This window comes from Thermovenabulum sp., assembly GCF_049701175.1.
Taxonomy (GTDB): Bacteria; Bacillota; Thermosediminibacteria; order Thermosediminibacterales; family Thermosediminibacteraceae; genus Thermovenabulum.
Map to the genome: position 1 here is coordinate 1 of NZ_JBNATW010000004.1, position 57,671 is coordinate 57,671.

General features: G+C 31.0%; 58 protein-coding genes and 1 CRISPR repeat array (1 of these 59 running past the window's edge). Of the genes, 57 read left to right on the forward strand and 1 reads right to left on the reverse strand.

Annotated elements, in window-relative coordinates:
• The 47 genes from ACPLVF_RS01895 to ACPLVF_RS02125 form a co-directional block, all read left to right on the forward strand.
• The coding region (locus ACPLVF_RS01895) for a hypothetical protein (RefSeq protein WP_424906131.1) at nt 1–218 on the forward strand (218 nt) is incomplete at its 5' end.
• Nucleotides 219–257: 39 nt separating this feature from the next.
• A complete protein-coding gene (gene cpaB / locus ACPLVF_RS01900) occupies nt 258–929 on the forward strand; it encodes a Flp pilus assembly protein CpaB (RefSeq protein WP_424906132.1) in 672 nt (223 codons plus the stop codon).
• Nucleotides 930–954: 25 nt separating this feature from the next.
• Nucleotides 955–2,280, forward strand: a complete 1,326-nt coding sequence (locus ACPLVF_RS01905; protein WP_424906133.1) for an AAA family ATPase — start codon at nt 955–957, stop codon at nt 2,278–2,280.
• A 29-nt stretch (nt 2,281–2,309) separates the two neighbouring features.
• Entirely contained in the window at nt 2,310–3,602 is a 1,293-nt protein-coding gene (locus tag ACPLVF_RS01910) for a CpaF family protein (protein ID WP_424906134.1), read from the forward strand.
• A gap of 35 nt (nt 3,603–3,637) precedes the next feature.
• Nucleotides 3,638–4,141 carry a metal-dependent hydrolase gene (locus tag ACPLVF_RS01915; protein WP_424906135.1) on the forward strand — a complete coding sequence of 168 codons (504 nt, stop codon included), beginning with the start codon at nt 3,638–3,640 and terminating at the stop codon, nt 4,139–4,141.
• 32 nt (nt 4,142–4,173) lie between these two features.
• Nucleotides 4,174–5,067: a type II secretion system F family protein gene (locus ACPLVF_RS01920; protein WP_424906136.1), complete on the forward strand. Its 894-nt coding sequence runs from the start codon at nt 4,174–4,176 to the stop codon at nt 5,065–5,067.
• A 25-nt stretch (nt 5,068–5,092) separates the two neighbouring features.
• Nucleotides 5,093–5,965 (forward strand): type II secretion system F family protein, encoded by an 873-nt coding sequence (locus tag ACPLVF_RS01925; RefSeq protein WP_424906137.1) that lies wholly within the window; start codon nt 5,093–5,095, stop codon nt 5,963–5,965.
• Between the two features lie 33 nt (nt 5,966–5,998).
• On the forward strand, nt 5,999–6,190 hold the full coding sequence (locus ACPLVF_RS01930) for a hypothetical protein (RefSeq protein ID WP_424906138.1): 192 nt from the start codon (nt 5,999–6,001) through the stop codon (nt 6,188–6,190).
• A gap of 85 nt (nt 6,191–6,275) precedes the next feature.
• Nucleotides 6,276–7,103: an EAL domain-containing protein gene (locus tag ACPLVF_RS01935; protein WP_424906139.1), complete on the forward strand. Its 828-nt coding sequence runs from the start codon at nt 6,276–6,278 to the stop codon at nt 7,101–7,103.
• Complete coding sequence (locus ACPLVF_RS01940; RefSeq protein ID WP_424906140.1) at nt 7,090–7,332, forward strand: hypothetical protein; 243 nt, start codon at nt 7,090–7,092, stop codon at nt 7,330–7,332. Before ACPLVF_RS01935 ends, ACPLVF_RS01940 begins: the two co-directional genes overlap by 14 nt.
• Nucleotides 7,289–7,768, forward strand: a complete 480-nt coding sequence (locus ACPLVF_RS01945) for a hypothetical protein (protein ID WP_424906141.1) — start codon at nt 7,289–7,291, stop codon at nt 7,766–7,768. Before ACPLVF_RS01940 ends, ACPLVF_RS01945 begins: the two co-directional genes overlap by 44 nt.
• 73 nt (nt 7,769–7,841) lie before the next feature.
• On the forward strand, nt 7,842–9,833 hold the full coding sequence (locus ACPLVF_RS01950; RefSeq protein WP_424906142.1) for an ATP-dependent DNA helicase: 1,992 nt from the start codon (nt 7,842–7,844) through the stop codon (nt 9,831–9,833).
• Between the two features lie 97 nt (nt 9,834–9,930).
• Nucleotides 9,931–10,299 carry a hypothetical protein gene (locus ACPLVF_RS01955; protein ID WP_424906143.1) on the forward strand — a complete coding sequence of 123 codons (369 nt, stop codon included), beginning with the start codon at nt 9,931–9,933 and terminating at the stop codon, nt 10,297–10,299.
• Nucleotides 10,300–10,472: 173 nt separating this feature from the next.
• On the forward strand, nt 10,473–12,128 hold the full coding sequence (locus tag ACPLVF_RS01960; protein ID WP_424906144.1) for a type IV secretory system conjugative DNA transfer family protein: 1,656 nt from the start codon (nt 10,473–10,475) through the stop codon (nt 12,126–12,128).
• A 159-nt stretch (nt 12,129–12,287) separates the two neighbouring features.
• Complete coding sequence (locus tag ACPLVF_RS01965) at nt 12,288–13,079, forward strand: copper amine oxidase N-terminal domain-containing protein (RefSeq protein WP_424906145.1); 792 nt, start codon at nt 12,288–12,290, stop codon at nt 13,077–13,079.
• A 9-nt stretch (nt 13,080–13,088) separates the two neighbouring features.
• On the forward strand, nt 13,089–14,477 hold the full coding sequence (locus tag ACPLVF_RS01970) for an Athe_2463 domain-containing protein (RefSeq protein ID WP_424906146.1): 1,389 nt from the start codon (nt 13,089–13,091) through the stop codon (nt 14,475–14,477).
• Nucleotides 14,478–14,590: 113 nt separating this feature from the next.
• Nucleotides 14,591–15,226 carry a pilus assembly protein TadG-related protein gene (locus tag ACPLVF_RS01975; RefSeq protein WP_424906147.1) on the forward strand — a complete coding sequence of 212 codons (636 nt, stop codon included), beginning with the start codon at nt 14,591–14,593 and terminating at the stop codon, nt 15,224–15,226.
• A 38-nt stretch (nt 15,227–15,264) separates the two neighbouring features.
• The gene (locus tag ACPLVF_RS01980; RefSeq protein ID WP_424906148.1) at nt 15,265–15,951 is read left to right on the forward strand and encodes a hypothetical protein; all 687 of its coding nucleotides are present in this window, start codon (nt 15,265–15,267) and stop codon (nt 15,949–15,951) included.
• Nucleotides 15,952–15,962: 11 nt separating this feature from the next.
• Complete coding sequence (locus tag ACPLVF_RS01985; RefSeq protein ID WP_424906149.1) at nt 15,963–16,805, forward strand: hypothetical protein; 843 nt, start codon at nt 15,963–15,965, stop codon at nt 16,803–16,805.
• Between the two features lie 24 nt (nt 16,806–16,829).
• Complete coding sequence (locus ACPLVF_RS01990; protein ID WP_424906150.1) at nt 16,830–18,209, forward strand: CpaF family protein; 1,380 nt, start codon at nt 16,830–16,832, stop codon at nt 18,207–18,209.
• A 2-nt stretch (nt 18,210–18,211) separates the two neighbouring features.
• Entirely contained in the window at nt 18,212–19,132 is a 921-nt protein-coding gene (locus tag ACPLVF_RS01995) for a type II secretion system F family protein (protein ID WP_424906151.1), read from the forward strand.
• A 20-nt stretch (nt 19,133–19,152) separates the two neighbouring features.
• On the forward strand, nt 19,153–20,241 hold the full coding sequence (locus tag ACPLVF_RS02000) for a hypothetical protein (protein ID WP_424906152.1): 1,089 nt from the start codon (nt 19,153–19,155) through the stop codon (nt 20,239–20,241).
• Between the two features lie 46 nt (nt 20,242–20,287).
• Nucleotides 20,288–20,491: a hypothetical protein gene (locus ACPLVF_RS02005; protein ID WP_424906153.1), complete on the forward strand. Its 204-nt coding sequence runs from the start codon at nt 20,288–20,290 to the stop codon at nt 20,489–20,491.
• Nucleotides 20,492–20,585: 94 nt separating this feature from the next.
• Nucleotides 20,586–20,786, forward strand: a complete 201-nt coding sequence (locus ACPLVF_RS02010) for a hypothetical protein (protein WP_424906154.1) — start codon at nt 20,586–20,588, stop codon at nt 20,784–20,786.
• Nucleotides 20,787–20,815: 29 nt separating this feature from the next.
• Nucleotides 20,816–21,283 (forward strand): hypothetical protein, encoded by a 468-nt coding sequence (locus ACPLVF_RS02015; RefSeq protein ID WP_424906155.1) that lies wholly within the window; start codon nt 20,816–20,818, stop codon nt 21,281–21,283.
• Nucleotides 21,284–21,301: 18 nt separating this feature from the next.
• Nucleotides 21,302–21,844, forward strand: a complete 543-nt coding sequence (locus ACPLVF_RS02020; RefSeq protein ID WP_424906156.1) for a TadE/TadG family type IV pilus assembly protein — start codon at nt 21,302–21,304, stop codon at nt 21,842–21,844.
• A gap of 23 nt (nt 21,845–21,867) precedes the next feature.
• Entirely contained in the window at nt 21,868–23,901 is a 2,034-nt protein-coding gene (locus tag ACPLVF_RS02025) for a hypothetical protein (RefSeq protein WP_424906157.1), read from the forward strand.
• A 40-nt stretch (nt 23,902–23,941) separates the two neighbouring features.
• On the forward strand, nt 23,942–25,222 hold the full coding sequence (locus ACPLVF_RS02030) for a DUF5050 domain-containing protein (protein WP_424906158.1): 1,281 nt from the start codon (nt 23,942–23,944) through the stop codon (nt 25,220–25,222).
• A gap of 45 nt (nt 25,223–25,267) precedes the next feature.
• Nucleotides 25,268–25,519: a hypothetical protein gene (locus tag ACPLVF_RS02035; RefSeq protein ID WP_424906159.1), complete on the forward strand. Its 252-nt coding sequence runs from the start codon at nt 25,268–25,270 to the stop codon at nt 25,517–25,519.
• 3 nt (nt 25,520–25,522) lie between these two features.
• On the forward strand, nt 25,523–26,602 hold the full coding sequence (locus tag ACPLVF_RS02040) for a radical SAM protein (protein ID WP_424906160.1): 1,080 nt from the start codon (nt 25,523–25,525) through the stop codon (nt 26,600–26,602).
• Entirely contained in the window at nt 26,574–27,434 is an 861-nt protein-coding gene (locus ACPLVF_RS02045; protein WP_424906161.1) for a hypothetical protein, read from the forward strand. The genes ACPLVF_RS02040 and ACPLVF_RS02045 overlap by 29 nt, the downstream gene beginning before the upstream one ends.
• Complete coding sequence (locus ACPLVF_RS02050) at nt 27,434–29,161, forward strand: radical SAM protein (protein ID WP_424906162.1); 1,728 nt, start codon at nt 27,434–27,436, stop codon at nt 29,159–29,161. The genes ACPLVF_RS02045 and ACPLVF_RS02050 overlap by 1 nt, the downstream gene beginning before the upstream one ends.
• A complete protein-coding gene (locus ACPLVF_RS02055) occupies nt 29,142–31,499 on the forward strand; it encodes a hypothetical protein (RefSeq protein ID WP_424906163.1) in 2,358 nt (785 codons plus the stop codon). The genes ACPLVF_RS02050 and ACPLVF_RS02055 overlap by 20 nt, the downstream gene beginning before the upstream one ends.
• Before the next feature lie 115 nt (nt 31,500–31,614).
• On the forward strand, nt 31,615–32,001 hold the full coding sequence (locus ACPLVF_RS02060) for a TadE/TadG family type IV pilus assembly protein (RefSeq protein ID WP_424906164.1): 387 nt from the start codon (nt 31,615–31,617) through the stop codon (nt 31,999–32,001).
• A 37-nt stretch (nt 32,002–32,038) separates the two neighbouring features.
• Nucleotides 32,039–32,323 carry a hypothetical protein gene (locus tag ACPLVF_RS02065; protein ID WP_424906165.1) on the forward strand — a complete coding sequence of 95 codons (285 nt, stop codon included), beginning with the start codon at nt 32,039–32,041 and terminating at the stop codon, nt 32,321–32,323.
• 18 nt (nt 32,324–32,341) lie between these two features.
• A complete protein-coding gene (locus tag ACPLVF_RS02070) occupies nt 32,342–33,553 on the forward strand; it encodes a hypothetical protein (RefSeq protein WP_424906166.1) in 1,212 nt (403 codons plus the stop codon).
• 53 nt (nt 33,554–33,606) lie between these two features.
• Nucleotides 33,607–34,083, forward strand: coding sequence for a prepilin peptidase (locus tag ACPLVF_RS02075; RefSeq protein WP_424906167.1), 477 nt, complete (start codon nt 33,607–33,609; stop codon nt 34,081–34,083).
• A 131-nt stretch (nt 34,084–34,214) separates the two neighbouring features.
• Nucleotides 34,215–35,201, forward strand: coding sequence for a hypothetical protein (locus tag ACPLVF_RS02080; RefSeq protein WP_424906168.1), 987 nt, complete (start codon nt 34,215–34,217; stop codon nt 35,199–35,201).
• Between the two features lie 36 nt (nt 35,202–35,237).
• Nucleotides 35,238–35,480 (forward strand): hypothetical protein, encoded by a 243-nt coding sequence (locus ACPLVF_RS02085; RefSeq protein WP_424906169.1) that lies wholly within the window; start codon nt 35,238–35,240, stop codon nt 35,478–35,480.
• 65 nt (nt 35,481–35,545) lie between these two features.
• The gene (locus tag ACPLVF_RS02090; RefSeq protein ID WP_424906170.1) at nt 35,546–35,998 is read left to right on the forward strand and encodes a prepilin peptidase; all 453 of its coding nucleotides are present in this window, start codon (nt 35,546–35,548) and stop codon (nt 35,996–35,998) included.
• Nucleotides 35,999–36,227: 229 nt separating this feature from the next.
• Nucleotides 36,228–37,088: a UTP--glucose-1-phosphate uridylyltransferase GalU gene (gene galU / locus ACPLVF_RS02095; RefSeq protein ID WP_424906171.1), complete on the forward strand. Its 861-nt coding sequence runs from the start codon at nt 36,228–36,230 to the stop codon at nt 37,086–37,088.
• 218 nt (nt 37,089–37,306) lie between these two features.
• The gene (locus ACPLVF_RS02100) at nt 37,307–39,289 is read left to right on the forward strand and encodes a site-specific DNA-methyltransferase (protein WP_424906172.1); all 1,983 of its coding nucleotides are present in this window, start codon (nt 37,307–37,309) and stop codon (nt 39,287–39,289) included.
• Nucleotides 39,290–39,314: 25 nt separating this feature from the next.
• Nucleotides 39,315–42,140 carry a DEAD/DEAH box helicase family protein gene (locus ACPLVF_RS02105; protein ID WP_424906173.1) on the forward strand — a complete coding sequence of 942 codons (2,826 nt, stop codon included), beginning with the start codon at nt 39,315–39,317 and terminating at the stop codon, nt 42,138–42,140.
• A 201-nt stretch (nt 42,141–42,341) separates the two neighbouring features.
• Nucleotides 42,342–43,085 (forward strand): hypothetical protein, encoded by a 744-nt coding sequence (locus ACPLVF_RS02110; RefSeq protein ID WP_424906174.1) that lies wholly within the window; start codon nt 42,342–42,344, stop codon nt 43,083–43,085.
• A gap of 1,205 nt (nt 43,086–44,290) precedes the next feature.
• Entirely contained in the window at nt 44,291–45,361 is a 1,071-nt protein-coding gene (locus ACPLVF_RS02115; protein ID WP_424906175.1) for a hypothetical protein, read from the forward strand.
• A gap of 1,006 nt (nt 45,362–46,367) precedes the next feature.
• Nucleotides 46,368–47,177: a nuclease-related domain-containing protein gene (locus tag ACPLVF_RS02120; RefSeq protein WP_424906176.1), complete on the forward strand. Its 810-nt coding sequence runs from the start codon at nt 46,368–46,370 to the stop codon at nt 47,175–47,177.
• A gap of 200 nt (nt 47,178–47,377) precedes the next feature.
• Nucleotides 47,378–48,208: a CRISPR direct-repeat array (repeat unit 29 nt; unit sequence GTTTTTATTTCACTATATGGGTAGATAAT).
• A gap of 208 nt (nt 48,209–48,416) precedes the next feature.
• Entirely contained in the window at nt 48,417–48,569 is a 153-nt protein-coding gene (locus ACPLVF_RS02125; protein ID WP_424906177.1) for a hypothetical protein, read from the forward strand.
• 463 nt (nt 48,570–49,032) lie between these two features.
• Here the strand turns inward: ACPLVF_RS02125 and ACPLVF_RS02130 are convergent, their stop codons facing one another.
• Entirely contained in the window at nt 49,033–49,524 is a 492-nt protein-coding gene (locus ACPLVF_RS02130; RefSeq protein ID WP_424906178.1) for a winged helix-turn-helix transcriptional regulator, read from the reverse strand.
• A gap of 553 nt (nt 49,525–50,077) precedes the next feature.
• Here ACPLVF_RS02130 and ACPLVF_RS02135 point away from each other — a divergent pair.
• From ACPLVF_RS02135 to ACPLVF_RS02180, 10 genes are all read left to right on the forward strand, one after another.
• Nucleotides 50,078–51,217 carry a copper amine oxidase N-terminal domain-containing protein gene (locus tag ACPLVF_RS02135; RefSeq protein WP_424906179.1) on the forward strand — a complete coding sequence of 380 codons (1,140 nt, stop codon included), beginning with the start codon at nt 50,078–50,080 and terminating at the stop codon, nt 51,215–51,217.
• 121 nt (nt 51,218–51,338) lie between these two features.
• On the forward strand, nt 51,339–52,151 hold the full coding sequence (locus ACPLVF_RS02140) for a hypothetical protein (RefSeq protein WP_424906180.1): 813 nt from the start codon (nt 51,339–51,341) through the stop codon (nt 52,149–52,151).
• Between the two features lie 53 nt (nt 52,152–52,204).
• Nucleotides 52,205–52,507, forward strand: coding sequence for a hypothetical protein (locus ACPLVF_RS02145; RefSeq protein WP_424906181.1), 303 nt, complete (start codon nt 52,205–52,207; stop codon nt 52,505–52,507).
• Nucleotides 52,508–53,422, forward strand: coding sequence for a hypothetical protein (locus ACPLVF_RS02150; RefSeq protein ID WP_424906182.1), 915 nt, complete (start codon nt 52,508–52,510; stop codon nt 53,420–53,422).
• Between the two features lie 132 nt (nt 53,423–53,554).
• Complete coding sequence (locus ACPLVF_RS02155) at nt 53,555–54,220, forward strand: sigma-70 family RNA polymerase sigma factor (RefSeq protein WP_424906183.1); 666 nt, start codon at nt 53,555–53,557, stop codon at nt 54,218–54,220.
• A gap of 56 nt (nt 54,221–54,276) precedes the next feature.
• A complete protein-coding gene (locus tag ACPLVF_RS02160) occupies nt 54,277–55,134 on the forward strand; it encodes a hypothetical protein (RefSeq protein WP_424906184.1) in 858 nt (285 codons plus the stop codon).
• Nucleotides 55,135–55,174: 40 nt separating this feature from the next.
• Nucleotides 55,175–55,552: a hypothetical protein gene (locus tag ACPLVF_RS02165; protein ID WP_424906185.1), complete on the forward strand. Its 378-nt coding sequence runs from the start codon at nt 55,175–55,177 to the stop codon at nt 55,550–55,552.
• 35 nt (nt 55,553–55,587) lie between these two features.
• Nucleotides 55,588–56,556: a hypothetical protein gene (locus ACPLVF_RS02170; RefSeq protein WP_424906186.1), complete on the forward strand. Its 969-nt coding sequence runs from the start codon at nt 55,588–55,590 to the stop codon at nt 56,554–56,556.
• Nucleotides 56,557–56,626: 70 nt separating this feature from the next.
• Nucleotides 56,627–57,532, forward strand: coding sequence for a hypothetical protein (locus tag ACPLVF_RS02175; RefSeq protein ID WP_424906187.1), 906 nt, complete (start codon nt 56,627–56,629; stop codon nt 57,530–57,532).
• A 41-nt stretch (nt 57,533–57,573) separates the two neighbouring features.
• A protein-coding gene (locus tag ACPLVF_RS02180; RefSeq protein ID WP_424906188.1) for a hypothetical protein crosses the window boundary here: on the forward strand, nt 57,574–57,671 show its start. The gene runs 1,108 nt beyond the window's last position; only the first 98 of its 1,206 coding nucleotides appear in the window; it begins with the start codon at nt 57,574–57,576; the stop codon falls past the right edge of the window.

Consider the following 57,671-nt stretch of genomic DNA (forward strand, 5'->3'; position numbering starts at 1 on the left):
TGATAAAACCGTATATACCCGGGAGCACGTTCTTAATAGGAACTATGGGGGCAGATGAGAACGAGCTGGTAAATATATGTATAATGAAGAACGTATTGCCAATAGCAGTATTAAGCGACAGCAATAAGATAAGAGAACACCAAAAAAAGGGGACATTCCCGCAAATAAATGAATGGAATAAAATATTGGAAATAATAAAAGAATCTGCGATAAATTAAAAAAAATAATTAAATAGTTAAGGAGGAATTTAAATAGTTATGAGGAAAATAGGAGGGTTTATACAAAGGAAAAAAACAGGAGGGGCATTATTTTTACTGCTTTCTATTGTATTTGGGCTGGCAGCAGCAGGCCTCGTAATATTGGCAGGGATGAAAATAGCACCGACTGTCCCCGTACTACAAGCAGCACAGGATATTAGTCCCGGAGATCCAATAGAAGGCAAGGTAACGATTGTAAAAATGCCGAAAGCGGGACTGCCAAACGATTACATTGACCCAAATGATCCGATCGTAAAAAGGGCAGTAGCACGACATGGATTGTCGCAGGGCGATGTAATCAGGCAAAGTCATGTATTAATAGCAGGCCAAAACGATGGCGGGATATTAAGTGCAAGGCTTTTGGCTTTAAACGACCCAAGTTATAAAGCCATAGAACTGCCACCTGACTCTGCTGGAGGAATGTTAGGGGGCATAAAAGCTGGAGACAAAATAAATGTAATAAACGTGTATGAAGAAGAAAACAATGGAACGAAAATATTAAAGAGTGAAACGATATTAAGAAATGCAACTGTGATAGGGGTAAGGGCCGGAGGAGATAACACCGCTCCTTCATTGGTAATAGCGGTTAAAGACAGTGAAGCTGAAGCAATAGCACTGGCAAGGGAAAGAGGCAAAATATATGTAACGATTAATCCTATAAGTGCAAAATAATCCAATAAAATGGAGGTATACAGGGATGATAATAAGAGACGATAGAAATGTAAAAGTGATACTGGCAGATTATGATGTTCAATGGATGATGCAGGCTCAACTGCAGTTAGGCATGAACAGTATGATAAAAGTAGTTGGGCTTGCAAATTCAGGTGAGATAGCAATAAACAGAGTATTAGAAATGGGAGCCGATGCCTTGATAATAAACTATGGAATGCCAGATATGTCTGCAAAAGATATCATGCAGAGAATATCAGAGCAATCTCCTACAACGATAGTTATAGCAATATCAAGCAGTTTAACGGCGAATTTGATAGCACAAGCAAAATCGATGGGGATTGCTGAAATATTTCACAAAGAAACATTGAATTTTAAAGAATTAGCAGATTTTGTAGTAAATTGTGTAGAGGAAAGAAGGAGACAGCTGATAGAAGCAGCAGACAGGCACGGAGTAATAAGGCCACAACAACAGCAGGTAAGAAGAGAAGTAATAACATTACAACAGGCTATTATACTTGTCCATTCACCAAAGGGAGGGGTAGGCAAATCAACAGTATCATCAAATATAGCTTTAGCCATTAAAAAATCACCAATACTATCGGGGCAAAGAGTAGCGATACTTGATTTTGACTGCACATTTGGGAATTTGGCAACAATATTTGCACTAAGCAAAAGCGAAGTGCCATCGCACGATTTATCACGTTGGGAATACATGACCGAAGCAGCAACATTGGAGGAAGTTGACGAGCTTTTGATGACATCACAATCCGGAGTAAAAGTCCTCCCTGCTCCAATAAGTCCCGCAATAGCAGAAAGAATAAATGAAAAAACAGCGGAAAGAATACTAAACATACTCAAAAGGTATTATCAGTATATAGTCATTGATGGAGGGCCTAAAATATCACCGTTAGTAGATGTTTCAATGGAATATGCTACGCACATAATTTTGTTAACAACACCGGAAGGACAATCAGCAGAAAATATAGGAAGGGTAGTTTATGCAGTTAAAAACACGGAAGGATATGATTACTTATTGAGAAAAATGATGCTGGTATTAAACCGTGTTAACAAAAACAGGATAAGCGATTTAACACCCAAAGAAGTTGCGGACATAGTAGGTCTTCCTGTTTTTGAAGAACTGCCTGAAGATGATGTCGTCCCACGAGCCATAAATCAGGGCAACGGCAGGCAGGCTATAGAAATTGATCCGAACGCTCCGTTTTCTATAGCTATCAAGAGGCTAACGAACACTATAGTACCCGGTTCTTATATGAAGACAAGTGAGACAGCTGAAAAAATGGAAGAGAAAGAGAAAAAACAAAGGAGAGGAATATTTGGATTTTTAAGATAACAACAACAAGAAAGCAGAGGTGAAACTATATGCCGAGACTATATGAAATAATGGATAGTCAATACAGAAGCAATAATAATGAAATAAACTGGGCAGAACTGAGGAAAAGAGCGCAGGAAAAGATAATGGCCGAAGTGCCTCCAGAAATACTCGGTAAATACAGAGATCAGGAAGCGAAAAATATAGTAAGGAAAAAATTAACAACAATGATAGATTTAGAATACTCTGCCTTGCCTTTTAATGCAAGGCAGAGTATTATTGAAAGATTAGTCAACGAAATACAAGGGTATGGCCCTATCGAACAATTTTTAGACAACACGAACATAACAGAAATAATAGTAGAAAAATACGACAAAATAATCATTGAAGAAAACGGAGAATTAAAAGAAACAGACGTAAAATTTGACAATGAAGAGCATTTAAGGCTTGTAATAGAAAGGATCATAGCACCGATAGGCAGGAGGCTGGACTATTCAAGTCCAATGGTGGACGCAAGGTTGCCGGACGGTTCACGTGTATGTGCAGTTATACCTCCAATATCTCCTGACGGTGCAACAATAACTATAAGAAAATTCAGGCCAAACGTAAGCATAAATGACTTAGTAAGATGGGGAATGCTTCCAGAAAAATTAAAAGAGAGTTTAGCGAAATGCGTTAAAGCAAGGCTGAACATAATTATTAGCGGTGGAACAGGATCGGGTAAGACAACATTTTTAAACGCATTATCAGAATTTATTGATCCAAGGTTAAGCATAATTACAATAGAAAACCCGATAGAAATGCAGTTAAGACATCCTCATGTAAGGAGATGGGAAGCACGTCCAGCAAACATAGAAGGAGCGGGAGAAGTCAATATGATGTCGCTCGTTCAAACCGCACTTCGTTCCAGACCGGACATTATAATTGTTGGCGAAGTAAGAGGGAAGGAAGCATATGCAATGATACAGGCAATGAATACAGGGCACTTAGGCAGTATGACTACTTTACACGCAAACAACACGGCACAAGCGATGGAAAGATTAATAGCAATGGTGGCAAGTGCTCAGGAATATCCAAAAGATTTGGTGCCTTCCTTAATAGCAGAATCTGTAGATTTAGTAATACACATTATGAGGTTTCCTGATGGAAAACGCAGAGTAGTAGAAATATCAGAAGTTGTAGGTGAAAGGAATCAAAAAATTATAACGAATCTGTTAGTAAAGTTTAAAGTAGATGAATTTAAGGATAAAGAAATAATAGGGCATTGGGAAGAAACCGGCAATAAGTTTACGAAAAGAGAATTACTAAAAGAAAGGGGAGTAGACTTTGACAGCTTTCTATAAATAGAAAAGATAATAAAAGGAGGTATCAGAATAATATGACGGGTTCAACACATATATTAATAGGTGCATTAAGCGGAGTGATTCTTACAAGTAAAATGAATATAACAGGAGTTAGTGCTGCATCATTAACAGCAATATCGGCAATATCCGCTCTAATACCCGATATAGATATGCCCGGTTCAAAGATAGGGAGAAAAGCAAAGCCAGCATCTTTTATCCTAAATAAAACCGTAGGACACAGAGGTATTATGCATTCTCTTTTAGGAGCAATAATCACAGCATTTATTGTAAAGATGTATTTATCCTTGCAGCATTTTAATTATATAATTCCCGGTTTAAACGAAGCGAAAATCACAGCAGGTTTATTGATTGGCTATTTAAGCCACTTATTAGGAGATATGATGACGAAAGAAGGAATCCCTCTGCTTTATCCTTTAATAAGAAGGAAAATTAGTATTGTAGGAATAAAAAGCGGAGGTATAGCCGAACAAATTTTTAGCATTATTTTAATAATTATCATTTTCAAAATGATGATATGAATAAGCACTAAATCAAAGGGGGTTGGTAAAAGTTGTATGAAATCACAATGGCATCTCTTCTTGTATTAACGAGCGTTATACTTTTTATGCATGGATTAAAGCAAATAAAAGAAAGAGATATACAGCTCGACAGGTTTAAGCCTTACGTTTTTAGTGAACAAGAATATTTGCAGCAGGAAAGGCAAAAGAAAAAAGGGAAACAAGAACAATTGATGACAGTAGACTTAAAGAGAGAACAGAAAATAATATTAACAGCCATAGGGGTAGTAAGTTTTATTGTAATAGCTTATTCAGTAACAGGGCAATTAATAATATCGTTAATATTTGGGATAGCAGGAGTTATGCTGCCGAAATTATGGGTTGTGTGGCAAATCAGCGGTCAATGGATACAGATAGAAAGGCAATTTGAACAAGCAGCAGAACAAATGGCAGTAGTATTAAGGGCAGGAGGAGGCCTTCCTGCAGCAATAGAACGTGCAGCATTAGAGGCAAAACAACCAATCAAAGGCGAATTAGAAAGGATGTTACTAGAGATACGTGCAGGGGTACCAATAGACGAAGTATTTAAGAGAGCGTCAGAACGTATAAAAATACCAGAAATAGAAGCACTTGCTATGGTAACAAGTCTTCAAAAAAGCGGAATGGCTGTAAATGTCCCTGCAATATTGGATAGGATACAGGAAAGCATAAGGGAAAGAAGAGCATTTAAAGAACAAGTCAAAGCAATAACTGCAGAAGGAAGGTTATCGGCGACAATTGTAGGCATAGTCCCGTTCGCAACAATAGGCTTAATGAGACAAATGGTGCCTGAATACGTATCAAGTTTATTCAACACACCAGAAGGGATAATAGTGTTTATATTAGCAACAGCAATGATAATAACAGGAACTTTTTGGATAAGAAATATGATTGATGTAGAAATATAAAAAATAAAAGCAGGTGATATGAAAAATGGACAGAACGATAATAATCGCTGGATGGCTTACTTTCCTTTCAGTAGTATTTTTTGCAATGAACGTGATAATATCAAAAGAAGGGATTACTACAGCAGCACTACAGAGCAATATGAGGAATGTAAACACAAAAAGTATTATAATTAACTTATCAAACAAATTGGGTTATGATATTTCAGCTTGGTATCCGGCAGCAACTATAGAAGATTTATATAACAAACTTATGTGGGCTGGTTTCCCTTACGGCTTAACTCCACAATCTTTTTTAGGAATAAAAATACTAATAGCTGGAGCAATTCTTATATTGTCCTTTGGGCTATCTTTAGCAAATGTCCCTTTTATATTTGGGATAATATTAGCTGTTATGGGCTTTATGGCTCCAGATTTCTGGCTTTCTGCGGTTATTGAAAGAAGAAGGAAAAAGATAAGAAAAGAACTTCCATTAATGTTAGACTTTTTAATAATCGCACTAAAAGCTGGCGTTGAATTAGGCCCTGCTTTAGAGAAGGTAAGCGAACAATTAACCGGGCCATTAGGGGAAGAATTAAGGCTGACGTGGAGGGATATAGCTGTAGGGAAATCAAGGGCTGTTGCATTTAGAAACATGGCTGAAAGGATAGGATTAGATGAGATTAATAAATTTGTTCAAACAATAATAATTGCCGAAGAAAGAGGTGTTTCCAATTTAGCGGATACATTAACAATATTTAACACCGAATTAAATGAGACACGAAAAAGAAAGGCAGAAGAAGAAGCAAGGAAAGTACCTACGAAAATACTTCTTCCACTCATAGTATGCATATTCCTGCCTATGGTAGCATTATTGCTGATGCCTGTAATACAAATGATTAGTGAAATGGGATTATTTTAAAATTAAAATAAAAATAAAAAGGAGGAAAGGATAATGAAAAACATAATTGAGTACTTAAAACAATTTCACAAGGATGACAACGGAGATATTGTTCAAACAGCTATTATTATGGCTGTGATGAGTATAATTGCATTGGGAGGGTACTTGTTCCTGAAACCTAAATTGACGAATTTATTTAACAAGACAGGTTCTCAGCTGGATCAAGCAAATAACCAAAATTATTAAAAAACAATAAAAAAGAGGGTAATTATAAAAATTGCCCTCTTTTTTTATTTTTATATGAGAAGCATAAATTGAAAGGAGAAATTTAATGGATAACATAAATGCCAATAAAAAAGATATAGCCAAAATACCTTTTAAAAACAATGGCAAAGAAAACATAAATATTTACGACATAGTAAACAGGGGGGAATTATATTTCTTATACCAACCAATAATTTCGCTTAATAAAGGCCAGTTTTACGGATCAGAAGCACTAACAAGAGTAAAAGGATATAATACTGAACACATAGAAGAAATCTTTATAGATGCTGAAAGATATAACCTTTTAGAAATCCTTGAAAGAAATATATTCAAAGGGATTATAGAAGAATACCTTTTAAATCAATTACATAACTGCAATATATTTATAAACGTTACTCCAAAATCATTACATAATATAAGCGAATTAATAAAAAATGAAACGAAAAAATATAATACAAAATACAAACAATCTTACTTGAAAAAAGTTGTATTTGAGGTAACGGAATTCGTAGGAGGCAATATAGAAAAAGTAGACAGGAATATAATAGAAGAAATTAGAAGCATAGGCATAAAGATAGCAGTAGACGATGTTTTTTCTGGATATTCAAGACTTGCTTATATAGGCGAAATAAAACCTGATTACATAAAAATAGATAAGGGATATATTACAAAAGCTGCTAATGAAGAATACTGGTATAAATTATTGAAAAGGGTTATAATGCTTTCTCACTCATTAAGAGCAAAAACAGTAATAGAAGGAATAGAAACAGAAAAAGAATTAATAACAGCAAAGGAATTAAAAGCCGACTATGGGCAAGGTTTTTATATATCATATCCTGTACCACTAATGAATATCAAGAGAAAAATACGAGGGAATAATTATGATAATTGTTGATTTTAACTTTGATGAAAACAAAAAATTAGGGAAATGCGTAGTAGAATATTTTGAAGATTACGAAGATGATATAGGGGAAAGAGAATGCTATTTCAAATTAATAGAAAACGCAGAAATCTACAATAAAATATCCGATTTTATAGAGAAAAACGGTTTTCCTGATTTACACCCTACAAATTATAAGGATGCTTATAAAGAATATCCACTTTTCATGTTTAAGAAGGATTGAAGAAGTCCCATGCGAAAGGATACTGGGGAATGGCTGGGCAAATATACCACTTGAAGAAGTAAGGGGGAGTTACCCTAAACCTTCAAAAGTTTTTAGAGTACTTATTGGGTATTTAAATTTAAACAGCGAGTGCAGGGACACAAGAAACAACATGCAGCCTATTCCGGTTTACAAAATATTTGACGAATATTTTTGCGAAGAAGGTAATCACAGACTATATGTGGCAAGACTTTTGGGTTTACCGAAAATAAAGGCAGAAGTATATGAAATAGACTATACGGAATTTCTGGGAAAATCAAAAATATTCAATTATGGAGGGGGATACTATATAGGGGTACTAAAAGACAACAACGATAGTTATTTTCTATATCCTGTAGATAAAGAGCAGGCAGAAAATTATATAAAACTTAAAAATGGAACAAAAAGTTTAAAATAAAAGGATAATAAAAATAATCTCCTTTCAAAGCAAGGGAGAGATTTTTTGTATTGACGAGAGAAGGTGAAAAAAAATGATTTTAAATATAAAAGACATATATGAAAATATATTGCCTAAGTATGGTAAAAACAAAAGGGCAGCACAAATAGAAATGTCGAATCAGGTAGAAAAAATCTTGAACAACAACAAAAAAGGGATAATAGAAGCAGGAACAGGGACGGGCAAAACATTAGCATATATACTTCCTATAATAAATAAGGCATTAACAACTCGTAAACCGATAATTATATCAACAAGCACAAAAGCATTACAAAATCAGCTTATAGAAAAAGACCTGCCTGAAATATCAAACATACTGATGTTAGAGGGATTGATAAAAGAACCTATAAAATCATTAGCAATAAAGGGCAGGGAAAATTACATATGTATTAAAAAAGTATTTAACATGATGTTGGCAAGCACAGGAGAAATATATGAAAAATACCTATCAATAATGGAGGCTTATAAACACAAAAAAGCGTTTGAAAAAGAACAGTATGGCAGGGAATATGAGAGGTTGTTAAAACAGATGGAACCCGAAAACTGCAAAAGATGTGAACAAGAAAAATGCCTGTATAAAGAACTAAGACAAAACATAACAAATTACAATTACGACATACTTGTTGTAAACCACAACTATCTCTTAGCATGTTTAAAAGAATCGCAAATTGATTTAGAAAAATATGGAGGCATAATAATAGATGAAGCTCATGACATAGAAAGTGCAGCACAAAGCATATATACAAAAAGTCTGACAATATCAGAAATAAAAGACATTATAAGAGTATGCAAACAAAGAAAAATAAACATAAAAACAACTGAAACAGTAGTAGATGCACTAATATACCAAGTAAAGAATCAGGCAAAAAACGATATGGAATACAATAACCAAACAGAAATATATTTAGAACTATCACCGGAAACAAAAGAAGAAATAAAAAAAGCAGAAGAGGAATTAATAAAAGAAATAAAATACAATATGGCATTAATAAAAAACGAAAAACTGTGCAAGAAAGTAGAAAAATTAAACGATATATTAAAAAACATTGCTGGAACAGAAGAATATATAACATGGATAACTAAAACAAAAAATAAAATTGAGATAAACGTAATGCCTAAAAACATATCGGAGAAACTATACAACATATTGCTAAAAGAAGACATTCCAATAGTAATGACATCTGCAACAATAGGAATACCGTATAAAAAAGACATTAATGAGAGATATGATTATTTTTTAATCAACAGTGGAATGTATAAAGTGAGCACTAAAAAATATGAACAACCTTTATTCTTTCCCTCACCGTACAGCATTCGAGAAGACCAAGTAGGAATATATTATGAAGAAAAAATAAAGTATAAAGACCCCGAGAGTGACGCAGAAGAATACATAAAATATTTGGATAAAAAAGCAGAACGCATTGTAGAAATAATAGAAAAAACAAAAGGAAGAGCGTTAATATTATTTACATCATATAATACGATGAAATACACCTATAATAAGATTAAAGACAGGATAAAGGAAAGAGGGTATAATGCGTATATTCAAGACAAGAACTCCAACAAGACAGAACTGATAAGAAAATTTACAGAAGATGAATCATCCTGTTTGTTTGCGACCGGGGTTTTTTGGAAGGGAATAGACGTAAAAGGGCCTGCATTATCAGCTGTAATAATAGACAAGCTGCCATTTCCGGTTCCCACTCCAATAATAGAGCAAAAAGCGGAAGAATACGCGGAATATCAAGGGATAGATAGAACGGAAGCACTAAAAGAAATACAAAAAATAATAATGTCTATAGAATTAAATCAAGGGGCAGGTAGGCTTATAAGAAGCGAAAGTGACAGGGGCATAATAGCGATATTAGACAGCAGGGCCAAAGAACGATACTACAATGAAGTAAAAAACAGCCTGCCTAAAGGCAAAGAAATCACAACAAATGAAATAACAAAATATACGGAGGAAGACATATTAACAAAACTTTTGAACGAAAGCGAAAACAATGTATTTAAAATACGTATATAAAAGTAAAGCAACATATATAAAAGTAAAGCAATGTATATAAAAATATTGCAATATATATACAAAACTGTTATAATGGAATTAGAGAGGTGATAAAAAAATGATCCAAGAAAATAAGAAAATGAGCATAAGAGAAATGGCTGAAATGCAGAGGAAAGAAGAGGAAGAAATAAAAAACAGGCTGATTGAGATACATGAAGGCCTGCTCAAGACGAGCAATATATCAGAAGCAGGGCGATTATTTATAGAATGGAATAAGGAAAAGAACTATGAAACCATATATTTTAACAGCCTTGCCTGCACCTTATCAATACACAAAGATGATTTAAATGAAACGGACTGGGGAAAATATTACACGATATCTGAAGATGGTTTGAACTATGATGATGACTACGTTTATTTAGCAAAGGACAAACAACTAGTAGAAGAAGAATTTTGGGATTACTGTGAATACTGCAAGAACCGGTAATACTAAAACACGGCTGATCAAGCACTATACAAAAAGTGTAGTGCTTTATATTTTTATAGAGGTTGCCTCAAAAACCGCTTGCCGGGGCTGAGGCAGCATAAAGGGCGGAATACAAATACCCCGGCCATCTAAATTTGTGCAGTTTAGCACGGTTTAGATGATCTTGTTGAAGAATGAATGACAAAGAAAATATAAAAAGATACCCTGATAGAAGTAATTACGTTTTTACGGCTATATTTGCTTTTACATTATCTTTATTAATTTTGTTTCACATTATTCAAGGATACTGTCTTGTAAAATACAAATATGCTAAAGATTTATGGACAGCAATAGGAATTTATTATATAAACCGCATCAGCGGGAAACCGTTGAATGCAGCAGAAAAGATGTCGTTAACAATAACAACCGTTATACTGCTTTCTTTATTGGTAATTGCAGTTATTGTTTTAGTAAAAATACAAAATAAATTACGTGCAATACAAAAGACAAAATTGATAAAGAAGAGGGAGGCAAGTGAAAAAGGGAGTGCCGAATGGGCAGAAATAAACGACCTAAGGCAGAATGGGATAATAGGAGAAGATGGCGTAATAGTAGGATACAAAAAAACATTGCAGGGGATAAATGAAATAAGGCTTACACAAAAGACTTCATTTGAGCATGTAGCGGTAATAGGGCCGACCGGATGTGGCAAAACATCAACAATATTTATACCCAACCTTATGGTACTTCCCGAAGATGTTTCTGCAATAGTAACCGATCCAAAAGGAGAAATAGAAAAGTTAACCGAAAAAGCTTTAAAAAACAGAGGTTATAATATCTATAAGTTAAATATGATAGATGATGGAGAAACGAACGTATATAATTTCCTGCACTTAGCGAAAAACGAAGTAGAAATATCTGAATTAGCAGATATAACGCTAAGGAACGGTTATTCATCGTTAGGTCAAGCTGGGGATACGCAATGGATTAATTTTTCGCAACCCTTATGGGAAGCAGCACTCTTAGCAGAAAAGGAAATGGCACAGATTGAAGACAGGATACCAACAATAAACAAAGCATATGAAATTATTGCAGAGCATACAGAAAAAGAGAGAGCAGAAATATTTAAATCTATCGGAGGAGAAGCATATAAAAGATATTTGGTATATGCACAATCCATACAATCACCGGAAACATCGGCATCTATAAGGTCTGTTTTGTTATCATCGTTAAGGACTTTCACAAGGAAGGATGTAAGAAGGATAATAGAGGGGAATGACGACAATGAAATTAATATGATACGACCTGAAGAATTAAGAAAAGAAAAAACAGTTATATTTATACAAATACCTGAAAGGAAGGCAGAATTATTAAAACCCATATCGGCAACATTATACTGGCAGATATTAGAGCATATCATTGACATAAAAGGCAGGCCTGTATTTTTCTTTTTAGATGAATTCCCCAATATAGGCAAAATACCGGGTTTTGCACAAATAGCAGCAACGGTAAGGTCAAGGCAAATATCTCTAATTATAGGGATGCAAGGGATAGAACAATTAACAAGGGAATACACAAAGGAAGAACAAATAGATATATTAAACAACATGAAAACAAAAATATTTTTCTCTGGAGTAACAGGAGAAACAGGGCAGTATTTTACATCCATAGCAGGGTATTCAACAATTAAATGGAATGAAGATTACAAGGAAAGAAGGGAACTATTGACTCCTGATGAATTAAGAAGAATACCGCAGGACAAAATAGTAATTGTAGCAAACAACATAAACCCAATAATGCTTGATGCGATACCGTATTACAAAAATAAAAAATACAGCAGAGAAATATAACAAAATAGGGTATTGAAAAGTAATACAGAATAAATTATAATAGTTATAGAGGCAAAATATAAAAAAAAATAGGAACAAAAAAGACTACAAATCCCTCTCATTGAAAAAATGAGGGGGATTATATTTTATTTGAGAAAGGAAAAAAGGAGGAAGTATCAAATGAAAAGAAAAATAATATTCATGATGGCTTCAATGCTGGCTGCGGCTTTAATATTAAGCACCGCAGTTTATGGAGCAACAAAAGATATAGTTATAAAGATTGACGGGCAGGTAGTAACACCACCCGATGCAAAACCGTTTATTCAAAACGGGAGGACACTTGTACCTATAAGGTTTGTATCCGAAAACTTGGGAGCAACCGTGGATTATAAAAAAGAATATGGATATGAAAAAGTATATATCAAGAAAAACGACCGATCAATCGAAATGACAATAGGGGACAATAACATAAAAATAAATAGCACTGTAGTGACATATGAAGTAGCTCCGATAATTAAAGATGATAGAACTTTCGTCCCAGTAAGAGTAGTAAGCGAATCACTAGGCTACTTTGTAGGATGGGATGAAAAAACCTTAACCGTATTAATAGACACACAGAAACCGTTAACCAATACCATAATAGGATATGTAGGAAGTCAAGGATTCTGCTATCAATATACTTATGATACACAAAACAAAGCATATTGTAAGCATTATATTACTCTTGATTTATCGTATCCGATAGAACCTCAGTACACTGATACTGCGTATGTTTTAAACTATTTGAAAAACAATGAAAAAGATCCTAAATTGAATGATGCAACAGTAAAAGAAATAATGGATTATATAAAACAAAAAAACTACTATAAACAAAACCTACCAGACAAATATATATATACCGAAAAGTATAAAATTTATATAGGCTCAAGAACATACAACTATATTATCAGTATATTGTTCTTTGAAAGGTAGGTTAAAGAAATGGATAAAAACAAATTAAAAGCAATACTTTCTTTAATAGTAATACTTTTTATGCTTTTTAATGATACAACACTGATTGCATTACCGCTTAATTATTACCAAGTTTTAAATCGACCAAACCTCAACAATTTCTTGTTAGAAATAAATAAAGACATTAAGGAAAGGTATGGAGTAGAGGACTATTTTGATGAAGAAAATGTAGAAGGTGTACCCATAAACAAAGACATGTATGCAGATAGAGGGCTTCTTATATATGGATCACCATTCGGAGAAGTAAAAGAAGGCAGAAAGCGGTTTTTAGGTTATACAATGGAAGGCGATTATTTCACAAACGAATATTTCCCCGATGATTTATGGAAAGGCGGGAATTTAGAAGATAGAAACTGGATAAAAGAACCTTGGAAACAAGGCCTGAACTTTAGAGGAAAACAAATCCAACAAAATAAAATTGACGGTAATACCGTTCTTGACGAATCCATAAAAAAAGGGCTTGCTTATTTCTATGAACCAGATGGAAAATTTTCATATTCAAAAAGCAAGCTCCAATGGAGCCAATACGTTCATGTTCTGCAACCACCAACAAAATGGACATGGGGAATAGGTGTAGCATGGCACAACATGGACGGTAAAACATGGTATAAGACTATACCAATGGCACCATTTGACATGCCTCCTCCTGTAAACTTGACTGTACAAATATATGACTATAAGAACAAGCTAAAAGTAGGAAGCAGTTACATATATAAAGCGAAAATAGAAAACGAAAACGGAAGTGAAATAAAGACATTAGTTAAATGGACTATAAATGGGCAGACAGTAAAACAAGAAGACATTAGCTTTGCAAAAGGAGAAAAAGAAAAATATACAAATATAACCTATACAATGCAGGAAAGCAGTCCGTCAATTGTAAAAATAGCAGTAGAGGTCAATCCTGATAAGAATAAACCTGACAATGAAACAAACTATGATGACAATAAAGATCAGATAGAAATAGAAAAAGAGCTGTTGATAAAACCGGATTTAGCATTAATGATAGACAGCTATACAGATATGTTAAGTCCGGGTGAAAAATTTACCTACAGGTGCAAGATAACAAACAAAAACGGTGATGCTTTAACAACGAACGTTATATGGCAAATAAACGGCAATATAGTAAAAAAAGAAGATATAACCTTCTCAAAAGGGGAAAAAATAAAATACTCAAGCTATACTTATACGATGAGCAGCAGTTCTCCAAAGACATTAACTATAAAAGCAACAGTAAACCCTGACAAGAACAAACCTTCTAACGAAGAAACATACAGTAATAACAGCGATGCGGTAACAACAATAAAGGATATACCCGATACTTCTCCGGGCGGGGGAGAAGAAAGCGGGCTGATAAAATAAAGACATGATAGTCAAAAGGGCTTCTATGCTTTATATAATAGATAGAAGCCCTTTTTATATTTACGTATTAAATGAGAAGTAGAAAAAAAGGAAAGGAGCAATAAGGGGATATAATGAAAATCACAGATAAGATAAATAACAAAAAAGGACAACTAATGCCGTTTATTGCCATACTAATGATATTATTGATACTATATACAGCTTTTCAATTTGGATTAATGGGCATGTATTTAACAAGGACAAAGATAAGGGATGCAGTAGACGCAGCAGCTTTGGCAGCCATAGCAAATGCTAAAAGGACGAGCAAGGCAACGTATTTATATGAACGCAGGGTATATCTTGGCGATCTGAATGGGAATGGTAAGAGAGACCCATCAGAGTATGAATGGCAGCCAAGAAGCAGGGATTATAAGGATTACATAACAATAGACAGCAATATATCAAAAAGCATAGCGGAAGAATATTTAGCTAAAAACCTTGTAACAGCTGGCATAAAACATGCTGAAATAAAAAATCTTAAAGTAAATGTAAAAAAAGACAACACAAGGTTAAAAACGATAGTTGTAAACAGGCCCCACTTTGAAGGTGTATATAGTTACACAGAAGCGTTTCCTGCTTATGTTGATGTGGAAGTAACAGCAACCGTAGAGGTTCCGGTGAGTATGGGAGTATTTTTTAAAAAAGAAAAAACACCTATTACAGTAACTGCAACAGCAAGAAAACGTTTGCAGATTCCTTACAGGGATTGATATTAAAAAAATAAAAGAAGGAGGAATATACAAAAAATATGTTGAAGAAATTACTGTCTGCAATTGGATTTGCCTTACTGGCAATATCTCTTATATTTTACATTTGGGCAGGAGCGATAGTTAGCGAAAAACAAAATGTCATAGCATTATATTCTACAAAAGATATCTCCTATGGGACTACGATAAAAACAGCAGAAGAAGCGAGAGGTTATATATGCATAAAAGAGGTGCCAAAATACTTGGTTACCAAAGGTGCGATAACAGCTGAAATAAATAGTGGAATAACATCAATATTGCCTACTTTTATCAGAGACATATTGCAAAGACTCGGTGTAGCAACATATACCGACAGAAAAATGGCAGAAGAACAATTAATAAATCAGTGCATAGGAAAGATGTTTCAGGAAAATATAAACCAAAATCAGCAAATAACAAGTGATATGATGGTAGATGCCAATAGTGTTTTTAACAAAGGCATAGGCATGTATTCTATACTAATAGAGAGTACGAATATAGGTGGAGGCACTATAAACAACGGTGAAAGCGTAGATATATGGGTATCTCCAGCAAGCGGGCAATCTTATCCTCTGTTCAGGCAGATTAATGTTATACAAGTTAACAAAGCAGGGGACAAATATTTAATAACGTTTTATATGGATGATAACCAGATATCGACAATAGAAAATGCAGTAAAAATAGGAAAAATATTTTTAGTAAAAAGGTGAGGATGATAAAAATGATAATAACAGTATGGGGACAAGGAGGAAATGTTGGTAAAAGCGTAATTTCACTAATATTATCAAGATTTCTCGGCAAAGATAAAGATAAAAAAGAAAACAAAAAAAATAATGTACTATTAATCGATTTGGATTTAAAAAACCCTTCGCAAAACATTTATCATAATGACATAAAAAACACAGCAACTATAGATAACATTTTAAACTACGTTAATATTACCAATAATTTAGAAAAAATAATTGTAAACAATGTAATAAGCCACAAGGATCATGACGTTTTATATGGCACTAAAATGCCTGAAAAGAGCTTATATATTCAACCAGAACCGCTTCAAAGAATAATTGAAGAAGCCGAAAAATTATATAAATCAATTGTAATTGACACGCATAATGTAATTGACAATGCAGGAACATATATAGCTATAGAAAAAGCAGACTTAATAATAACAGTCGTTACACAAAACATAAAAGACATTATTTTATTTAATCAAAATCACATTTTCAAAGGCCTTACGGAAGATAAGGCTATCAAATATGTAATAAACAAATATGATGAAAAAAGCAAATTAGATATTAATACAATTAAAGAACTCATCCAAACAGATAGTATCTATACAGTTCCAGAATTTACATCAATGTTAGCAGACATGGTAAATGCAAGAATGTTGCACAGCATACCATTAGAAGAGGCAGAGATGAAGGAAATCAATAATAGCATTTCATTTTTAGTTAGAGATAAAGACAATGAAGGAGAAACAGCATACAATCCTGATATAGATGAAATAAAAACAACAAAAAAGAAGCGAAGCATATTTAATTTTGGTAAGTTAAACATCTTCTAAAAGATCGTTCAGGGGGCAAGCATAATGAAAAACTTAAAATATTATATAGGGGAAACACAGGAAGAAAAATTTGATATAAATAAAATAATGCATAAAAAAGCATGTTATTATGAAGATGGTTTAGAGGATCGTCTTTATGAGCAAATAGAAACAGAAGTTATTGAAATGCTAACAAATTACATAGGGACTAACAAAGAAGTAGAAATGCATCATGAAACGATGATAGAAGCCTCCCTTGGAAGTGAAGATGCAGAAAAAATAATAAAAAACAAGATTAAAGACATAATATCAAAAAAACATAGGACATTACCAATTGATAGAATCGAAAAATATACCAAAAAGATATACGAAGAAAATTATGGTTATGGGCCGATACATGATTTAATAAAAAATCCCGAAATAAATGAAATATGGGTAAACGGAGCCAGTCATATATACATAGAAAAAATGGGTAAAAAATATCGAGTTAACAAATGTTTTAAATCTGATGAAGATGTAATAAGAGTAATAAGATTACTACTTGCACAAGACAAAATAGACATAAACGCACAGCAACCAATGCATGAAGCAAAATTAAAGGATGGGACAAGAATAACCGCACTAATACCTCCAGTAGCTAAAAAACCATATATAAATATAAGAAAATTTAAGGCATTTAGTCCAACAACAGATAATTTGATAAAAGCAGGAACATTAACAGAAGAAATGGTAGAATGGCTAAGCAAGATCGTAAAAGGAAGAGCGAACATATTAATCATTGGTGAAGCAGGAGCAGGCAAAACGAGCCTGTTAAAATGGCTTATAAACTTTGTCAACCCTGAATTGAGAATAGGTACGCTTGAAACAGATTTTGAATTAAATCTTGAAGAAATATATCCTGAGAGAAATATATTCTCATATGAGGAACATATAGAATTAAACATTACGTTAAACGATCTTTTTAGGAAATGCCTAAGAAGCTCACCCGATATAATAATTGTTGGTGAAGCGAGAGGAGTTGAAGCAGACGAAATGATACGTGCAATGAGACGTGGGCATCCGGGAAGTATGTCTACAATACACACAAACTCTCCGGAAACAGCTATAGATGACATCGCAGAAATGATTAACGAAGATGGCAAACGAAGAGATCCTGTACAATTAAGATTTAGAGTAGCGTCTGCAATTGATGTAATAATACAAATACACAGAATGCATGATGGGGTAAGGAGAGTAACAAGGATAACAGAAGTCATTAGTGATTTTAAAACACAAGAATATAGATTCAATGATATATTCTTATACAAAATAGACCCGGAAAAACCTTATATAGGACAATTTGAAAAAGTGGGGAATATAAGTGATAAATTAAGAAATAAACTGAACTTTTATGGTTTATCTATACAAGAATTGGAGGGATTATAACAATGAATGAATCTCTTTTTACAAAAATGTCATATACAACATTTATAGCAGGTATTTTAGTATTCGTTATAATAAAAGTATATGAAATATTCTCACAAAGAAGAATAAAACGTTTATTAGGATTTAACAGAAAACAAGAGAAAATAATAGATGCAATTATACATAAAAGCAGGATATTAAGGAAATACATGTACAATATGGAACAGGCACTAGCATACTTAAACAATGATAAGATATCGGCAGAAAACATTATAAAAATACAATTGTTTTTGCTTTTTATTTCCTTTGGATTAACGATATATCTTCGTAATATATATATATTCATTCCTATGACAATATTATTTTTATGGGTACCGTTAATGATAATAAACGAAATAAAAAATAGGGCTATTGATGCTTATGATAAACAGGTATTAGATTTTATTCAAATATTTTCATCGGAACTTGCAGCAACAAAGAGTGTGATAAAAGCACTGGAAAAAACAACAAAAAGAATAGAACCACCATTAAGATATGAACTAGAAAAATTGGTTTTAGCAATACATACTGGAGAAAACCCGACAAAAGCATTAAACAAATTTAAAATAAGAGTAGAGAATAAATGGATAAAAATGTTATCAAACCTAATAAGCATATATTATGAAAAAGGCGGGGAATTAGTGCCATATATAATAAGATTGGGAGAAGACATTACAAACGAAAAAATAATAATACAAAAAAATAAAACAGAAATAACAACGATGAGGTTAACAAATACTGTAATTAATTCACTACTACCTTTGTTTTTGGTCATTAATATTGTCTTAAATCCACAAAGCATAGAGTTTTTCAAAAATACAGCAACGGGCAAAATACTCCTTACGATTACTGTAATTTTAACACTAATATCCTTTTATCTAACACAAATGATTGTAGAAAGTTAAAAAATGGAGCTGATGAATAAATGAGTTATAATAATATAGAATTAATATACCTGTGGGGATTCAGGATAGCAGTAATTTTAATAGCTATAGCTTCATTAATGAGTGGCAAGGATAAATTATCAAATTTCAGGTACAACTATTATAAAGCCATTGAAAATAGTAACGAGGCTAATTTATTTACAAAAATATTAAACAGTTTATCGGCTATTAACTTCATAAAAGTATTTATACCTAAAGAAAATAGTCCAAAATATAAAAGGATGGATGAACTCGTATATACTGCAGGAAAGCCTTTTGGTTTAAGTACAAAAACTGTATTCACTCTTAAAATATCCCTTGTATATATTTTTATATTAACATTTGGCATTTCGCTAATGGCCCATAAAATACCATATATAATAGACATAGCAACAAACACAATAACAAAGCAAGCAAAAGAAGTAACTGGAGTTTTAAGTGATGCAACAAAATTGATGGATAACAATTCTATAACATTAAATCAGGGAGGCGTAATAGTAAAAGAAATAATAAATAAGTCTCCGCTAACAACAACTATTATAGGATATGTATGGTCGTTGCTAAAGGCAGCAATCGTGCTGCTTTTTATTTATAATATCCCTAATTTAATATTATTATACATGGCAAATCATAGAAGGAAGGCGATATATGATGAGCTGATTCTTGTTGAAAGGTGTCTTGTTTTAATGATGGAAGCTGCAACAACATCCGTTTTTGAAATTTTAACCTCTATTATTCCTATAACAAATTATCTAAAAAATCATTTTATAACCTGTGTCAATGAATACTATATAAATCCAGAAAATGCTATTAAAAATCTTGCTAACAGGATTAATACAAAAGAATTTGATACGATAGCAAGAGCTATGATCTTGATGGAATCATCTGAAAAAGCATATACAATAGAGATAATGAAAAGCATCCTAGATCACTATAAAAAGATGAAATTATTAGAAGCAGAAGAAAAAATAAAGAGAAAGCCGATATTAATGACTATACTTATGGTATTTCCATTAATAAGTTTCGGTATTATTTGGTTAGCCCCTTGGATATACAATTTCATGAAAACTATAAAAATATCATTATTTTAAAATTGATAAAATTTAAAATTAAAATAAAAGGAGGAAGGTTTTAATTATGCTAAAGAAAATTTTAACCAAAATTTTAGGTGAAAAGAAGGCATTTCAAACATTAGAAACCGTAATAATAGCCGTATTAATTGCTGCACTTGCCGTAGGTGCAATAGGGATAATAGGAAACAAGGTAAAAAGCGATGCACAAACTAATACTAACACTATCAGCACAAAAGTAACTAACTCAATAAATAGTCTTTCACAATAAAAAAGAGGGCACGTGCCCTCTTTTTTGTTTATGTGTGTGTTATATTTGTATTATATAGGTGAGAAGAAAAACTTATAAAAGGAGGAGAAACGATATGCAATGGATATATAAGACCATACATGAAATAAAGAGCACATTTAAAACAAGAAAAGGAGTTATAAGCATAGAATTTATTATTATAACAGTATTAGCAGCAGCATTAGCTATTGGCATAATAAGTATAATGGGGCCTGCAATAAAAGGGGTAAGCCAAAATGTAACAAACACCATAACTAACAGAGTAGTAGGGCAATAGTTAAAACAAATAATGGGAGAAGATGAAAAATGTTAAGCAGGGTAAATAATAAAAAAGGGTTCGTAGCAATATGGGAATTAATAATATGTTCTACATTAATAGTTTTTTTTATGTTTTTCCCAGCAGTAAATTTTTCGCTAAATTACAAGAAAGCACTCCTTGAAGACACAAAAGCAATAGCACTCCATTATGCAGCAGTAAACGGAGGAGTAACAATGACCGTTAAAAACATGATAAATACAGAACTTCAGTTAAAAGGATTTGATATAAGCAAAGTAATTATAGAAAGCAATACAGACGACACAAATATAAAATACAAAACTGATCCAGACCCAATGATTTATATAAAAATAAAATATCCTGCAGATGATGATGTAAAACTGTACAAAGGACTATTAAAAATAATTGGTTACGGACTAACGGAACTGCCGTATCAAGGATATACAAGATGGTATTACCAAGTGGAAGGGTATATAATGAGCGAAAAAGTACAGTAAAATAAGAGGGATAATGAAATGATAACAAAAACAAGCACTTTTTTAAAAAGCCGAGATGGAAGTTTTATAATTATGACAGTTATAATCTTCATGGTCTTATTCCCTTTTATTTTCCTTTCCCTTCAGGACATAACAAATATTTATATTTATTCAAAACAGTTAAAAATAGCACTTGACGCAGCAACAAAATCTGCTTGTTTGGCGATGAAATTTGATCCTGATAAACTTGCACAAGGCATTGTAGAAGTAACAAACATATCAGATGTTCAGCAAAAATTCAATGATGTATTTAACGCAAATACAAGCAATATCTTTAATAACTCAAGACTCGCATATAAAGGAAACTTTATTAAAATATACACATCAACTACTCAAGCAAAAATACCGAATATAGGTGAAATCCCAAGTTCAATAACGACCCAAACAATACAAGTAACAGTAACCAAACCGTCTGTATTTGCAATAGCAAGGTACGATTACAAAACATTTCTTTTTGGGAAAAGCATTTCAATAATTGCAGTAAGCACGTCACAACACACAATTAAGGGTATAACTCCTTAAAAACAGGAGGGTCAACAACAACAATGAACGAAATAGAAAAATACATAGCAAAAGCGGTAGAAAAGATAGAAGAGAAAATAAAGATTAAACCATATACAACACAAATAAAGGGAGCAATAGAATTAGCAAAAGGGAAAGCCGTAGAAATGAATACAGGCGAAGGGAAAACTATTGCCATAGCTCTTTCAGTGCCATATATGGCAACAAAAGGGAAGGTATATGTAGTTACTACAAATAACTATTTAGCACGTCGTGATGGAATGTATTTAAAAGAGTATTATGAATCAATGGGATTAAAGGTGGCAATAAACAGTCACGATAAAGATAAACGGCAAATATATTCTGCAGATGTTATATACACTTCATCATCAGATTTTATATTTGACTATTTATTTAAGGAAATAGGATTATTAGATGTAGAAATACCGCTTGATTGGGCTATACTTGACGAAGTAGATTTCATATTAATAGATAGTTCTAACAGCACGTTTTCTGTATCATTACCGGGAATTAGTGAAAGAATAGACGAAAACTTTTATAAGTTTATTTATGAAATAAGCAATATTATGAAAGGCAAAAGGATAAGATTTGGAGATTTTATAAAAAATAATTTAGATGAAAGTAGATATGATTTCATTATTGTTCCTTACAACAAAACCGTATATCTTACAGAGAAAGGGTACGACTACATTAGCAAAATAATAGGAGAAGACCTACATAATAACATGCTTTTGACAAGAATGATATTAAAAGCTCTTGAAGCAAAATACCTTTACAGAAAAAACAAGGATTACATCATAGAAGATGGAAAAATAGTTTTAATAAACAGGTATAACGGAAGAATTATGCCAAACAGCTATCTTGAATCAGATTTACACACAATGATTGAAGTAAAGGAAAAAGTAGCAATAACAGAAAAGCCTTTTATATGCTATACAATGTCATATCCAATATTTTTCAGGAAGTTTAAAAACATATCCGGCACAAGTGGGACAATAATGGATTCAAAATGGGAATTAAATCGAATATACGGTATGTCATCTATCAAGATAAAACCATATAAAAAAGAAAAATATATAGAGCTTGAACCAAAAATATTTTTAACAAAGAACGAAAAACATAGATACATAATAGAATTGATTAAAAAAGAAAGGAATAGTAATCAACCTGTAATGATTATTACAGAAAGTGATAACGAAGCATACTTAATACATTTAAAATTAAAAAGAGCCGGGATAAAAAATACATTACTGACATCAAAAGGTGAGATTAATGAAACAGAAATAATAAATAATGCTGGCGAAGTAGGCAAAGTAACAGTAACGACAAACATGAGTGGCAGAGGAACAGATATAAAAATAAAAGATGAAGCATTAGAAGCGGGAGGATTATTTTTAATAATAACAAGCTACAGTATAAGCAAGAGAATAGACAGGCAAGCGAGGGGAAGAACTGCACGACAAGGAAATCCCGGCAAGTTTATATTCTTAGCCTCCTTAGAAGATGAGCTTTTTTATTACATGAAAGAAGAAGAAATCAATAAGATAAAGAAAGCAATAGAGAAAAATAATAACAAAATGGGAATTAGAATAATTGAGAATGCTCAAAAAAAAGTTCAAGAAAACTTGGAAAAAGGAAGATATATAAAAACAATATTTGACGATATAATAGAGCAGTTTAGATTAAGAATAAAAAAAGACAAAGAGATTATAACAAACAAGATAAGAGACAATGATATAAAGGGAATAACAAAAGAAATAGGAAATAAAACCGAAATAGAAACGGCAATATATAATAGGACAAAGGAATATGGGAAAGATTTAATATTTAGAACAGCAGAAGAAATTATAAATACTTATATGCTACAAAAATGGGTTTATGCCAAGAATGCAATGGAAGAATACAGAAATGAACTGATATTATCATCCTTTAAAACATCATATGAAGAAATCTTTTATAGTTTTATAAATAAATGCGATGAAATATATAAAGAATACTTAAAAGATGTAATAACGGCTGTTTTAACAGCACTTGCAACACTCAAAAAAGTAAGTTAATAATAAAAACTATTAAGGAAAGATAGGAGTTGTTTTTATTATGGTTGCAAAAAAGAGGACTGTACATTTTGCTATTGTATTAGCGATAATTATTGTGTTTTTGATAACGGGCATATATTTAATAAATACAAGGAAAGTAAACATATATATATCAAATAATCTTATAAGCAAGAATGCATATATAATAAATGGCAAAACATACGTTCCGCTTGAAGATATTACCAAAGCATTGAATTTATACAAAAAATGGGATGCCGAAAATAAAATAGTAGAAATAGAACCAAGCACATCTGAAGAAGAAATAGCGAAGAAAATAGCAGAGAAAGCTAATGAACTGATAGAAAATGGCGAAGCAAAGAATCCCTATGAAAATCCTATGGCTATTGTAAATTATGGATTAGTAGGAGAAGACGATGAAAAATATTATTATGTTTTGTATAAAGAACCACAATTAAAAAATATGCTAGGGGATAACAGAATTGTAGCTGAAGACAAAAAAACAGGAAAGATAGAAGAGATAACAAAAGTTGACGCATCCTCAATATACATAGATAAAGAATATGTATATTATGTGACAAGAGGAGAATATGGAGGAATGGTAATAGACAATACAGAGTATGATGGAGTAGTAGGGATATATTCTTACAATAAGATAACCAAAGAAAAAAAGATAATTGCAAAAGAAAATGCATATGGTCTTTGGGGCAAAAGTGATTATTTATATTACGTATCACTCGATAATAGGAAAAATCTTTGTAGGATTAAGAAAGATGGAACAAACAAAGAAGTTATTATACCTGTATCTATTAAAAACTTTTTCATATATAAGAACTATATATACTACGCTAAAGAGAATGAAAAAGGAATATATAGATATAACATAAAAGACGGAGACACTATTAAATTTGCGGAGAACGTTGAAGCATCTTCTATAATAGTGAACGAAGGAAAATTATACTTTGTAGATGTTTCAGACAGCGGAAGATTAAAAATGAGTGGGTTGAGGGGGGAAAACATTACTGTTGTAACAGAAGACACGGGCTTGTCTAATATATCAATCGTAAACGAAGGTAAAAGTAAGGCATTATATTATGTTCACATTGCTGTTGATTTTAATGCTAAAAAGCCAAAAGTCTACGATGAAATTGTGCGGTGCGAAATAAAAGATGGCAAAGCAATTAAAAGGAAAGTTATAATGAAGAACGATGATTATACTGCATTATGCGTATCAAGTGAATATCTAATAGTAGGGGAAATACATTCAAAAAATATAGATGGCAAACCTATAAAATATAACGAAATAAGAAAATACAACAAATAAAACATAGAAAGGAGGAAACACCTTTTTAAAAGGTGATTTTCGCATATGATAGAACACATTGAACTTAATAATAGAGATTATGCCTTATTTAAAGATTATTTAAGCTTCATAAAAAGAAAGAAAAAAACGAAAGATGCATTTAATGTTGATGTAAAAATAGACGATAATAAAAAGATCTATTGGACTGATCCCAAGATAGGAAGAGTAGAGATGCCATTAGACATATTTATAAAAAGATTGCAAGGAGAAATAAAAATATATATTAAGAGGGAAACGATGAAAGAAGGTGTACAATGAATAATGAAAAGGAAAACATTTGATTTAAAGTTAGGATATTCCTGCAATAATAAATGCTTTCATTGTGTAGTAGAACCATATAAAATGATGACACCGAAAAACAAAATGGACTATACGTATAAAGAGATAATAGCAACAATAGACAGTCCAGATGTTAAAGAAAGCAATACAATCGTCCTGACAGGAGGAGAACCAACAATAAGACCTGACTTTTTAAACATATTGAAATACATAAATAAAAGGTATAAAGATAAAGGAATATGTTTACAAACGAATGGAAGAAAACTGTCTCAATACTTAGATGAAATAAAAAATATGGGATTAAAAATAAGTTACGTTATAGCGGTACATGGGCCTGAAGAAATCCACAACGATATTACCGGCATAAAAAATAATGAAGAAGTAAATCCATTTAAAGAAACAATGGAATCAATAAAAAAGTTAATAAGTTTATATGGTGACTTTAAAAAAGTAGCAAGGGCTGAAATAGTATTATCGCAGAAAAATCTAAATTACTTATCAGAGACAGTAGAATTTCTGCTTAAAGAAGGGGTTGATTTTATTGCAATATCATACCCGCACTTAGATGGGTATGAACTTATATCCCCTGAAGAAGTAAGAAAAAGAGGATTCCCTTATAAGTGGTTAAGAAAAGAGTTAAAAAAAATAACAGAAATAGCATATAAAAATCCAGAATTAATAATTGAATTTGAAGCATTACCAATATGTGCAATAAGGGATGAGGAAGGAAATATATATGATTTACCAAGCAATTTTAGACTAACAGACTACAAAATCAACGAATCAGTATCTGTAAAATATCCGGGAAATAAATATGTTAAAGATCATATAAGCAGTTGGGAAAAAATACACTACAAACCAGAAATATGTTATGAATGTGCGATAGAGAGCAATTGTATAGGAATATGGAAGGAAACATATACATGCATAGGAATAGAGGGATTAGAGCATATCAAAAGGGAAGAATTATTTAAAATACCAACAATACTTAATGTAAACAATGTATTCTCATTCAAGAAGGGTGGGAAAATAAATGATACTTGTAACAATAAATGCTGCTGAGAACAAGAAATTAACAGAAAAGATAGGCAAAGAAATTAAAAGTTTTTTTACAACAACAGATAGTTTCATTAATATATGCATTCAATATAAGGACGAAATAAAAAAGTACGATATTGATTACGCAAATTTTTATTTATTAGAGCCAAAAGCGATAATAAAAACAGAAGAAAAAATACTTGCAGATTTCAGCTGCTATTGCGTAGAAAATAACAAATTAATTGGGATAAAATTAAGTGATGATGAAAGAGAAGATGAATCTATAAAAAACAAAATATCATTGTTAGAGATGATAGGTGCTAATTACTGTATAATACCTTTCCGTATTAAGAACATAATTGATATTAAAAACTTGGACAAGATGGACGAAATATTTATACACACACTTTTTCAAGAAAAAGACCAAATAAAGAACATAAAAATGTATAATTCTCGAAGCATGATTAAAAAATTCATTATAGAACAAAATGGAGATGTATACGAAAAAATAAAAAAAGATGAAAAGAAATATATAGGAAACGCTCTTAATGACAACATAGTGAAACTAATACTGACAAACATAAATATAGATGCTGAAACTGTAAAAGAAGAAATAAAACTCTGTGATAGATATGATGATTATCTTAATGATAACTTCCCCATACCTTTTGTTTTCATAGACAATAACAAGTCACAACAAGAGATAATAGATTATAAAATAAAACTTTTTGAAGCTGTAAAGAACTTATCTCCTACAGATTACATATATCTTCCTCCTGCAATTATAGACATTCTTATAAAAAACGCATATCTTCCATTAGAGGAAATCAAGAAGGCTTTTAGGGTGGTGGAATAATGACTTCACTAAATTATTTTTTACTGAACGAATTACAAAAAAACGGTGTTAAGGTAAACTACATTTCAACAATAGGATATCCAGAAGATGATGAATTTATACAGATAGAAATAATATCAAAAGAAAATGACATTAACAAATGGAAATACTTTAACAACAAACTAAATGACGAGAAAATAAAAATATATACGGAAAAGGCCAAGGATTATTATAAAATACTATACAAAATGTCGGAGAAATCTATTAACAATTTTTTACTTTGTATCAATAAAAAATACCATACGGTAGCACCTGTGACAAAGAGATTAACGGCTTTAATAAAGCCAACACATATGTGCAACATGGATTGTTTATATTGCTATGAAAAACCCGCTAGAAAGAAATATGGGAATTTGGTAATGTCACATGAGACATTGGAGAAAATAATTAAAATGCTTAGTGAATACACAGAAAGGCTTGAATTAATATGGCATGGCGGAGAACCCACAATGGCCGGCAAGGAATGGTATATAAAAGCTTATAATATCATATCCAAGTATCCTATGTTAAAAATAGACTCAAACATAATGACTAACGGAATAAATGTATCTCAAGATGATGAATGGTATGATATTTTCAATTTTTATAATATAAAAATTGGTATGAGCTACAACGCACTTGAGCAAAGCAAGATAAGGCCCACAGAAAAAGATAAAAAGAATTATGATTTAGCAGATATTATAAAAAGTGCAAGAGAAAAGGGAGTAGAAATAGGAATAATCGATGTAATAACATTAGAAAGCAGTTACATTCTAAAAGAAAAATATGAATATTACAAAAGTCTAAAAGTAGGGCCGTGCTTTAATACTATTTTTTACACCAAAGAAGCAGACAAAAATAATTTATTACCCAGAAATAACGAAGACATCAAAAAATATACGGAAAACTTCTTAGAGTTCTTCAAATATTGGCTAAGGGATAAAAATGGCATATACGAAAGAACATGTGCCGAATATCTGCAAATGGTAGTTAATGGCACCGGAACAGTATGCAATCATACTCATTGCCAAAGGCAATATATAAATTTTAATGCAAATGGCGATGTTTACCCATGTGATAGATATATGCCGGAAAAATATAAAATGGGAAATGTACATGAAGTAAACGGCTTAAAGGAATTATACAATAGTTATGAATACAGGATATATGTAGAGGAGAAAGCAAAAAGGATGGCAAACTACTGTTCAAAATGCGAACTATTTGGCATATGTCACGGGGGATGCAATGCAACAGCAATAGAAACAAATGGTAATGGAGAAAAGCCTGACCCTGATTATTGTTATTTTGCAATAAATTTTTATAAAGGCATATATAACATTGTGAAAGATATTATTTTTTATGAAGAAGAAAACATAAATCCGAAAGCATTGGAAATAATAACAGATAAAAACTATTACAGCATTAAAGAAATAAAAGAACTAATAGGAGACATGGTAAACATAGTAATAACTAATAAAGAACAAAATGATGATATATTTTCCTCAGCGGAATATTTACTGCATAAAGAAATAAACCATCACTATTTTAGAAAAAAGAACAATATCAAAACACACCTTAATATGATTACACCATATGGATATAACGGAGAAGAAAGAAAAGAAATTATAGAAAAAAACAAAACAAATCGCAAAATTAGTCTAATAAAAACATTAAAGGAGGTAGTTATAAATGATATTGTTACCTCCTGACAAAATAGCGATAATCGAAGAAATAATGTGCTGTAAGTTTGCAGAACTACCGTTAATAAAGCAACTTGCTTTTGCATTAATAGCCTTTAGCGACAGCGAATGGCAAAATTTTATAGACAACTATTACAATCAGCAAAGGAACGTAACGCAACAATTAATAACATCAACCCATAGCAACAATCCAAGCACACATGGACATTCACACAGTAATACTTCTCATAAAAACCACAGTAATTCTACAACTTCACACAGTAATACATATAAGCATTTTAACCACACAAACAGCACCGGACATGACGACACATACTCGCATTATAATGGTTCGCATAAGCAAGGCCATTACGACTCAACATATTCTTCTCATAATGATAGCCCCAATTCACATTGGGATAAATATACTCAAAATCCATCCCATTCTGACTCATTAGGGCATAGCGACCATGATGATTGGGCTTATCATACAAATACCGGCTACAATCATCAAAACTATGTCCCTTCAGTACCAACAGCATTGGTGCCGGGCATTGGAGTCGCTCAAAACGGAGAAGCCCTTCGAATAGGCGTAATAAGCTATGACAAGAATATAGACGGATATGGAACGCAGGATAATCCTTCAAAAGATGTATATTACACGATACAGATTAGAAAAATATCTCCGACCACATCATCATGGGTAACATTGTATAATCGAGTAAAAGCAAATAGCTACGGCGGTTATGTATTTGATTTAAATACATTAGACCCGCTTAAAACCGGGAATACAAATCCAGATAATGCTGCCGGAACGTATGAGTTGCAATTAATGGCATCGAACATCCTAACATATAATGGAACAGTATACCATGACAGCACTACAGCTACAGTACAAATAACGATAGTCAAAAATTTTAGTCCTATTGTATCTGTCACAAACGGTAGCGAATTTATTAATTTTACATTTAGCTATTATGGTGGAGTATCTCCTTCGCTTGTATTTAAGAAATATGAAGATGGATTGTATGCAGGTGCAACAGAAGCTCAAAAATATGGAATACTGGTAAGGATAAATATGAAAGATCAGGACAAAGCAGGATATACAAGGCAAAATTGGCAAAAAGGCGTTGTAAGATTGAAAGATTTATCAAACAATGTTTATGCGACGGTAAACATTATCTGGAGTAACAACAGCACCATAGTAAGTTCAGAGAATACAGATGTTCAAGGGGCAGCATTTATACCAAGAGATGCTTTTGCAAGCATAGGGGCCAAGGATTGTAAAATAGAAGTAGAAGTAAGGGACTATCTTGATAGTGCATGTACACAACCGGCGGGTTCAGCTGTAATAACCGATAGAGTAGTATCAGGCGGTACGCAAATGACGTTATACATAGATACGACCATACCACAGATAAGTATAAGTGATACCAACTATAACTGGAGAAATACAAATATAAGTGCTCAATTAACCATATCTGATGCAGGCAAATATGTCGGTTCATCTGATCCATTCAAATATGCACAATATTCTGTCACAAGCCAATCAACTCTTCCATCAAGTGGATGGAATAATGCAAGTGGAACAGGATCATCAAAAACTGCATCAATATCAATAACAAATGAAGGTATATATTATATCCATGCAAAAGCAGAAGACAGGGCAGGAAATAGCACAACAATCACTTATGGCCCTTATAAAATAGACAAAACCCCTCCGTCAGGCAGTCATAACGTATCAAGAAGCAACGGACAATTTGTAATTACTGTTAATGCAATAGATACATTATCAGGGGTAAAAAGGATAAAATTACCCAACAACACATATGTGAACGGATCAAGTGCAACCTATAGTGTTGCAAATGCAGGAACATATACATTTGTATTAGAAGACAATGCCGGTAATACGCTAAACTATTCTGTAACGGTAGTTAATCAAGCATATATATTGGGAGCAAGAATAGATAACATAGTAAATTCACCAAAACAATTATTATTCCCTATAAATCTGCCTGTAGCAACACCTGTAGAGATAAAAACGGGATATAATATTACAATGACTGTAAATGTAAGCAATACTGACCAAGTCAAGATTCGTGCAAAAGTAAATGGCAATATAATTCCTTTGCAATATAATGGTTCGCAAGTTAATGAAATAGTAAAAAATACGGGTACAACAGATGATACAAGCGTAACTGTTACTTTTTATATTAAAGATGGGATAGTTGAAGTAAATCAATTAGTGTCTATAGAAATAGAGGGGGTAAGATCGGGCGGTATAAATACAATAAGCAATATAGGAAACAATCTATTTAAGATAGTAGGCTCAACAACTTCTGACACAAGTGTAAATATAATAAAATAGTATTAAATGCAAAAAACATAGCTGCCCTTTTTATAAGGCAGCTATGTTTTTGTCAAAACAGTAGTATTATTATATAAAAACAAAAAAAAATGAGAACAAAAAGGGGGTGCGGTATTTGGATTATATAAGGAAAATAATTAAATCAAAAAGAGGAAATGCAATAATAGAGACAACAATAATGTTTATGATATTAATAATGCTAACGGTAGGCTATATGTATTTCACACAGCTTGTAAGGGAATCAACGGTATTGCAGGTAGCAGCGAGGGAAAGTGCAAGGGCATATGCGGTAACAGGGGATTATTCTTTTGCTTATAACAAAGCAATAAATGAGTTGAAATTGGGAGGAATAGACCCGAATAGGGCAAAGATAAACATATATACGAAAGGCAATGAGCGTGTAGCAAGAATACAATTAAATAAACGGCTTATTATTCCATTTGCAGGTGAGTATAGAATAACAATCGGTGGAGGAGCTGACTTTAAGAAGGAATTTCAATAAAAAACATAGCGAACAATAAATAAGGAGGTAACTATAATTGAAAAAAGAACTGCAGAGAACAGATAACATAAGCAAAAAAGAAATGAACAAAAAAGAAATGGAAGAAATATTCAGTCTTAAAAAAGAAGCAGTATATTACCTAATTAAAGCAGAAAAGGCAGAAACAGAGGAAGAATACACATACTTTATTAAATTGTTTTTAAGAAAAGACAGGAAAGCAGAAGAAAAATATAGAAGGTTAGTTAAAAATATTGCAAAAGCAACAAAAAAACATAAGGATAATGTTTTGTACGTAAATTTTAATTATTTATCTACAATATAAGAGAAAGGAGGGACACAAATGAGATTGGGAATATTGGACGAAAAAGATATATCTCTAATTGAACAAGAGAAGGGATTAAAGAAAGCACTTTTTGGGGAAAATAATGAACTAAAAGAAGTGCAGAAAATAATAAATGGAACTACAAAAGAAGAAAATACGGATGAAAAAATAGAGGACATTATTAAGGCTACAGAATGGAGAAAAAAATATGAAGAAGAAATGAAGAAATTATCAGAATCAGCTCTAACAGCAAGAAATGATATAGCAGAAGGGATAATAAAAGTAAAGGAAGGAGTAAAGACATATTTAAGAGATGAGATAATAAAACGCAGGATATTATACAAAGCACTACTGCTTTATCAGACATCAATAGAGCTTATGAAGAAAGGCGAAGAAAAAACACGGCTTATGTTAACGTGTTCGGCTGAAAAGGTTAAGAGCGATATAAAATATGCCTATGACTATTCACAGAAAAAAGTAAAAAGGTTTATAGAGAAAACAGCAAACAAGGCGAATGAAATAGTAGCATTATTATCCGATATATACGAAGATGTATCAGAAAAAATAACAAGTATATATAAAGAAATAGGAGATAAAGTAGTTATAAGTGGAAGAAATGCAAATCTAATATACAAAAAAGCGATTATTACATTTAACATGGCATACGAAAAATGCAAGGACACAATAAAGAGAATGACATCAAAGATTAGAGAAATAAGGGCAACCGTTGACAAAAAAGTAATGTTAATTTTAGAAAGGGAAAAGAAAGATGTAAAAATCAGAGAAAAGATAAATGAAATATACGAACTGGCAAACTTGTCGCATGAAGTGATATTAGCAAAAGGGAAAGCAGGAGAAAAAGGGAATATAAATGTATCACCCGAAAAATATGTCAAAGCAAGCATATATGATGAAATAATAAGCGAAGCAAAGAAGGCAGGGGGAGAAAATGAATTGCTGCCGGATTTAAGGTTATATTCCGCAGTAAAAGAATATATCTTGAACAAATATGCTATGAGCATTATTATAAAGAGCGATAATGAGATAGTAAACGAAAAAATATTAGAGAAAAAATATGGAATTAAACAGAGTCAAGAAATGCAGACGACAAAAGAAGAGGATATATTGGATAAATTACTGAAAGAAGCTGGGATTATAGAGGAAAAAATAGATGAAGAGAAAATAACAAACAAAAATAAAAATGTATATAGAATAAATAAAAAGTTATAAAAGGTCAAAACAATAAAAGGGGGTAATTTAAGATTAGCAAGGAATTGATAATATTGATAATAAACACGGTATTTTTACTAATAGCCGTATTATTTGACAGCAGATATCGCAAAATACCCAATGAAATCTCATACACTCTTTTTATAACGAACGTTGCGTGGGTCTTGGCAGTAAACAATATAAGCGTAAAAATGATAATTGAAATAATAAAGTGGGTTTTTATAATATTTATACTCTTAAACCTGATTATAAAAGGGTACAAAATGGGTGGAGGGGATATAAAACTAATATTAGCACTAACTCCATATCTAAAGAGCAAGACGATAATATTATGCTTTTTTATATTAACCATAGCACTTGCAAAAACAATATTGTTTGCTGTAAAGGAAGAAGGTATAAAAACAACTTTTGAAAGGATAAAAACAGAAATATTAGGGCTGGAAATATACAAAGCACTAGACAAAAAATATACACACAACAATGGTGCTTTAATAATATTTGTATCTTTTCTGCTGACAAAAATTATTTAATTTTTTTTTGCGGTGAAAATAAAGTAATACCGTAAAAATAGCCATATTAACAGAATTTGTAGACATTTACATATTAATATGGTATTATAAAATAAAAATACAAAAATGTGAAAGGGAGGAAAAAATAAGCAATGATAATTTCTGTTGATGTAGGTAATGGTTACACAAAAGCTATTTCTGAATATGGGAGGAAAATCATATTTCCTTCTGTAATGGCGTACGTAGGAGAGAAGAAATTAGACATAGGCAAATCGCTGAACTATGTATTAAAAATCACATATAATGAAAAAACTGAAATAGTAGCAATAGGTGAGGCAGCAAAGAAGGATGCAAAAATATCCTATATGACTTTTAATGAAGAAAGATACAATGAAGAGATCGGGATATTCTTAACGCTAGCAGGAATATACCTGACAGGAGGCAATGATGAAGAAGAAGTCGAGCTGGGATTGGGCCTTCCCATATCCATATACAGGACAAAGAAAAACGACATTATACAAACATATAATAATTTGGAAGCAGAGGTTGAAGGAGAAAATATGCCTAAAAAGAAAATAAAGATAAAAAACGTTTATGTAATGCCACAAGGGCTTTCTGCTATATATTCAATAAACGAACAGATACCAACGGAAGGGAAGATGGGGATAGTAGATATAGGATATTATACTACCGACTATACACTATTGGAATGCAAGCCGAACGAATTAACTCCGTTAAGATCATATTCCGACTCATTAAGGGTAGGGATATCGGATGCAGCAGAGTTAGTGGCACAGAAATTCGCTGAGATAACAAAACAGCACTCTCTTGATCTGTCAAGGGCACAAACAATATACGAAGAGGGGAAAGTGTTTTATAAAGGTGTTGAATATGATTTAACGAAGCATAAAGAGGAAGCAAGGAAGAAGATAGCGAACATAATAAGGGGTGGCATCGCATCGAAGTGGGAAGATGAATTGACGTATGTTAAAAAGCTGTATTTGGTAGGTGGCGGTGCATCGGAATTATACAACAGCATGAAAGAGATAATACCACAAGCAGAGTTAATACATGATCCGCAGTTTGCCAATGCAAAAGGGTATTTAGAATACATTAAGAAAGCAAAGGCAATATTGTAAAGGAGATAAAAAAAGAAAAAAAGGAGCATTTTTAAAATGCCAAGAACAAAAAAATTAAAGGATTCTGTTACTGTGACGGTAAAAGTTGAAAGAACCCATCCCATATTAAAAGAAAAGAATAAAAGCGAAATTATACGAAAAGCACTAAAACTATACTATTATTTACTAAACTTTGATTTTGAGAATATGGACTTAAAACGAAAAGAAGAAATAAAAGAAGAAATAAAGGACTTCAGAATAGAGACAAAAGAATTTTTAACGAAAATACTCGATTTGTAAAAATCCCTTCTTTATGAAGGGATTTTTTTAAATTTATAAAGTTCAAAAGGAGAGAGCAAAAACCAATGCTTATAGCGAAAAAGATTATAATGTATCTTCTTCTAACTCATACGGCTTATACGGACATAAAAAGGCTTGAAATTGAGAATTACACAATTGCAGCAGGAATAACGGCAGGAATAATCTTCAATATATTAGAAAGAAACAATCCTGTTTCAATACTAATAACGACCGTTATAGTATTTTTTATTTACTTAATATTAGCCTTATTAGGCATGGGGGGTGGTGATTTAAAACTTGCGGTTATGTTAAGTTTATTTTACCCTGATATTATAAAAATGGCAAATATCATATCCTTTTCATTTATACTTTCGTTCATCTACTCATTGTATCTGATTATATTTAAGAAAGCAGGCATGAAAACGCATATGCCGTATGCTCCCTTTATAATGCTCGCAGTAATATTGTATGAAGCAACCGCAATAAGGATATTTACTTTCCCTTTTCTGCAAAATTAGCAAGAAAAATCCCTATAAAAACGGCTTTAAAGCCACTTTTCGAGAATGGAATATATTTCTCTATTTGCTATCAAAAAACAAGGTTATAAACCCCAAAATTAAGCGTAAAAACACGCAAAAATAGCTAATCTATATAAAGCAAGCTATTTAAGCCTGCTTTTTTAATTTGAACATATTATATTAATTAGGAGACCCCAAAAACAAACTGAAAGGGGCTGAAATATGAAATATGCAGATAAGAAAAGCTGTTATTCCTGCTGCAGGGTATGGAACAAGGCTGCTGCCTCTAACGAAAAGCGTGCCTAAAGAAATGCTACCGCTTGTTGATAAACCGGCAATACATTATGTTGTGGAAGAAGCTGCAAAAGCAGGCATAAAAGAAATATTGATTATAACTGGCAAAAATAAAAGGGCAATAGAAGACTATTTCGATAAAAGCATAGAATTAGAAGAACACCTTTTAAAGAGGGGAGAAAGGGATAAAGCAAAACTTGTGCAAGAGATATCGGAGATAGCGGAGATATACTACATAAGGCAGAAAGAACCGAGAGGACTTGGCGATGCAATACTATGTGCTCAAACCTTTATAGGGAAAGAACCGTTTGCGGTGCTTCTTGGTGATGATGTTATTGACTCGGGAAAACCTGCCATACAACAGTTAATGGAAGCATATGAGAAGTATAAATGCAGCATTATAGGGGTGCAGGAAGTTGCAAAAGAAGAAGTGTCCAAATACGGAATTGTAGAGATAGAGGAGATAGACGAGAACACAGGCATAGTAAAAGAGATGGTGGAAAAGCCGAAAATAGAAGAAGCTCCCTCAAATATAGCTATACACGGAAGGTATATCTTAACAACGACCGTTTTTGATGCAATAAAAGAAGTTGAAAAACATGCCAAAAAGAATGAAGAAATACAGCTAACAGACGCATTAAAACTGCTTTTACATAAAGAAAGAGTAATAGCAGTGAAATACGAAGGAAAAAAATACGAAATTGGAAGCATAACTGAATACGCAGCAGCATTCATAGAAATGGCGATGAAAAGAGAAAAAATATGGAAGAAAATTATGCGTGAACTAAAATCTTAAAATAAACAAAATCATTTTAAATAAATATAATTAGTAAAAAAGAAAACTATATTTTTTTCTCTAAATCTAATACAATAAAAAAGAAACAATATCTGGGGTTTTAAAAAATGTAGGAACAATTTACTCCTGCTTTTAATTATATTTCTTGTATTATTATTAATTGCTAATTCAGTTTTAAAACATAAAAAAACAGGAAGTTTTAAAAGGAGGTTTTGCAATTGAATACGGAAAGAATAGAAATCTTAAAAAAAATGTTCCCTGAAATTGTAGAAGATGGAATTGTAAATATAGATAAATTAAAGGAATTGGTATATACAGAAAAGTCAAAAGAAGAGGAGCAAAGTATTAGAGAACGTTTTGGGCTTTATTGGTATAAAAAATTAGAACAAGCAATAAAAATGATACATAGTCCAATTTATGGCACTCTAGTTCCAGTAAAAAAAGAATCAATCGATTTTGATACAAGTGAGCATATTTTCATAGAAGGAGAAAATCTAGAAGTTCTTAAAATCTTACAAAAGAGTTACTATGGTAAAATTAAAATCATTTATATAGATCCACCCTATAACCGTGGAAGCAACGATTTTATCTATAACGACAATTTTCAAGATAATATAAAACAATATCTGTATTTAACAGGTCAAATTAATGCAGACGGAAAAGTTACAACGAGCGATATAGAAATAACCGGGAGAAAACATGCAAAGTGGTTAAACATGATGTATCCAAGATTATTCTTTGCAAGGAATCTACTATCTGATGATGGTTTGATTTTCGTATCAATAGACGACAATGAAGTACATCATTTGCGTTGTATTATGGATGAAATATTTGGAGAAGAAAATTTCGTAGCAACATTTGTAAGAAGACAAAACTTAGCGGGCAAACAAGATGCATCTTTCTTTGCAGTTGAACATGACTATTGCTTATGCTATGCCAAAGATATTAGTAAATTAGAAGTTAACAAAAAGCAAACAGACGAAAGTAAATATACTTTAGAAGACGAGCATTTAGAAAAGAGGGGTAAATTTTATTTAAGGAAAATGGACGATGATGGGCTAAGCTATTCAAAAGGAATGGATTATCCTATAAAATTATCTCCCGGACAGGAAATATTAATCTATAATCCTAGAAATAAAAAAATAACAAGAGAGGTTGTAAATGAGTATATAGAAATATGGCCGGGTGGAGATGAAAATGATGAAAGTTATACATGGCGTTGGTCTGAAGATAAAGTTAAATGGGGATTCCAAAATGATATGATAGTTTTTAAGAAAGTAAATGGTAATTACAAAGTATACTTCAAAGAATATCTTTTTGTTGATAATGAGCTTAACCCTCGTGAAAGAATATCTCCATATGGTACTATTGTTTTAGATTTCCCTAATAATAATAGTCATCAGCGTTTTAAAGAATTATTTGATGGTCAAAAGGTATTTGATTATCCTAAACCCGTTGATCTTATAAAATTCCTAATTAATTTAATCCCTGATAAAAATTGCTTTGTTCTTGATTTTTTTGCAGGATCAGGGACAACTGCACAGGCCGTATTAGAATTAAACAATGAAGATGGAGGCAATAGAAGATTTATTTTGATTCAATATCCTGAAGAAATAAAGAAAAACGGTAATCCTACTACAATATTTTTGAAAGATGGGACAGAATTAAAAACAATATCAGATATTGCTAAAGAAAGAATAAGACGGGTAATAAGAACAAACAATCTTAATACAGGTTTTAAAGTATTTAAATTATCCGAATCCCTAATAAAGAAGTCTAAATCTTTAGAGCAAAACATTGTTAATATTGGTGGTATTCCAACTTCAGAAGAAAAGAAAATATATGAGGAACAAATAAATATTACTCTAAACTCAATGCAAGAAAAACTTTATCTTAGGCTAATAGACGAAGAGCATAAGGAAAAATATTTATATGAAATAATTGTACAAGAAGGTTTTGAATTAAACAGTCATATTCGATTAGAAAACATAGGAAATAATACTTTTTATATTGTAGAAGAAAAAAATGATAAAAATCTATATGTATGTTTCGACGAAGAGATAGATACTAATACAATGATTGAAATCATAAAATCTAAAAAAAATTATACAAATACAATCTTTTATTTTCTGCAGGCAGCAATGAAGAGTCATATATTACAATCGCTGATTTCCAACAATATTAATGTAAGAACACTATAGTAAAGGGGAGGATTGCATATCAAAGATGTTAAAATTAAAGTTTGATGATAAGCAAGAACACCAAAAAAAGGCAATTGAGGCTGTAATAAATGTTTTTGAGGGACAACCATTTAATCAAATGGTAGGTAAAGAAATAACAAATCCACTAAAATTTTCTTTGCAACAGTTATCATTTGTAACCAACATAGGTTATATTATTCCAAATCCTCCTATTATTCTTCCTGAAGAACAGATTTTAGAGAATATAAACAAAGTAAGGGAATATAATCAATTACCCAAACTTAGTCTGATAGAAGGATATGATGAATTAGGGAAACTTAATTTAACTATAGAAATGGAAACAGGAACAGGAAAAACATATGTATATTTACGAACTATTTTATCTCTTTATGAAAAGTATGGCTTTAGTAAATTTATAATTATTGTTCCTTCTGTAGCTATTAAGAGTGGAGTTTTAAAAACGTTGGAAATTACTCAGAAACATTTTAAAGAACTCTTTCAAGGAATAAATTATGATTTTTATGAATATGAAAGTAAAAGAATGAGTATTATAAGGAATTTTGTTACCAAAGATAATCCGCAGATATTAGTAATGACTATGGCTTCATTTAATAAAGACAAAAACTTAATATATAGTCCTCAAGAAAGTTTAGGAGAAGAAATTCCTATAGATCTCATAAAAGAAGTAAAACCAATTTTAATCTTGGATGAACCACAAAATATGGAAGGAGAAGCTACATCCGAAGCACTAAAAAGTTTTGATTATCTTTTTGCTATTAGGTATTCAGCAACACATCGGCGTGAATACAATTTGCTTTATCGTTTGTCTCCTTCAGAGGCATATAAGAGAGGGCTTGTAAAAAAGATAGAAGTTTACTCCCTTGAATTAGAAGATTATAATCTGCCATATATAAAATTTGTAGACATTGAAAATACATCAAAAACCATTGAAGCCAAACTGGAAGTAATTAAAATATCAAAAGGCAAATCTCTTATTTCCACAATTATAGTTAAACAGGGTGACAATTTATTTAACAAAACAGGAAACAATCCCATATACAGAGACAATTATATTGTTTCCCGTATAAGCATAGAAAAAATAGAATTTCGAAATGGGCAAAAAGTAGTTTTTGGTAATCAAATAGGATATTATAATTTCAACGATGAAATTATTCAAAAACAAATTGAAGAAACTATCATACAACATTTAGAAAAAAAATTAAAACTGTGTTATAACCGTCCAAATAATAGAATCAAAGTCCTGTCATTATTCTTTATTGATCGTGTAGACAACTATCTAAAAAAAGATGGGAAAATAAGAAAAATATTTGAAGAAAGTTTTATACGAATAGTAAAAAATAACCCTGAATATATGAAACTATATCCTAATATAGATTTCAGCCTATCTAATGAAGAAATAAGACAAAAAATGTATGATGCAATTACTGAAAAAAAAGATATAAATGTAATAAATAATACAAATAATGGTTTTTATTATGGAATTCATGGAGGATATTTTTCAAAAAATACCTCTGAAGACAGGATAGAAGAAGATGAAAAAATATATAAACTAATAATGCAAGATAAAGAGAGCTTACTTTCTCCTGATAATCCCTTAGAATTTATATTTTCGCATTCTGCTCTCAAAGAAGGATGGGACAATCCAAATATTTTTAACATTTGTACACTTAATGAAACAAAATCAGAAATTAAGAGAAGACAAGAAATAGGAAGAGGGCTAAGACTATGTGTAAATGAGATAGGAGAAAGAATATTAGATGAAAATATAAATATTTTAACAGTTATAACAAACGAGAGCTATAGGGAATATATTATGAATTTGCAAAGAGATTATAGTGAAGATTATGGAGAAGAGGAAGCAAAAGAAATTATTAATACAATAGAAGATGCAAAAATGAAGAAAGTTATCAAACCAAAACAAGACATTCTGAATAGTTCTACATTTCAATCATTATGGAACAAAATTAAACATAAAGCCTGTTTCTTTTTTGCCGATTTTGATGAAAATAGAATAATTAATGAAGTAGTTAAACAATTAAATACAATTGATATACCTGTACCTATTATAAAAACACAAAAAATAAGACTTGAAGATTTAAAAGAATATAAATTAATAGAAAGTGGTGCAGATATATCAACATTACGAAAAGAAGAAAATTTAAGCGAATTACTCGAAAAAATGATAGAATATACCTCTAACGAAACAGGCTTAACAAAAAAAGCTGTCATTAAAATATTACAGAAGATGGAAAATAAATACAAGATATTATTAAACCCAATGCTGTTCGTTCAGCATTTAGTAAATATTATTTTGAAGGAAAAAATAAACGAGCAAAAAAATAATATTCAATATATATTACTCGATGATGTCTTCTCTGAAGATATATTTAAAGAGTTGTTGACTACTAGAGTAAGAACAATAAAAGTCAATCATTCTCTCTACGATGAAATTGTATATGAATCAGATGTTGAAAAAAAATTTGCTGAAGAAATCGACGCATATGACCGTGTAAAATTGTTCATTAAACTACCAAGAAATTATACAATCCCAACACCTATAGGTGAATATAATCCTGATTGGGCAATTATAATCGAAAAAGGAAATTCACAACAAGATAGACAAAAGCAAGATATACTATATTTAATAGCCGAAACAAAATTTGCAGAGACAGAATATGAACGCGAAATTGGATTAAGAAATAAAGAAATCCTAAAAATAATATTTGCCCAAAAATTATATTCACTAGAGGAATTCAGTCTATCTAATGTAATATACGAAGTAGTAAAAAATATCAAAGATATAGAAGCATTAATATTTAAAACAACTTAATATGTTAAAAGTAATAAAGAGTATAAAAGAAATAAAAAAGAATATGATAAATTTGATAGAGAAAAAAGGCAGAGGGGAAAATCTCCCTGCCTTTTTAGTTTATAAAGTAAAAAATAAGAAAGTAATATCCCAAAAATTAGGATAACAACTATAACTATCGTTATAATTTGGCTAAAAATCTAAAAAAGGGGGAAAACAATCATGATAGAAGATTTTGATATAACAGCAATAGTAAAACTATATGAAGATACAGCTGCATTAATGAACCACTTAATAAAACTCATGAAAGATATAAATTACGGAATAAAAGGGATAGGAACGTTAAGAATAGACGAAGACAAGAAAAACAAAATTCTAAAAAATTTAAAGATAAAATATAAGATAAAAAAAGATGAAGACGTTGTAAAGGGAATACATATTAAAATAAACAAAAAACCCCCTTCTCTCAACAAGTATTTACATCAAATAATAGTGTCGAGGTATGGTGCAAACGAAGGGTTAAGGCAGTGGTGGCGTATTATAATGGAACTTATATTTTCCAATGAAGATAAAAAGAGTTTGAAAATAAAAAATCCATTAGTAATAGTAAAAATGCCAAAAAGTGGAGATTATGATTTAGATAATTTTACTACAAAACATATAATTGATGCTTTAGTTGCAGTAGGGATAATAGAAGATGATAATTCAAATAATATAGAAGCAATAATCGGAATATCAGAAAACATTGAAAACGATGAAGAATTTTATATAGAAATAATTATTTTTGAAAGTAATATTTTTTTGCAAAAACTAAAAACCCTAATAAACAATATTGAAAAAGAAATTAAGGATACGCAAGAAAAAGAAATATTAGGCGAAGAGATGATGAACAAAGAAATAGAAATAGTCGAAGTACTAAAAAAAGATGATCATACTGTCCAAGAAGTAGATAAATTTTTCTCTTAATTCAAAGAAAAACCCTGCTTTATGCAGGGTTTTTTTATTTTAAAACCTATTATTTTTAAACCTATTATATCAAAAAGTAATACTATTAAAAACCATATTAATAAAGGCATATAATTGATATTACGTTGTTATTTGTATTACTTAATCCTCATTTTTGCTTAAAAAATAGCATTTTGTAATACTATATCCATCATAAAAAATATATCGTCTTTTGTAATTACATAATTTTTTCGGTATTACTTTATTCTCCCCCGCATTTTGCCTCCACTTTCTCTTTTCTTTATAAAATATTTTAACAGTATATTATCCCGGCTTCCATTTTCTGTTAAATCATTTTTTGTTAAATCTTCTTCGGCAATGTTTATTTTTTGCTGCTATTATTTGTCTTTATTTTGCTACTATTCTTTCTTTTACTGCTATTTGTTATGAAAATTATGGTGATAATATTATTTTTTTATCAACAACCCTCTAATATAGATTTTTCCTTAATTTGATGATATAATGAATATGTCATCAATTTACTGCAAATTCAAATTTAAATAATTTCCCACATGCTTTCAGCTCTTGATTTTAAAGGCATCCAGTCCACATATTCCAAAAAAAATAAGGCCAAAAATATCGGCAAGTAAAAAATAGAAGGTCGTCTGTTCAAATAGCCGTTCAAAAAAAGTCTATAAAAGGAGTATGGGAAATAAAAAGTCAAAAAAGGGTAAGGAAACAAAAAAGGGCCATCTGTTTAAATTTAAATCAAAAAAGGGATAGAAAAAGAGTATGAGTAATAGAAAGCAAAAGAAGGGATAGCAAAAAAGAAATTTCTGTAAAAATAGCATAACAAAAAAAATAGGGAAAAAATGAACATGGGCAAAAAGAAACAAAGAAGGGTAGAAACAAAAAGGGCCGTCTGTTCACATAGCCAATCAAAAAAGGGCAACAAAAAGAGTATGGATAAATAAAAACAAAAGAAAGGCAAAAGCAAAAAATTCTGTAAAAATAGCCAATCAAGGAAGGAAACGAAAAGGAGTATGGGAAACAAAAGCAAGAAAAGGTAATCTGATAAGATAACCAAACGAAGAGGGGAAATCAAAAAAAGTATAGGAAATAAAAATCAAAGAAAGATAAAATCAAAAACAAACTGATAACGGTCGTCATAACAACCCACCCCCGCAAGAGGGGGAAAAAAGCTAAAAAAGGGGAGAAATAAAAAGATGAAAGTAACGACAGAGGAAGTAAGAAACTACATATTGAAAACGTTAGACAAATTAGGGATGGTAAAAGTAGAAAGGATAATAGAAGTATTAAAACCGGGGACAACAAATGACAGGTTAAAGATATACAGGGTAATAGAAGGAATGCAGAAAAAGAGGATAATTGTAAGCAAAAAAGATAAAAAAGAGAGAAAGAAGAAGGTAATAAAACTAACAACGGCGGGCATAAAGATGATACATGAAGGAGCGGATGAAGCGGAAATAATGAGGAGGTTTATAAGGAGCAGAGACGAAGATGAAATAATACAAACAAGCGAGATATACTATGAGTTAAGGGGAGCGGGAGTAAAAGCAGAAGACATAAAGCTAAGGAAGGAAGCATTGACGGCATTGAAACAAACACCGATAGAAAACCAAATAAAAATATTAGCAAATATAAATAACAAACAATACGCAATATTTTACAGAGATCAAAGAGAGAAAGAAAAAATAAAAAAGAGCATAACAAATATAATACAATCAACAGGAATAATATCAGGTATAATAATAGTGTATGACAATGAGAGCTTTTTAAGAAGGGACATGGAAGATATGTTGAATACAGCAATAACAATATCAGAGTTATATCTAACGACAATAGAAGGTATAAAGGAGGTAGTGGATTACATAAAAAACAACGGCATAAGGAGCAAGGTAATAAATCACATAATGGAGAATTATACGGGCAGTGAGATATTGAAGGTGACCTCACCCGACATACCGATAAAGTATGTATGGGAGCGGAACGGAACAAAGAAAGGCATAGTAGACATAACGAACATAAAGAATATAAGGGATTTAAACATAATGAACAAGGAACACGAAGAGATATTAGGGATAAATGGGATAATAATATTTGTGGACAGGAAAGGAGAGATATGGCGAGCGGTAAAGCTATTGCAGGACAAGGAAAAACCGATATATATTGTATTAAATGAACCGGTATTCCATAACATATACCAATATAAAGAAAATACAATTTACAAAATGAAAATAAAAACAAAAGAAGAGAAAGGAATGGCAAATCAATAACGACCGTTAAAAAAGAGATATGTAAAAAACATACCTATATGGGTGAATATTTTAATTTAAATTCCGGTATTTCCTAAGTTTTATCCAAAACTATATGGGTGAACACTTAAAAACGAAATAATTATCAATTTCAGCCATTCCACCTCTTGTGTTTTTTAACACTATATGGGTAGCCATTATAAAGAGGGGTCTTGATTATTTAAAAAAGGTTCATGTTAACTATATGGGTTGACAATCTTTTAAAGTAATATATTCACTTCTTAAAGTTTTACTAAACTATATGGGTGATAAAAATAAAAACCACACCCTATAACTGTCGTTTTTGTCCTAAACTATATAGATAACAATACAAAACACTTAATAATAATCAAAAAGGCTCCGGCAACATAACCGGGGCTTTATTTTTCCTCATCTTTTCTGCAAAAGCAAGAGTCCCGATATAGATTTTTATTGAATACGCGCATAAAAAATTCTATAATAAAAATAGTGATGTGGGAGAATTTACCTCCGTTTCTCGGTTTTTGACGCCGAGAAAGGGGGTGATGACATGTCAACGACCGACGTAATATTGCTAATACAATTAGTAGTTATGATTATAGACATATTAAACAAAAAAAAATAGCCTTTATATAAGGCAAAAGATGAATTAAAAAATCCGAAATAGCCACACTCTAACGTCAAAACCGAAAACGGACTAAAAATTCGCTAAAACCACATCACTGGTTACCCTTCGGTATTGGCAGATACCGAAGGGTAATTCGTTTACACAAATTAATAGCATTAATATTATTATCAATTACATAATACACTATTCGTTTAAAAATTACAATTACCTATTAACGAAAAAATTGATACAAAAAATAATTAATAACGGGCGTTCAAAACCAAAAATAAGAAAAAGAAAGGGGAAATAAATACGACTGCAAAGATAATAAGACAAAACAAAAAAGCGAAAGAGGAGTTTTACAAAAAGATAAAAGAGAAGATAGAGCAGGAAAAAGCGAAAATGAATGAGAGAATAGACGAGAAAGTGCCGAAGTGGATAAGCTGGGCGATAAAGCCTATAGCAAACCTCAACTACAACATCAAACAGAGTCGGAACAGCGACAAAGGAGAGGGCGGAGAATTTGGAGCATCATTGAGCTTTCTGTTAATGCTGCCGAACAATTGGAGAGTAGCCAATGATATAGTTATAGAAGCCGAAGTGGACGAATTCGCACAAATAAACCACATCATAATAGGGCCACCGGGGATATTTTTGGTAGAGACAAAAGCATGGGAAGGAGCATATATAGGCTATAACGACCGTTGGAAGAGAAAAGAAGGAGACAGGTGGGTACCGTGCAAGAGTCCCACGGAGCAGAACAAATACCACAAAGAAGTATTTGCAAAATGGCTGAAAGGACAAAATTTAGGCATAACAATAATTCCCGAAGATATAATAACACCGATAGTTCTTATGGCAAAGTGTAAATGGCTGAAGGTTAAGGACTGCTCAATGCCTGTATTTGAAAGCGGATTAGGGCTGAGTTTGTATTTGCGAAATATGACGAAAAAAGGGGAAAAGCTAACGGACGAACAGATAGAAGCGATAGCAAGGGCAATAGAGAAGGCGGAACCGATAGCGATGAGATACAATATAGAGAACATAGAGGTGAAGAGGACAAGAGAAGGGAAGGAATACATAAGGATAAAAGGGGGAAAAGAAAAAGCGGAAGAAATCAGGCGTCTGTATGGATTAATGGGAGAAAAGATAAGCGAAGTGTATAAGGATAAATTCACAGACGGCTGGTGGTATTTCACGAAAATCCAGTAACGACCGCTCTTGCCTCTTGCAATGCAGCGAAGCGGGGAAAGGCATAAGAATAGAAAAAACAGGAAAATTAAGGGGTGATAAAGGTTATTGGAAGAAATGCGAGAAACATACTGCTGCCTTGCTGCAAAAAAGATACTTTACGGTCTGAAAAAGATGTTTTACAATAGTAATCAAGAGAGTTACAAATATTCAAAAGAAGGGTTTTTATTTCACTATATGGGTAGATAATATACTTTCATCTTTTACTAACTTTAAATATAATAAGTTTTTATTTCACTATATGGGTAGATAATCAAGGATAGTGTAGTTATAGTTTTGTTTTTTGACATAAGTTTTTATTTCACTATATGGGTAGATAATGCATACATTTTGAGTGCAAATTGTATGAAAACAAAAGGTTTTTATTTCACTATATGGGTAGATAATCTTGACAGAATAAATCTTCAATAGGAACTCCGAATTCGTTTTTATTTCACTATATGGGTAGATAATGATAAACTTACCCATATCTTATCGGTTTTTGATGACTCAGTTTTTATTTCACTATATGGGTAGATAATAAAGCTTAATATAGAAACTGTTTTATGTATTGATAGGTTTTTATTTCACTATATGGGTAGATAATTTGAATGTCTCAAGGTAAAACTCGAAAACTTCGTTAGTTTTTATTTCACTATATGGGTAGATAATATACTATCTTTTATTATTACATTATATTTCTTTAAAGTTTTTATTTCACTATATGGGTAGATAATTTTTTGGTATCTGAACCAAATATATCCAAATATTTAGTAACATTGATATTTTTATTTCACTACATGGGTAGATAATGGGAATGGTATTAGATTAGTAATAGCAAGAGAAAAGGGTATTCATTTTACTATATGGGTAGATAATCGGAATGTAAATATCGTTATTATTCAAAAATCCATTAATTGTATTCATTTTACTATATGGGTAGATAATTCGATTACAACTGACGCACAAGCAATAAAATCTATCGTTTTTACTTCACTATATGGGTAGACAATGCGAAATTGTTGCATTGTAAGCAAACACAAAGTATAGTTATTATTTTACTATATGGGTTAAAACATTAACACAACCGAATTCAAAAGCAAGCGTGTTATTGTATAAACTATATGGGTAAAACATAAAATAACAAATAATCCAAAATCATTAGCGTTATAACTACAAAATGGGTAATAACGACTGTTATCAAGGAGGAAATATAATAAAATGACGAATGCTGCTGCGATAGGGTATATGATAATGTCTGCAAAGGAAATTGGTTTAAAAGAAGAAATGATAAAAGAACTTGAGCGTATGATGGAATACATGATGGATATAAAGACAGAAGAAAAAGCAGAAGAAGTTTATAGGAGTTATTAAATCTAGCTCTCCAATTAAAAATAAGTTGTATAATTATAATTAGAAGACTACATGGGTTAACATTACTTTGACCCCATATAGCCAAATAAAAAACTGTTTTTTTGCTCAGCTATATGGGTAAACACAACGATCGGAGCAACACTCTGTCAGTGCTATGGTTTTCAAAAACTATATGGGTAACAACTACAGAATAATGATAGCTGGAAAGGTTTTCATTCAAGTTTTAAAAACTATATGGGTTGAAAACTATCTTTAATAAGAATAGGCGAAAGTTTATTGTTAATCAAAACTATATGGGTTAATAACCTTTTTTTAATTTTCTAACGTAATCCTCAATAAAAGTGTTTTAAATGACTATATGGGTAGAAACGGATTTCATGAAAAAGTTCCTTATGTTTTAGTTTTTAACAACTATATGGGTTAAGAAAAAGATTCCGGCATTACACCGGAATCTTTTTCTTTTCTATAACAAGCCAAATATTTTTTTTAAGTCTGTACTCATTTTAGAACCATCTATAACAAATATGTATTTATTATCTCCTATATCGTTGATATTTATAACGGAGTCCTTAAATTCATTAAACAATACATTATTGTTATCTTCTTTTTTTTCAATAATCCCTGTCTTTATTATCTTCAATATTCCCACAAAATTTTTCAATAAATTTTCATATTCATCTATTGCTCTTATTATTTCTTCATTACTTATTAAAACTTCTTTTAAAATTACGTACGTATCCGGCTCATTAGGGGTATCTGATTCCAAAATATCTATAACACCCATATTATGTAATTTTTGAATAGCTCTATGCACCGTTGCAGGTGAAAACCCCACATTCTCTGAAATCTCTCGTAACGACCGTTTTACCTTGCCTCCAACACTACTATTTTTAAAATAATTAAAAATCGTAATAATGGTATCAGCTTTATACAAAAAATCCCTATCTACACTCACTAAAAATCCCTCCCTGTACGCATACGGATATATACTATGTGTTTTATTCTAAATATAACATAATATTTCTATTAAATCAACATGGTAATTCATATTGTGATATACTGTATTCTAATATAAACATCGAGCGATATACAAATCAAACTAAACACTATCTGCAACATAACAATCTTCTCCCTGTTAATACAGGACATTTTCTCAGATGGATTTTGCCCTGACAATATCACAGACGGATAACAAATAAATAAAAAACTATTGAAAAAAATATTAAACAAAGCTATAATATTAAAAATAAGAAATTCAGAACAAAAAAGTCTACAAAAAGCTCTCACAAAAAATGTGAGTGCTTTATTATTTTTAATAAAAGTAAATTCTTGAAAAAAAATAAAATAAAATAAAAATAAAAAACATAATAACAAAAAAAATACAATATTTACCTAACTATCTCCTCCAAAACCCTACCCAAAACAAACACAAAATAAACCCTTAAAGTAAAAAGGGTTTATTTTTACAATAAAAAGAAAGTATAAAAAAATAAAAAGGAGGAATAAGAATGACAAAAAAGCAGGCGAGAATAATAACAGCATTAATAATTTTCACATTTCTGATTACATTCGTCCTTATACCAATAGTAAAAGCAGAAGAAAGGGAAATAAAAGTGGTAATAGATGGGAACGAGGTAACCTTTCCGGACCAAAAGCCGATAATAGACGAAAACAACAGAGTATTAGTACCAATAAGAACAATAGCGGAAAAATTCTATTGCTATGTTGAATGGGATCAAGTAGAGAGAAAAGTAACAATAAAACAAGGTATAGAAAAAGAAATAACATTATGGATAGGTAAGAAAACAGCAATAATAAATAGACAAAAGAGAGAATTGGACACATCCCCTGCAACGATAAATGGTAGAACTATGCTCCCGCTCAGGTTTATATCAGAGAATTTCAACTCAAAAGTAGAATGGGACGGAGGCACATATACAGTAAAGATAACAAGGCCACAACCAAGTCCTTACGTAGACTATACTAACATATCAATAGAAAACAGAATAGCTAAATTGTTCATTAAACTAAAGGACGAACTTCCAAATGATCTGGTAAAAATAATGCAGAACAAAAGAAATTGGCTTATACAATGCAATATAAACGAACATCCTACATATAACTTAGACATATACGACAATATAAACATAGACCTTAATCTTCAGAACAAAGAAATAACGATAAGCAACATAAAATTGCCAAAAACCCAGAAATTTAGGCAAGTAGTCAATTATATTGCATTATTGCCAAACGAAGATAACGGCACCAGCAGGGGAGGATTTGCAAAGTTTGAACCAATATTTATTGAAGCTGATCCAAATACAAAAATGATAGAGATTGAATCAATAGAATTTGAAAAAGGGCAAAAACCAAATTCGCTAAATATAATTATTAAATTAACAGATGATCCCGGCTTTTATGTAACCGCATCAAATATAGAAATGAAACGATTTATAGATAGAGTTCTCGACAAAAATTTTGATCCTTCTGATCATTTTACAGATTGGATAAAGGAAGAGAAAGAACTAATAATATTAAACGTAATACAGCCCGAACCAAAAGATATACCTCAGGAAGTTAAATACGAAGCTAAATATAACCAAGGCGATAAAATAGTATCAAACACATACATAGTGCCAGCAAGGTAAAAAAGAGGCCTTTTATAAGGCCTCTTTTTTGGGTATTATGTGAGAAATATAAATAATAGTGTATAAATTAACTACAGCATTTCTGCAGTTAATAACAATAAAAAGGAGGTATTATATTAATATGAAGAAGAAAAAATTAAGTGCAATAGAACAGTATCAAAACTACAAAAATCTTTTCATGCTTTTAGATAACAAAAAACAAATAAAAGACATGAAAATACCATGCAGTATATGTGGCAAAAACCATACAATAAACGAAAGTAAAAAATGTCTGAGAAAAGCAGAAAAAATAACAGGAACTTGCACCATAACAGAAATACCGCTCTCATATCCTATAAAACTAATTATTAATGCAAAATATCCCATAGGAATAAAGCTTAATAGCAAAATAACACAAAAAATAAAAGATGACTATTTATCCAAATATTTAAATTTTGACCATATAAGTATTACAACAATACTAGACGCAGTGTACCCAAATATATTTGAAATGAGATGCTACATGAATTACAATAAAACAATGCAAAAAATAAAACAAATTACATCTAATGATATAAATAGTATCAAAGCACTTTTACTAATTAACCCTTACTTATTTTACGAAGAAATAAAAAAAGAAATAAAAGAAGATATAAAGCTTTACAGAGAAGAATTTTGCAAACTTGCTGAAATAATGGCATCAGACAAAACTATTGAATTTCTAAAAAACTCCAATTTTATGAAAGAACCTGATTACACATTGTGGAAAACACCGATTATAAGGTGTCCCGAAGAAATGAAAAGAACAGTAGAAATAACAATCAACATAGAATCTGAAACAGCTGAAGAACTCATCCCAGATTACAAGGAAGAAATAAATAATTTAACCACAACTGTTATACTTTGGTATCACAATAACAAAAAAAAATTATGCAGAAACTATGTGGTGATATAAAAAAAATTAAAAGAAGGTTATTTTTAACGATTAATAAAAAGGAGGTTGTCATTTTGTTGTACAAAATAGCAGGATACAATTTTTCTTCAATGCACATATATATACCGCTTCCAAGGGAGATAACAGAAGAAGCGATTGCAAAATACAAAAACTTAGTTGAAACTCTTAAACAAAAGATAGAATTTTACAAAAAAAGAAACAAAGTATATTACAAAGAATACACTAAAAAAACCATTAATGAAATAAAAAAAACAAAAAGGGAAGGTATTAAAAAAAGCACGAAAAACGCAACAACATATCCATTAAATTATAAAAACGGTCGTTGTAAAATAATCGAAAATAGGAGGAATGTATAAATGAAGACAAAACAGGACGAAATGAAAATAAAAAATATAGAAGACGAAATAAATTTTCAAGAAATTAAGAAAAACTCTTTTGATTTAGTGTTTGATATGCTCTTTAAGCCAATAGCAAAAATGCTAATATATTTTGATGCGAGAAAAATCATATCAAACTTACACCCGGAAAATTTTGCGTTATATAGAATCCCTTGCAGCATATGTGGCAAGAAACACAAGATTGAAAACATCACTCAAAATATTAAATGTATAACAAAGGCCGTAAAAAAAGTAAATGCATTAGTTGGCAAAAATTTTATAACTTACTATATCAAAAAGGGAAAAGAAGACGAAATAACATTCAACTATGAAATAGGGCCGATACTCATATTTGAAATATTTATAAATTACCCACAGACAATTAATCTAAATGATGAATTAATTGACAAATTACAAACCTTTATAGCAGCAAATATTAAGGAAAATAATAACATAGAGGGGAAAGTATTAACGGTGCTAAAGTACCAGCCATATTTAGAAGGAGAAATAATAAGAGCATTAGGTATAAAGATTCAAATATATCCGTCACAATTCACGAACGAAATAAATAATACCTATAATATATTAAAAGAAACCGCATTACTATTATACAATCCTCAACAACATTTTAACTTTATTAAAGTTCATACTACGCATACAACAAAAAATGAAGTAACAAGTATAATTAACACTATAATAGACAGCTTGAAAAACTTTAATGAAAAAATATTAAAGTGCAATGAAGCAGAATTAATAATATATTCTATCAAAGAAACCTTATTTGATGAAGCAGATTTACCTATTTATCCTGTAAATGAACCTGTTTTATTAAAGCTAAAAAAGAAAGGTAAAATCAAGGCAAAAGAAAGTTATTTAACAATGAATGACCGTTAATCGGTAAACCCACTATGTTATCAAAACAAAAGCCGTTGTTCCCTGCAACGGCTTTTTTTTTCCTTTATTATATGAGTGATAAGGCATTTCGAAATAATTTCATAACGGTCGTCATAAGGAGTGTATAAAAAATTGCATAATGCGGGAAATACACAAAAAAACAACAGCTTTAATTTCAAATTAAAAAGTGAATCTGAAGAAATATACCAATTAATAGAAAGAATACAAATACAAAATGATGAAGAAGCTTTTAAAAAGCTAATTGAAACATATAAGAAAGACATAATAATAACAGCAAAAAAATTTTACTTATCGGGTATAGAAACAAATGATATAATTCAGGAACTTTTAATAGAAATGTGGAACATTATAAAATGCTATGACAGGCATAAGAGTCAAAATATAAATCAGTTCATAAAAGCATGTTTGCACAAAAAAGCCATATCCATATTCAAAAAATATACCCGCAAGAAACATTGGGCAATGAATGAAAGCATAAGCTATAATACAAAAGTAAAAAATGACAAGAATTATGACGATGATATGGAAATAATTGATATAATAAAAGATACCAAGTATGAGCCGGAGAATATTGTAATAGAGAAAGAAAAAACAAAAGAATTAATAAATAATATAAAAAAAGAACTAACAGACTATGAAAGAAAAGTTTTATTGTATTATATAAATGACTTATCATACAAACAAATGGCTCATGAATTAGGGAAAGATGAAAAGTCAGTAGACAATGCCCTAATAAGAATAAAAAGAAAAATAAAACGAATATGCAAATTGGTATAAACCAATTTGCAAAATAAGAAGGAAAAATATTATTCAATAAAAAGGAGGTATAAATTATGGATGACTATCAATATTACAAAAACATTTTTAAACTGATCGAGCCAAGGAACATACTTGACATTAAAATACCTTGCGGGATATGCGGGAAAATGCACAACATAAAAGGCATATACTCAAACAAATACAAAGATTGTATAATTCAGGCACTAAACACAGCATCTTTAGAATTACATTCTTTTGACAGCATTATTTTAAAGAACATTCATGAAGAAATAACATATGATATTGATGCAAATATAAACATAACAATTTATACACACATACCTATTACAAATCACAGTAAAATGGAAGCAGAGATTACGGAATTAAAAGAAGAATATATAAACACAATAAAACTCGAAATTGCAAATGAATATTTAACATATTGCGTAGCATCAGATATCCGAAACAATCTGTATACAACGATAACCGTATATATTTCAACGGATTACGAAAAATTGTGTAAAGAAAAATTGAACAACATATATACTCTTCCTTTACTAATACTAGATCCACAAAAATTTTACAAAGAAGAAGTTATACCATCAGTCAAAGCAGCAACAGAAGCAATTACAAAAGCATTCAAATATATTTTAGAGAAGCTCTATGAAATGACAAATAAATATATGGAAAGACATAAAGAAATTGCTAAATCAACCCTGCAGAGTAGAGTAAGAATATCAGATATTCTAAAATATCCCATAGTGCCCAACAACGATCATCCTAAATTTTTTACAAAACCGCATATTACTATATACACAACGGCATCGGACTCATTAAAGATCAATAAACACTTAGAAAAAGCATATATTGAAATACTTACCGAATATTACAAAAGACTTCTGCAAGATGAAAAAGAGACAATAATTAGTTAAAAACAAATTAGTTAAAAACAATAAGAAGGAGGTATCCTTTATGAAAAACAATAATTTGAATGTATTACTCAACAAAGAATGGATAATATCAAGGTTACAAATTCTTCCTGAAGAAATTGAAAAAGCTGAAGAAGAAGTGATAAAAGCAACGATAAATTTAGAAAAAGCCGAAGAAGAATTATCAGAAAAAGAATCTGAACTTATACTAAACGGCGAAATAAACGGCAAAAACGAAACGGAAAGGAAATCACAACTTACTATGAAAACAAAGGCAGAAAGAAATAAAGTAGAAGAAGCGAAGCACGGGCTAATGAAAGCCAGACTCAAATACAACAGGAAGGTTAATGAATACCGTTCTGTAAGAGCAATTGCATCATTAATAAGCAGCATTGAAGATGAAGAAGAAAAAGCAGTATAGAGCAACCAAAACAATAAGAAGGAGGTATAATTATAATGAGTTTACAAAGTATAATAAACTTTCCTTTGAAAGAAATAGATATTTATATACCGTTGCCAAGAGATGTATCAAAAAACAAAATATATCTATATGATTATGGAATTATCCAAAAAATAAAAATGCCAACCCCTGAAACATATGCAATTTATATTAATTTTGATAAAAATTACAGCTTACAAGTAATAATATTATATCCTTCCTATATAACCCCAAGAAGCATTAAAACAGTAGAAACATTAATAGAAGAAAGAAAGAATAAGAACAAAAAATACTCCCAAAAATTTGTAAAAATAATAAAATCTATATTACAGCAAACAAATATACAAGAAATAGAAATAAAGAAATTAAGCGATGAAACATTATCTGAAATAAAAGAAATTATAGAGATAATCGCAGAAGAAACAGTGAAAGAACAAATATCAAGAGCAGAAACATTATTTTACTATGCATACCAGCTCTATACAGAAGCACAAGATTTTATAAACAGTTACCCGGAAATGTTTGAAACAGTAAAATATGAAGATACCAAAAAATATTTTTCAAAATGTCTCGATAAGATTAACTTTTACGATTTTAAGTCAACAGATTTAAGCACGTATTATAACTGCATACAAACAACCGAGAAAATAAATAAATTAATACAACGTAACACAATCACGGATGAAGATATAAAATCAATAATTAAAGAAAACATAGACGTTGCTTATCATGGAAGCATAATAGAAGAAGGGAAAGACGTATTATTAGAAATAAAGACAGAAATATACGAAGCAGTATCATCCATAAAAGATTACGAAAAATTATTAAAATCTCTCATAAAAGATTACGACAAAAGGATTTATGAATTTTTTTTCGACATTTACAAAATACTATTGCAAAAAGCGCGGAAACAGCTACTGTATATAATAGAGAAAATTAATGAAATAAGAGAACAAAAAATAACAATAATAGAAAAGGCCCTGTAAAGAAACCCGGGCCTGTTAAAAAAAAATAAGATTCAATAACAAAAAAATAAAAAGGAGGTATTTATATAATATGATGGGTATAGCTTTAAGGGACAAAAATAAGGAAGAAGTTTATAATTTATACAAAGGGACGATAATGCTGATGGACAAAAGTTCAATAGAAACAAGCACGATGGAAATACCCTGCAGCATATGTGGAGGCAGTCATCAATTGAAGACGATAGCAGAAGCATCACATTCTATAAGAAACAATAAGAAAGTACAATATCGCATAGAAAAATGCATAAACAAAGCGCTGGAAAAAATAGAATTTTCCATATTTACTCTAACACCTAATATCGATATAAAAACAATTTATCAAATTATTATAAATCTTTATGACAACAGTATAATTGACCAATACTATGCAACAATTAGACATATTATTGATGAATACAATTATGAAGGAGAAAATATAGATAAGTTTTATATTATAAAGGACGAAAATATTATAAAAGTATATAATAACTCTGTTGAAACGATAAATTATAGAAATATAAAAAATACGATTACCGAAGCAACATCACTTTCGCTTCTTTTATTAGATCCTGAAAAGTACTTAGACGAGATAATTCCGTTAATAGAAGACAATATAAAAAGATATATAGAAATATTCAAAGATATGATAAAAACAATTAACGAATCTATAAAACACATAGAAATAAAAAAAGCGGAAAATACCCCGGGAATTGACTACTCAACCTCTATTAATAGCTATTTAGACAAAATACAGCAAAAGAAAATTTCCAGTTATAGTATTCCATCCTATGAAGTAATAGTTAACAATCGGGAATTAAATAAACATAATGTTAAAAAATACGTAACAACAAATTTATTAATCCAAGGAAATAAAGTTACAACAAACAAATTGGATAAATTAATCCGCTCAGCAATAGAAGAATTAGCCATATATTTTTATTCACACCAGCAAAAATAAGAAGGATATAATTCTCAACTAAATAAAAAGGAGGTATTTTTATGATAGGAAGAACCAATGATCTTATAACATATATATCCATAACAATCCCTCTTCCCCAAAACCTGACACCGGAAGCAGTAGAAGAATATAGGAATAA

What these genes read in the sequence shown, in the direction of transcription:
- ACPLVF_RS01980 (WP_424906148.1), top strand. Translation starts at nt 15,265, where the DNA reads ATGTTGAAGAAATTACTGTCTGCAATTGGATTTGCCTTACTGGCAATA.
- ACPLVF_RS01985 (WP_424906149.1), top strand. Translation starts at nt 15,963, where the DNA reads ATGATAATAACAGTATGGGGACAAGGAGGAAATGTTGGTAAAAGCGTA.
- ACPLVF_RS01990 (WP_424906150.1), top strand. Translation starts at nt 16,830, where the DNA reads ATGAAAAACTTAAAATATTATATAGGGGAAACACAGGAAGAAAAATTT.
- ACPLVF_RS02085 (WP_424906169.1), top strand. Translation starts at nt 35,238, where the DNA reads ATGCCAAGAACAAAAAAATTAAAGGATTCTGTTACTGTGACGGTAAAA.
- ACPLVF_RS02035 (WP_424906159.1), top strand. Translation starts at nt 25,268, where the DNA reads ATGATAGAACACATTGAACTTAATAATAGAGATTATGCCTTATTTAAA.
- ACPLVF_RS02105 (WP_424906173.1), top strand. Translation starts at nt 39,315, where the DNA reads ATGTTAAAATTAAAGTTTGATGATAAGCAAGAACACCAAAAAAAGGCA.
- ACPLVF_RS01970 (WP_424906146.1), top strand. Translation starts at nt 13,089, where the DNA reads ATGGATAAAAACAAATTAAAAGCAATACTTTCTTTAATAGTAATACTT.
- ACPLVF_RS02045 (WP_424906161.1), top strand. Translation starts at nt 26,574, where the DNA reads ATGATACTTGTAACAATAAATGCTGCTGAGAACAAGAAATTAACAGAA.
- ACPLVF_RS01915 (WP_424906135.1), top strand. Translation starts at nt 3,638, where the DNA reads ATGACGGGTTCAACACATATATTAATAGGTGCATTAAGCGGAGTGATT.
- ACPLVF_RS02120 (WP_424906176.1), top strand. Translation starts at nt 46,368, where the DNA reads ATGAATGAGAGAATAGACGAGAAAGTGCCGAAGTGGATAAGCTGGGCG.
- ACPLVF_RS01965 (WP_424906145.1), top strand. Translation starts at nt 12,288, where the DNA reads ATGAAAAGAAAAATAATATTCATGATGGCTTCAATGCTGGCTGCGGCT.
- ACPLVF_RS02000 (WP_424906152.1), top strand. Translation starts at nt 19,153, where the DNA reads ATGAGTTATAATAATATAGAATTAATATACCTGTGGGGATTCAGGATA.
- ACPLVF_RS01995 (WP_424906151.1), top strand. Translation starts at nt 18,212, where the DNA reads ATGAATGAATCTCTTTTTACAAAAATGTCATATACAACATTTATAGCA.
- ACPLVF_RS01955 (WP_424906143.1), top strand. Translation starts at nt 9,931, where the DNA reads ATGATCCAAGAAAATAAGAAAATGAGCATAAGAGAAATGGCTGAAATG.
- ACPLVF_RS02115 (WP_424906175.1), top strand. Translation starts at nt 44,291, where the DNA reads ATGAAAGTAACGACAGAGGAAGTAAGAAACTACATATTGAAAACGTTA.
- ACPLVF_RS02040 (WP_424906160.1), top strand. Translation starts at nt 25,523, where the DNA reads ATGAAAAGGAAAACATTTGATTTAAAGTTAGGATATTCCTGCAATAAT.
- ACPLVF_RS02055 (WP_424906163.1), top strand. Translation starts at nt 29,142, where the DNA reads ATGATATTGTTACCTCCTGACAAAATAGCGATAATCGAAGAAATAATG.
- ACPLVF_RS02170 (WP_424906186.1), top strand. Translation starts at nt 55,588, where the DNA reads ATGAGTTTACAAAGTATAATAAACTTTCCTTTGAAAGAAATAGATATT.
- ACPLVF_RS02090 (WP_424906170.1), top strand. Translation starts at nt 35,546, where the DNA reads ATGCTTATAGCGAAAAAGATTATAATGTATCTTCTTCTAACTCATACG.
- ACPLVF_RS02005 (WP_424906153.1), top strand. Translation starts at nt 20,288, where the DNA reads ATGCTAAAGAAAATTTTAACCAAAATTTTAGGTGAAAAGAAGGCATTT.
- galU (WP_424906171.1), top strand. Translation starts at nt 36,228, where the DNA reads ATGCAGATAAGAAAAGCTGTTATTCCTGCTGCAGGGTATGGAACAAGG.
- ACPLVF_RS02150 (WP_424906182.1), top strand. Translation starts at nt 52,508, where the DNA reads ATGAAGACAAAACAGGACGAAATGAAAATAAAAAATATAGAAGACGAA.
- ACPLVF_RS01960 (WP_424906144.1), top strand. Translation starts at nt 10,473, where the DNA reads ATGAATGACAAAGAAAATATAAAAAGATACCCTGATAGAAGTAATTAC.
- ACPLVF_RS01950 (WP_424906142.1), top strand. Translation starts at nt 7,842, where the DNA reads ATGATTTTAAATATAAAAGACATATATGAAAATATATTGCCTAAGTAT.
- ACPLVF_RS02125 (WP_424906177.1), top strand. Translation starts at nt 48,417, where the DNA reads ATGACGAATGCTGCTGCGATAGGGTATATGATAATGTCTGCAAAGGAA.
- ACPLVF_RS01930 (WP_424906138.1), top strand. Translation starts at nt 5,999, where the DNA reads ATGAAAAACATAATTGAGTACTTAAAACAATTTCACAAGGATGACAAC.
- ACPLVF_RS02110 (WP_424906174.1), top strand. Translation starts at nt 42,342, where the DNA reads ATGATAGAAGATTTTGATATAACAGCAATAGTAAAACTATATGAAGAT.
- ACPLVF_RS02025 (WP_424906157.1), top strand. Translation starts at nt 21,868, where the DNA reads ATGAACGAAATAGAAAAATACATAGCAAAAGCGGTAGAAAAGATAGAA.
- ACPLVF_RS01940 (WP_424906140.1), top strand. Translation starts at nt 7,090, where the DNA reads ATGATAATTGTTGATTTTAACTTTGATGAAAACAAAAAATTAGGGAAA.
- ACPLVF_RS02160 (WP_424906184.1), top strand. Translation starts at nt 54,277, where the DNA reads ATGGATGACTATCAATATTACAAAAACATTTTTAAACTGATCGAGCCA.
- ACPLVF_RS02140 (WP_424906180.1), top strand. Translation starts at nt 51,339, where the DNA reads ATGAAGAAGAAAAAATTAAGTGCAATAGAACAGTATCAAAACTACAAA.
- ACPLVF_RS02165 (WP_424906185.1), top strand. Translation starts at nt 55,175, where the DNA reads ATGAAAAACAATAATTTGAATGTATTACTCAACAAAGAATGGATAATA.
- ACPLVF_RS02030 (WP_424906158.1), top strand. Translation starts at nt 23,942, where the DNA reads ATGGTTGCAAAAAAGAGGACTGTACATTTTGCTATTGTATTAGCGATA.
- ACPLVF_RS01910 (WP_424906134.1), top strand. Translation starts at nt 2,310, where the DNA reads ATGCCGAGACTATATGAAATAATGGATAGTCAATACAGAAGCAATAAT.
- ACPLVF_RS02135 (WP_424906179.1), top strand. Translation starts at nt 50,078, where the DNA reads ATGACAAAAAAGCAGGCGAGAATAATAACAGCATTAATAATTTTCACA.
- ACPLVF_RS01935 (WP_424906139.1), top strand. Translation starts at nt 6,276, where the DNA reads ATGGATAACATAAATGCCAATAAAAAAGATATAGCCAAAATACCTTTT.
- ACPLVF_RS01945 (WP_424906141.1), top strand. Translation starts at nt 7,289, where the DNA reads ATGCTTATAAAGAATATCCACTTTTCATGTTTAAGAAGGATTGAAGAA.
- ACPLVF_RS01905 (WP_424906133.1), top strand. Translation starts at nt 955, where the DNA reads ATGATAATAAGAGACGATAGAAATGTAAAAGTGATACTGGCAGATTAT.
- ACPLVF_RS02050 (WP_424906162.1), top strand. Translation starts at nt 27,434, where the DNA reads ATGACTTCACTAAATTATTTTTTACTGAACGAATTACAAAAAAACGGT.
- ACPLVF_RS02175 (WP_424906187.1), top strand. Translation starts at nt 56,627, where the DNA reads ATGATGGGTATAGCTTTAAGGGACAAAAATAAGGAAGAAGTTTATAAT.
- ACPLVF_RS02070 (WP_424906166.1), top strand. Translation starts at nt 32,342, where the DNA reads ATGAGATTGGGAATATTGGACGAAAAAGATATATCTCTAATTGAACAA.
- ACPLVF_RS02080 (WP_424906168.1), top strand. Translation starts at nt 34,215, where the DNA reads ATGATAATTTCTGTTGATGTAGGTAATGGTTACACAAAAGCTATTTCT.
- ACPLVF_RS02010 (WP_424906154.1), top strand. Translation starts at nt 20,586, where the DNA reads ATGCAATGGATATATAAGACCATACATGAAATAAAGAGCACATTTAAA.
- ACPLVF_RS02020 (WP_424906156.1), top strand. Translation starts at nt 21,302, where the DNA reads ATGATAACAAAAACAAGCACTTTTTTAAAAAGCCGAGATGGAAGTTTT.
- ACPLVF_RS01925 (WP_424906137.1), top strand. Translation starts at nt 5,093, where the DNA reads ATGGACAGAACGATAATAATCGCTGGATGGCTTACTTTCCTTTCAGTA.
- cpaB (WP_424906132.1), top strand. Translation starts at nt 258, where the DNA reads ATGAGGAAAATAGGAGGGTTTATACAAAGGAAAAAAACAGGAGGGGCA.
- ACPLVF_RS02015 (WP_424906155.1), top strand. Translation starts at nt 20,816, where the DNA reads ATGTTAAGCAGGGTAAATAATAAAAAAGGGTTCGTAGCAATATGGGAA.
- ACPLVF_RS01975 (WP_424906147.1), top strand. Translation starts at nt 14,591, where the DNA reads ATGAAAATCACAGATAAGATAAATAACAAAAAAGGACAACTAATGCCG.